The sequence below is a fragment of the Pseudomonas sp. MBLB4123 genome, assembly GCF_051904775.1.
Taxonomy (GTDB): domain Bacteria; phylum Pseudomonadota; class Gammaproteobacteria; order Pseudomonadales; family Pseudomonadaceae; genus Aquipseudomonas; species Aquipseudomonas benzenivorans_B.
The window spans coordinates 110,951-167,327 of record NZ_CP196711.1; the positions used below are offsets into that span (position 1 = coordinate 110,951).

The following is a 56,377-nucleotide window of genomic DNA, read 5'->3' on the forward strand; positions in this document are numbered from 1 at the left end:
CAGGGCTTCAGCCTGGAAGACAGCTACAGCAACGCCAGTCGCGCCTTTCGCGGCTCGTCCCCGACCGGGCTACCCTTCACCAAGGACCTGTCCTACCTGAAGGGCTTCATCATGATCTACAACTACATCCAGCTGGCGGTGCGCAAGGGTAAGCTGGAACAGATCCCCCTGCTGTTCTGCGGCAAGACCACCCTGGAGGACATGCGCACCCTGCGTCAGCTGGTCGACGAGGGCCTGGTGGTGGCGCCGAAATACCTGCCGCCGCAGTTCAGCGATCTCAACTCGCTGTCCGCGTGGATGTGTTTCTCCAACTTCCTCAACCACCTGAGTCTGGACCGGATCGAGGCGGACTACGCCAATATCCTCTAGGAGCTACTGCACTCGGTCATGCGGCGTTGCGCGCGACCTGAAAAATGCTCATTTACAGTCGTAAACTCCGCTTTTTCAGGCCGTGCGCGCCTTGCCTGCCCTTCGCTCGTGACGCTCCTAGCCCTTAAACAGGTGAACCGTAGCCCGGATGCAATCCGGGAAAGCGTCCAATCCGCACTGCCAGGAGCCCCGAATGCCCAGCCACCAGCTCGATTACGAAATCCTCGGAACCTCGGCGCAGAGCGTGGAGATCATCCTCGACCCGGGCGAGACGGTGATCGCCGAAGCCGGGGTGATGAACTACATGACCGAAGGCGTGCGCTTCGAGACGCGCATGGGCGACGGCTCGGCCAGCGGCGTGCTGGGCACGCTGTGGGGCGTCGGCAAGCGTCTGCTCACCGGCGAGTCGCTGTTCATGACGCACTTCTCCAACGCCGGAGCGCGTCCGGCGCGGGTGGCCTTCGCCGCGCCCTATCCGGGCACCGTGGTGCCGATCCAGTTGGCCGAGGTGGGTGGCCGGCTGATTTGCCAGAAGGACGCATTCCTCTGCGCGGCCCATGGCACGGCGCTCGGCATCAGCTTCAACAAGCGCCTGGGCGCCGGCTTCTTCGGCGGCGAGGGTTTCATCCTGCAGAAGCTCGAGGGCGATGGCCTGGCCTTCGTACATGCCGGCGGCACGGTGATCCGCAAGGAGCTGAACGACGAGACCCTGCGCCTGGACACCGGCTGCCTGGTGGCGTTCAGTTCGGGAATCGATTACGACATCGCCCTGGCCGGGGGGCTCAAGAGCATGCTGTTCGGTGGCGAGGGCATCCTGTTGGCGACGCTCAAGGGCACCGGCAGCGTGTGGATTCAGAGCCTGCCGTTCTCGCGCCTGGCCGAGCGGGTGTATGAGGCGACCTACAAGGCGCGCGAAGAAGTTCGCGCCGGCGGCAAGTGAAACGACGCGGCTGGCTGCTGGCCGTGCTGCTGTGCCTGCACGGCTGCAGCCAGCTGCTGTTCTATCCCGAGCGGGGTCTGCCGTTCACCCCGGCCGATGCGCGCCTGGACTACCGCGACCAATACCTGCGGGCCGCCGATGGCACCCGCCTGCATGCTTGGTGGCTACCGGCCAAGGAGGGGGTAGAGGTCAAGGGCACGGTGCTGCATCTGCACGGCAACGGCGGCAACCTGGCCAGCCACCTGGGCGGCACCTGGTGGTTGCCGGAGCAGGGCTATCAGGTGCTGATGCTGGACTACCGGGGGTTCGGTCTGTCCGAGGGGGCGCCGAGCCTGCCGGCGGTGTATCTGGACCTGGACGCGGCTTTCGCCTGGCTGGAGCAGGCGCCGCAGGTCCGGGACAAGCCGCTGTACGTCCTCGGTCAGAGCCTGGGCGGAGCCCTGGCCACGCACTATCTGGCCGAGCAGCCGCAGCGGCGTGCCCGCTTGAGCGGCCTGATCCTCGATGGCGTGCCGGCCAGCTACCGGGAGGTCGCCCGTCACGCCCTCGGCGCCAGCTGGCTGACCCGGCCGTTGCGCACGCCGCTGAGTTGGCTGGTGCCCGACGACGACAGCGCCATTCACGTCATGCCGAAGCTGGTGGGGCTGCCGCTGCTGATCTTCCACAGCATCGATGATCCGCTGGTGCCCCTTTCCAACGGCGAGCGCTTGTATCAAGCTGCGCCCCCGCCGCGGGTGTTCCAGCCGACCCGTGGCGGTCACGTGCAGACCTTTGCCGACCCGGACTGGCGTCAGATGATGCTGCAGTTCATGCGCGACCCGGGCGGGTTCGCCGGCCTGCGCCATCTGGCGGACATTCCCGACACCGAGAGCCCACAATGAGTGAACGCGAGCCCATTCCCCTGATTCTCACCGCCATCGGCAGCATCTGCGCAACGGTCGCAGTGCTCTGGTACTACGGTTACCTGCATATCGCCAAGCCGCAGGATGCGCTGCTGCTGGCCGACTTCACCATGCTCAAGACCGTGCCCGGCGAGGACTACAAGGTCTCGCTCAAGCCGGCCAACCAGGTGGCGCAGTGCGTCGATGGCGTGCTGGTGCTGTTCGACCTGCAGCAGAAGGGCCTCACCGGGGTGCTGGTGGACAACCGCAAGCAGGCCGTACGTTGCCTCGGCGAGCCAACGCCCGCGGCCGCCCAGTAGCGCGACCCAGGCGCCGGGCTCAGTGCTCGGCGCTGGCCTGCTGCTGCATCAGCTCGCGCAGGTACTTGCGCGACAGGGCGAGAAAACGCGGGGTCGGGCCGATGTCCTCGTACAGGGGGTCGCCCTGCTCGTCGGTGGCCACGACCTGGCTGCCCTTGACATAGGGCAGGCTGGCCTCCAGCTCCTCCAGCGCCGCGCCGATCAGCTCGCCGAGCAGCTCCTCGGTGTGGTGCTTGGGGTACATCTCGGTCAGCGCCGCCAGGCGCGCGGCGGCCTCCAGGTCGAGATGGATCTGGTAGGTGTTGCGGGTCAGGCGGCCCTTGGAGTTCTGTTCCCAGTGATGGACAAGTTCGCGAATCTTCATAACTACCTCGTCCTTCGCCCAGTACGGCTAGGCGGTTGCGCAATCCGATGGCGAGAGCAAGTCGGTGTCGGGCTCGCCCTATCTCTAGACTAGACCGCTCTCGGCCGCCCCGGGTTCGTCGGTGTCGCGCGCTTGTAAGAAGTTGCCGCTCTGGGCACTCTTGAGCCAAGCACCGCTGGAGGAAGGACCATGACGGAAATCGACGCGCGTTTGCGCGAGGACGTGCATCAGCTCGGCGAACTGCTGGGCAATACCATCAGCGCGCAACTCGGCGCTACTTTCCTGGGCAAGATCGAGCGCATCCGCAAGGGCGCCAAGGCGGCGCGTCGCGGTTCGGCCGCCGGCGCCGAGCAGCTCAGCGAGAGCCTCGACGGGCTTGGCGACGACGAACTGCTGCCGGTGGCCCGGGCTTTCAACCAGTTTCTCAACCTGGCCAATATCGCCGAGCAATATCACCGGGTGCGGCGGCGTGGCAGCGATGAGGCCGAGCCCTTCGAGGCGCGAGTGTTGCCTGAACTGCTGCAGCGCCTGCAGGCCAGCGGCCACGCCCCCGATGCCCTGGCGCGCCAGCTCGGCAGCCTGGAGATCGAGCTGGTGCTGACGGCCCACCCGACCGAGGTAGCGCGGCGCACCCTGATCCAGAAATACGATGCCATGGCCGCACAGCTGGCGCTCCAGGACCACAGCGACCTGTCCGCCGCCGAGCGCGAGCAGGTCGCCCGGCGCCTGCAGCGGCTGATCGCCGAGGCCTGGCACACCGAGGAGATCCGCCGCAGCAGGCCCAGCCCGGTGGACGAGGCCAAGTGGGGCTTCGCGGTCATCGAGCACTCGTTGTGGCAGGCGCTGCCGAACTTCCTGCGCCAGGCCGATCGCGCGCTGCACGCGGCGACCGGCCAGCGCCTGGCGCTGGAGGCCGCGCCCATTCGCTTCGCCTCCTGGATGGGCGGTGATCGCGACGGCAACCCCAATGTCACCGCGGCGGTGACCCGCGAGGTGCTGCTGCTGGCGCGCTGGATGGCCGCCGACCTGTACCTGCGCGATATCGACCAGCTGGCGGCCGAGCTGTCCATGCAACAGGCCAGCGCGGAGCTGCGCCAGCGGGTCGGCGACAGTGCAGAACCCTATCGCAGCCTGCTCAAGCAGCTGCGCGAGCGCCTGCGGGCGACCCGTACCTGGGCCCACGACGCCCTGCGGGGACCGCTGGCGGCGCCGGCGGCGGTGTTGCAGGACAACGACGAACTGCTCGAGCCCCTGACCCTGTGCTATCGCTCCCTGCATGACTGCGGCATGGGCGTGATCGCCGACGGCCCACTGCTCGACTGCCTGCGCCGGGCGCGCACCTTCGGCCTGTTCCTGGTACGTCTGGACGTGCGCCAGGACGCCAGTCGGCATGCCGCGGCCCTCGACGAGATCACCGACTACCTGGGCCTGGGCCGCTATGGCGAATGGGACGAGCAGGCGCGCCAGGCGTTCCTGCTGGCCGAGCTGGGCAACCGCCGGCCGCTGCTGCCGGCGCACTTCGAGCCCAGTGCCGAGACCGCCGAGGTGCTGGCCACCTGTCGCGAGGTGGCGGCGGCGCCGGCCGCTTCCCTGGGCTCCTATGTGATCTCCATGGCCGGCGCGCCTTCGGATGTGCTGGCGGTGCAGCTGTTATTGAAGGAGGCCGGGTTGTTGCGGCCGATGCGCGTGGTGCCCTTGTTCGAGACCCTGGCCGACCTCGACAACGCCGGGCCGGTGATCGACCGCCTGCTCGGCCTGGAGGATTACCGCGCGCGTCTGCAAGGCCCCCAGGAGGTGATGATCGGCTACTCCGACTCGGCCAAGGATGCCGGCACCACCGCGGCGGCCTGGGCGCAGTACCGCGCCCAGGAAGCCCTGGTGCAGGTCTGCGCCGGCCACGGTGTCGAGCTGCTGCTGTTCCACGGCCGCGGCGGCACCGTGGGGCGTGGCGGCGGTCCGGCCCACGCGGCGATCCTGTCGCAGCCGCCGGGCTCGGTGGCGGGGCGCTTCCGCACCACCGAGCAGGGCGAGATGATTCGCTTCAAGTTCGGCCTGCCGGACATCGCCGAGCAGAACCTCAACCTCTATCTGGCCGCGGTGCTGGAGGCCACCCTGTTGCCGCCGCCGACACCGGAGCCGGCCTGGCGCGAACTGATGGACCGGCTGGCCGCCGATGGCGTCCGGGCCTACCGCGGCGTTGTGCGCGAGCACCCGCAGTTCGTCGACTACTTCCGTCAGGCCACGCCGGAACAGGAGCTCGGCCGCCTGCCGCTGGGCAGTCGACCGGCCAAGCGCCGCGAGGGCGGGGTGGAGAGCCTGCGGGCCATTCCCTGGATCTTCGCCTGGACCCAGACCCGCCTGATGCTGCCGGCCTGGCTCGGCTGGGAGTACGCCCTGGGCAACGCCCTGAAGCGCGGGGAGGGCGAGCTGCTGGGGCAGATGCGCGAGCACTGGCCGTTCTTCCGTACCCGCATCGACATGCTGGAGATGGTCCTGGCGAAGGCCGACGCGGCGATTGCCAGGCTCTACGACGAGCGTCTCGTGCAATCGGATTTGCGACCTCTGGGCGAGCATTTACGCGACCTATTGTCGCAGGCGGTGGTCGCGGTGCTGGGTCTGACCGGGCAGTCGCACCTGCTGGCGCACAGCCCCGAGACCCTGGAATTCATCAGCGTGCGCAACACCTATCTGGACCCCTTGCACCTGCTGCAGGCCGAGCTGCTGGCTCGCGCCAGGCAGCGTCAGAATGAGGCCGACAGCCCTCTGGAGCAGGCCTTGCTGGTCAGTGTCGCGGGGATCGCCGCGGGCTTGCGCAACACCGGCTGAGAGGCCTGTTGCCGGGCCTCGCGGCAGAGTCGGGCGGGGTCTGTCGGCGGCGTTCCGGGTGTCTTTCGGCCCTCCGGATGTCGCCTTCTTCTGCGACTTTCGGCGGCTTGTGCGCCAGGGGTGCGCTGTGTATCTTGATCGGCCTTCTGGCAGTCTGGCACCCGTGCGAGCGTTGCCGAAACCATTTTGAGATTGGCCCCATGAGGCGAGTCCGACGATTACTAGGTAAATCTTGAGGAGCACATCGATGCGCGTGATTCTGCTGGGGGCGCCCGGTGCCGGTAAAGGTACCCAGGCTGGCTTCATCACCAAGAAGTTCGGCATTCCGCAAATCTCCACCGGCGACATGTTGCGCGCCGCGGTCAAGGCCGGCACCGAGCTGGGCCTGCAGGCCAAGAGCGTCATGGATGCCGGTGGCCTGGTCTCCGACGACCTGATCATCAACCTGGTCAAGGAGCGCATCGCCCAGCCGGACTGCGCTAAGGGCTTCCTCTTCGACGGCTTCCCGCGCACCATTCCCCAGGCCGAAGCCCTGAAGGAAGCGGGCGTGAGCATCGACTACGTGGTCGAGATCGCCGTCGACGACGAGGAGATCGTCAGCCGCATCGCCGGTCGGCGCGTGCACCCGGCCTCCGGCCGTGTCTACCACACCGAGCACAACCCGCCGAAGGTCGCCGGCCAGGACGACGAGACCGGCGAGGAGCTGATCCAGCGCGACGACGACAAGGAAGAGACCGTGCGTCACCGCCTGTCGGTCTACCACTCCCAGACCAAGCCGCTGGTGGACTTCTACCAGAAGCTCGCGGCTGCCGAAGGCACGCCGAAGTACAGCGCGGTGGCCGGCGTCGGCTCGGTGGACGAGATCACCACCAAGGTGTTGGCCGCACTCAGCTGAGTCCGCCTCGCCCTCGATCAGCGGCCCGCTTGCGGGCCGTTGTCGTTTCTGCAAGTGGCGCGCCGGAGTCACTGAGCGTCGTTCACAGAACAGCAATCTTTCTCGCCTAAGCTAGCCTCCGTGTTGGTCTAGACCACGGAGGGATGGTCATAGACCTTAAGTCTTTACCCATGCTAAGGAAGAGAGCGCATTTAATGACCGAGAAAACAGCAAAAAGTGCTATCTGGTTGGGCCTTGCGCTAGCGCTGGCGGGGAGCCCTGCGGCGTTCGCCGATGCCAAGGCGCAACCCAAGGCAGACTGTGCAGTCGCCGAGTTCGCCATGGGGCTGCGCTTTCAGCAGCAGTCTGCGGAAGTTCAGGCCCTGCAGCTGCAGGCCTACAACATCGCTACGCTGAAGCTGGATGCGGCAGTGGCCGCCGCGAAAGATCCGTCGAAGTTGGCCATCGTTACCGACCTGGATGAAACCGTCATTGATAACAGCGCACTGTTGGCGCGGGACCTTGCCAACTGCCACACCTATGACGCCTGGGACACCTGGCTGCCCTGGGAACGAGACGGAACCCCGCAGCTGATCCCCGGCGCCAAGCAGTTCCTGCAGCACGCCGACAGCCTGGGCGTGACCATTCGCTATATCTCGGACCGTTCCGACGAGCAGAAGCAGAACACCCTGGCCACCCTGAGCAAGCTCGGTCTGCCCCAGGTGTCGGCGCAAAGCGTGCTACTGCTGGGGCCGCCCAAGGTCGAGCGGCGCGCCATCGTCAGTGCCGATCATCAGGTCGTGCTGTTGCTGGGCGATACGCTGCATGACTTCGATGGGCGTTTCCGCAAGACGCCGCTGGCCGACCAGCGCGCCACCGTGGCCGCCGAGGCCGACAAGTGGGGCGCCGAGTGGATCGTCTTCCCCAATGCGAGCTACGGCACCTGGTCCAAGGCGCCTTTGCAAGCCTGGGAAGCAGAGACCGTCATCGAGCCCTGGTAAATCGCTGTTTGCAGTGCTTGCGCCGGGCTGTTGTGGCCCGGCGCGGGCCTGTTGCCCGGCTGGTCCGTTCGCGTGACAGACGCGAACTCACGTGATTGCGCTGGAAAAAAAAGCCTCAAGCCGTTTTAATGCCGCTCCTTCTCGTCACCTGTCCGAACGCAATGACTACTCTCCTGGCTCTGGACACCGCCACCGAAGCCTGCTCCGTCGCCCTGCTGCACGACGGCGAGGTGCTCAGCCACTACGAAGTGATTCCGCGCCTGCATGCCCAGCGGCTGTTGCCGATGGTCAAGACCCTGCTGGAAGACGCGGGTGTCGCCCTGTCGGCGGTCGATGGGATCGCCTTCGGCCGTGGACCCGGGGCCTTTACCGGGGTGCGCATCGCCATCGGCGTGGTCCAGGGCCTGGCCTTCGCCCTGGAGCGGCCGGTGCTGCCGGTGTCCAACCTGGCCGTGCTGGCCCAGCGGGCGCTGCGCGAGCATGGCGCGCAGCAGGTCGCCGCCGCCATCGACGCGCGCATGGACGAGGTCTACTGGGGCTGCTACCGGGCCGAGCAGGGCGAGATGCGCCTGCTCGGCGCCGAGGCCGTGCTGCCGCCGGAGCTGGCCGCTCTGCCGCGCGATGCCGCCGGCGACTGGTTCGGCGCCGGCACCGGCTGGGGCACCCACGCCCTGCGGCTGCCGGCGATGCTGGCCGGCCAGGACGGCGCCATGCTGCCCCATGCCGAAGACCTGCTGGCTCTGGCCCGCTTCGCCTGGGCCCGCGGCGAGGCCGTGGCGGCCGATGAGGCGCAGCCGGTGTACCTGCGCGACCAGGTCGCCACGCCCAAGGCACCGCAGTAAAAGGCCGTGCCCCGCTCCGGCGCTCGATTGCCAAGCCTGGCCGGCGGCGGTAGATTGGACGAACCCCCCCACAGTTGGCTAACCCGGCCGAGCAGTAACTGATGCGCATCGACGGCTCCATCGCCCCCTACTCGCCAGATCGCGGCCCCCGCTCGGGGACGGCGGTCACGCCCTATCGCGAGGCCCAGCGGGAAGCCGAGGCGCGTCGTGAGCAGCCGGCCGCCCCGGCCAGCAGCCAGGGTTTCGAGCAGGTCCCGCAGTTGCGCCGGGTGCAGGCCAGCAGCGGCGGCAGCGACAACCTGCAGTCGCGCGCCGAGGCGTCCGACTACCGGCCGGCCCTGAGCAGCCGCGCCGCCCAGGCCATCGCCAGCTACAGCAGCACCGCTTCCTTCGCCGCCGAGTCCGACGCGCAGCAGGTGCTGGGTCTCGACCTCTACGCCTAGTGCTGCCCTATTTCCTCGGTTGCCCGTCCTGGAGCGAGCCGGCCTGGCGCGGCACGCTGTACCCGGACGATGCCCGCAACAACGACTTCCTGCCGCTCTACTGCCGGCTGTTCAATGCCGTGGAGGGCAACACCACCTTCTACGCCAGTCCCTCGGCCGACACCGTGGCGCGCTGGGCTGCGGCGATGCCGGCACAGTTCCGCTTCTGCGCCAAGCTGCCGCGGGAGATCAGTCATGGCGGCGACCTGCGCGAGCAGCTGGGCGCCGCCGATGCCTTCCGCCGGCTGCTGGCGCCCCTGGGCGCGCGGGTCGCGCCGTTCTGGCTGCAGCTGCCGGCGAGCTTCGGTCCGGCGCGCCTGGGCGAGCTGGCCGCCTTCATCGAGCACTGGGCCGGCGCCGAGCTGGCGGTGGAGCTGCGTCATCCGGCGTTCTTCGCCAAGGGCGAGGAGGAGCGGGCGCTCAACCGCCTGCTGCTGGGGCGCGGCATCGAGCGCATCTGCCTGGATTCCCGGGCGCTGTTCAGTTGCAGTTCCGACGATCCGGCCGTGCTGCACGCCCAGGCGAAGAAGCCGCGCCTGCCGCTGCGCCCGACCGCCTTCAGCCAGGCGCCGCAGCTGCGTTTCATCGGCCACCCGGAGCTGGCGGCCAACGATGCCTTCCTGGCCCCCTGGCTGGACAAGTTCGCCGCCTGGATCGAGGCCGGGCGCACGCCCTATGCCTTCCTGCACACCCCGGACAACCGCCTGGCGACGCAGCTGGCGCGGCGTTTCCATGCCCAGCTGATGCTGCGTCTGCCCGGCCTTCCCGACCTGCCCGCGCCGGTGGTCGCGGTGCCCAGCCTGCAGCTGGGCCTGCTGTGAGGCGCGCGGCGCCTAGTACTCGAGCTCCACGGCGCCGCTGACCCGGGTGCAGCAGCTCAGCACATAGCCCTCGGCGATTTCCTCTTCGCTGATGCCGCCGTTGTGCTCCATGGCCGCCTCGCCGCTCAGCACGCGCACCTTGCAGGTGCCGCAGATACCCATGCCGCAGGCCTTGGGAATGGTCAGGCCGGCGCTGGCGGCGGCCTCGTACAGGGTGCTGCCCAGTGCCGCCTGCACCGACTTGCCGGACTCGCTGAAGGTCACCCAGTGGCTGGCCTGGGGCTCTTCGGCCTGAGCTATCGCAGCCTGTTCCTCGGCGGTGGCGATATCCTCGTCCGGCGTCGCGCCGAAGGACTCCTCGTGGTAGCGCGCCATGTCGTAGCCGGCCTCGCCGAGCAGGCGCCGCACCGCGCGCATGTAGGGCGCCGGGCCACAGCAGAACACCTCGCGCTCGAGGAAGTCCGGGGCGATCAGCTGCAGCATCTCGCGGCTGAGGAAGCCGCGGTAGCCGCCCCAGATCTGCCCGGTCTCGTTGCGTTCGCAGATCAGATGCAGCTTGAAGTTGTCGATGCGCGTGGACATGTAGTCCAGCTCGGCGCGGTAGATGATGTCGGCCGGGGTGCGCGCGCTGTGGGCGAACACCATGTCGACTTCGCCGTTGGTGTTGAAGAACCAGCGGGCCATGGACATCACCGGGGTGATGCCGACGCCGCCGGAGAGCAGCAGCACCTTACTCGGCCGGAAAGTCGATGCAGTTGAACTGGCCGACCGGGCCGTGTACGGCGATCACCCCGCCTTCGGTGAGGTGCTCGTGCAGCCAGTTGGACACCCGGCCGCCGGGCACGCGCTTGACCGTGATGGAGAAGCTGTAGGGAATCGAGGGCGCGCTGGAGAGGGTGTAGGAGCGCATCACCTGCTCGCCGTCGATCTCCAGCTCCAGGGTGACGAACTGCCCGGGCTTGAAGAAGAACAGCACCGGCTCCTGCATGCTGAAACAGAAGGTGAGGACGTCTGCGGTCTCGCGGATGACCTTGAGGCAGCGCACCAGATGGCGGCCGTTGGCCCAGGTCTGGGTGCTGACCGGGTTGAGGTACTCACTGCTGGTGAGATGGTTCATGGGCGACTCTCGGCAATAGGCAAAGGCCCCTCACCGTCGTTTGCCGGGAGGGGACTGTCGATTCAGGGGGGGCGGCCGCGGGCGCGGCCGGGTGAGCCTGGCGCTAGGACAGCTGGATCCAGGTGGTCTTCAGCTCGCAGTACTGGTCGTGGGCGTAGATCGACTTGTCGCGGCCGCCGAAGCCGGACTGCTTGTAGCCGCCGAACGGCGTGCAGATGTCGCCCTCGGAGAAACAGTTGACCGACACGGTGCCGGCGCGGATCGCCGCCGACATGCGGTGCGCGGTGTTGATGTTGGCGGTCCACAGCGAGGCGGCCAGGCCGTAGCAGGTGTCGTTGGCGATGGCGATGGCTTCCTCCTCGGTGTCGAAGGCGATCACCGCCAGCACCGGCCCGAAGATCTCCTCCTGGGCCACCGAGGCGGCGTTGGAGGGGGCTTCGAAGATGGTCGGGGCGACGAAGTAGCCGCCGCTCTCGGCGTGCAGGCGCACGCCGCCGGTGACCAGCTTGCAGCCCTCGGCCTTGGCCTGCTCGATATGCCCCAGGACCTTCTCCATGTGCGCCTCTTCGATCAGCGCACCGAGACGCACGGCCGGGTCCAGCGGGTCGCCGGTGGCCCAGTCCTGCAGCTGGCCGAGCATCTCCTCGAGCAGGGCATCCTTGAGCGAGCGGTGGACGATCAGCCGCGAGCCGGCCGAGCAGTTCTCGCCCATGTTCCAGAAGGCCGCGGCGAGCACGTTGCCGGCCACCGCCGCGAGATCGCCGGCATCGGCCATCACCACCTGGGGGTTCTTGCCGCCGCACTCGAGCACCACGCGCTTGAGGTTGCTCTTGGCCGAGTACTCGAGGAACAGCCGGCCAACCTCGGTGGAGCCGGTGAAGGCCGCCAGGTCGATGTCCGGGTGCAGGCCGATGGCCTTGCCGGCGCTGTGGCCCAGGCCCGGCACCACGTTGAGCACGCCGGCCGGGATGCCGGCCTGATGGGCCAGCTCGGCCAGGCGCAGGGTGGCCAGGGAGGTCAGCTCGGCGGGCTTGAGGACCACGCTGTTGCCGGTGATCAGCGCCGGGCCGAGCTTCCAGCCGGCCATCATGCAGGGGAAGTTCCACGGCAGCACGGCACCGACCACGCCGATCGGCTCGCGGCGGATCATGCCGAGGTTGCCCGGGCTGGACGGCGAGATGGCGTCGTACAGCTTGTCGCCGGCCTCGGCGTGCCAGCGGATGGTGTTGGCGGTGTCGGGGATGTCGATGCCGTAGCACTCGCCCACCGGCTTGCCGGCCTCCAGGGATTCCAGCACCGCCAGCTCCAGGCGGTGGGCGTCGATCAGATCGGCGAACGCCAGCATGATCGCCTTGCGCCCGGCCGGCGCCAGTTTCGACCAGACCCCGGCGTCGAAGGCGGCGCGGGCGGCCTGCACGGCGGCGTCGACATCCTCGGCGTCGCAGGCGGCCACCTCGGTGATGACCTGGCCGGTGGCCGGGTTGAGGGTGGCGAAGGTGGCGCCGGAGCGGGCGGGCACGAAGCGGCCGTCGATAAAGGCCAGGTTGCGGTATTCCAGGCGCTCGAGCTGCTGGTCGATGGCGCTGCGGGTGAGGGCGTCGGTCATTGTCTGTCTCCTGAAGGATGAGAGGTCTCAGAGTTCCACGCCGGCGGACCACTCTTTCCAGGCGAGGGCGGAACGCACCCCCAGGCCGAGAAAGGGTTCCGGCGGATTGCTGCAGGGCTTCGGTTGTTCGAGCATGATGCTCAGCAGATCGCTGTCCATCCCCAGGGCGTACTCGGCGATCAACTTGCCGGCGATGGTGCTGCGGGTCAGGCCCAGGCCGTTGCAACACACCGCGCTGAACACCCCGGGGGCGATCTCGCCGAACAGCGAGCCGGAGTTGCGCGAGATGCACAGGGCGCCGCCCCAGGTGTATTCGAACGCCACGTCCGCGAGCATCGGGAAGCGCCGCTCGAAGGAGGTGCGATGGGCCCGGCGCACCCGCTGCAGGGTGGCGGCCGAGGCGTGCACGTCCGGGTTGTAGGTGAAGGAGTTGCGCACGCAGATGCGCCCGTTGCCCAGGCGCCGCACCGTGGAGCCCAGCGGGTCGGCCGGGATCAGCCCCCAGCTGTCCTCGCCGCCCAGGCGCGCCAGTTCCTCGGCAGTCAATTGGCGGGTCATGCTGGCGTAGGTGTAGATCGGCAGCAGGCGGCCCTTGAGGCCGAGCTGGCCGAAGTTGGCGGCGTAGGCGTTGTTCGCCAGTACCAGGCGCGGCGCCTTGATGCAGCCCTGGGCGGTGGTCAGGCTATGCACCTGGCCGGTTTCGATCTTCAGCACCGGGCTGTCCTCGAACAGCCGCACGTTCTCCGGCAGGCTCTGCCCCAGCCCGCGGGTCAGCGCCGCCGGCTGCACCAGCACGCAGCCGGGGGCATGCAGGCCGGCCTGGTAGAAGTCGCTGCCGGTGACGGCCTTCATGTCCTCGGCGCTGAGCAGGCGATAGGGCTCGCCCAGGGCCGACAGGCCCTTGGCGAAGGACTCCAGGGCATGTACGCCGCGGGCATTGGCCGCGCCGTGCAGCTTGCCCTGCTCGCGCCAGTCGCAGTCGATGCCGTGGCGCTGGACGATCTCGCGGGTGTAGTCGATGGCGCCGCGGCTGAGGCGAATGATCTTGTGATCGGCCTCGTGGCTGCTGGTGTAGCTGTGCGAGGTCAGGTCATGGGGCAAATCGACCATGAACCCGGAGTTGCGTCCGGCGGCGCCGAAGCCGACGCGCTTGGCGTCGATCAGCACCACCGAGGCGTCCGGCTGCAGTTCGCCCAGGCGGCGGGCGGCGGCCAGGCCGGCGAGGCCGGCGCCGAGTACCACCCAGTCGGCCTGCACGGTGCCGCGCAGCGGCGTGCTGGGGGGCGGCGGCGGCAGGGTCTCGTACCAGCCGCAGTGACCATCGTCCTGGGGCAGGAAATTGCATTGCAGCTGCATGGGCACTGCCTCCGGGCCTGGTGGCTTAAGAACGATGGGCGATCAGTTGCTCATAGGTCTGCTTGAACGCCGCCAACTCGGCCTCGTTCAGCGGCAGCAGCGGACGACGGGTCGGGCCCACCGGCAAGCCGGCCAGCTCGCAGCCGGCCTTGATGTACTGGCAGAACTTGCCGCCGCCTTCGAGCAGGTTGAGCATCGGCAGCAGGCGCTGGGCCAGCTGGCGGCCCTTGAGCATGTCCTGCTCGACCACGCAGGCCTGGTACAGGGCCACGTGCTCGCGGGCGAGGAAGTTGGAGGCGCCGCAGACCCAGCTGCGCGCGCCCCAGGTGAAGAATTCGAGGATCTGGTCGTCCATGCCGCAGCTGGTCTGCAGCTGGTCGGCGTATTCCTGGGTCAGGGTATGCATGCGCTCGATCGAGCCGGTGCTCTCCTTGATCGCCTGGAAGTTCGGCCGGCCCTTGAGGGCGTCGATGAACTCGAAGCTCATCGGCGTGCCGGTGCGGGCCGGGAAGTTGTAGAGCATGATCGGCAGGTCCAGGGCGTCGTCCACGCACAGGGCATGGGCGAGCAGCTCCTCCTGGGTCGGCTGGCAGTAGTAGGGCGCGGCCAGGAGGATGCAGTCGAAGCCGGCGGCCTTGGCATGGCGGCCCAGGTCCAGGCTCTCCTCGGTGCTGGTGGCGTTGATGCCGGCCATCAGGGTGATGCGGCCCTTGGCCTGCTCGGCGACCGCGTCGAACAGCCGCTTGCGCTCGGCGTTGCTCAGGGCGTAGTACTCGCCGGTGGTGCCGCCGATGATCAGGCCGTGCACGCCGTCGCCGATCAGGCTGTCGATGACCTTGCCGAGCGCCTCGAAGTCAATGGCGCCGGCGGCGTTGAAGGGCGTTACTACGGGAGTCCAGATACCATCGAAGTTCATGCGCTCACCTGAGTCGTAAGGGGTTGAATGGGGGGGCGATTTCGAGAAAAGGTTACGGCCGTTCGGCGCCGGGCAAAAAGCAACATTTAGGGCCGTTAATTAATAATCCATGGTTATGGATTGCTGCCTGCAACTCGGCACAGGCATAAAAATCGCCGGGAACAATTATCGACGGCGCATAGCGACGGGCCGCAGGGAGGGCAGACCATAAAAAAACCTGCCGGCGGCAGGTTTTTTTATGGTTGGGAAGATTGGGTTAATCCCAGGTGAGTCTGGCGAGCGCTATCGATAACTTAAAGTTCGGGCTAACAATAACTTGAAGTTATCAAACTTGCTGTATCAGCCAGTCGCGCAGCCGGCAACAGGCCTCGTCGTCTTCCTTGTCCTCGTTGAAGGTCAGGTAGTGCTGGCTTTCCTTATGCACCACTTCCTCGGCTACCGGGCGTACCAGCAGGCCCTGTTCGACCAGGTGGCCGACCAGGTGGTGCCAGCCCAGCGCCACGCCCTGATGGTTGAGCACCATCTGGATCAGCATGTTGTAGTCGTTGGCGTTGAAGAAGTGCGGGCTGTCGCTGCTGCGCGCCTCGATGTCGACGTTGTGAAAGGCCAGCCAGACGCCCCAGTCGACGTGCTCGGCCACCTGGGAACGGCCGTAGGGGCTGAGGTTGAGCAGCACGCTGTCGCGCAGGCCCTCGATGCTGCCGAGCTCCGGGTGGTCCTGCAGATAGCCTGGCGTGCAGATCGGGTAGATGACGTCATGGAACAGCGGCGTGCTGCGGTAGCCCTCGCGCACCTTGGCCATCTTGGTGATGAAGATGTCCGGGCGCACCCCCGGCTCCATCGACAGGAAGTTCTGCGTGGTGATCAGGTTGAGGTCGATGTCCGGGTTGGCGCTGAAGAAGCTCGGCAGGCGGTGGGCCAGCCACAGCGCGGAAAACGCCGGCGAGCAGCACAGGGTCAGCACCCGCTTGCCGGCGTTGTGGGTGCGGATGCGCTCGGCGGCCTGGGCGATGTTGACGAAGGACAGCTGCACCGCGTCGTAGAAGATCGAGCCGGCGGCGGTCAGCTCCACCGCGCGGCCGGCGCGCTTGAACAGCTCGGCGCCGAGATAGGTCTCCAGTTCGCGAATCTGCCGGCTGATGGCCGCCTGGGTCACGCACAGGGCCTCGGCCGCGCGGGTGAAGTTCTGGTACTTGGCCGCCGCGACGAAAGACTTTACCGCGCGCAGGGAGGGCATCTTGATCAGCGTCTGATCGGGTTCGGTATGTATAACCATAACAACAGGTATTCAATATCCTGAATAAAAAGTCGGTTCTGCTGACTATAGCCGGCCTCTAGACTTTCCAAGGTGGCGACAGCGATAACGCGCCCCGGCGCTGGGCCCGGAGAGTATCCGAAAGCGTCTTCTAACAGTAGCCCTGGTCGCCCGGGGCAAACCCCAGTGGATTCCCGATGGTTTGCGCAGTGTGAAGATAAACACTGCGCGATCGACTCATGAATAAGTGTTGGAGGGCATATAAGTGAACAACAAAGCAGCGGTGGCAGACCTCATCCAGCAACGTAAACCGCGTCATGCGCTGCCGCGCGCGCTTTATAGCGACGAGCAGGTCTATCGCCAGGACCTCGAGCAGATCTGGCACAAGGAATGGATCTTCGCCGGCCATACCTTCGAGCTGGAGAAGCCGGGCCAGTACCTGACCCTGCAGATCGGCGACTACCCGGTGGCGGTGGTGCGCGGCGGCGACGGGCAGATCCGCGCGCTGCACAACGCCTGCCGCCACCGCGGCTCCAAGGTGTGCACCGAGGCCAGCGGCAAGGTCGCCAAGCTGGTCTGCCCCTACCACAAGTGGACCTTCGACCTGGACGGCAAGCTGCTGTTCGCCGGCAACATGGGCGTGGACTTCAACAACGCCGACTACGGCCTCAAGCCGGCCCACTGCCAGGTGGTCAACAGCTACATCTATGTCTGTGTGGCCGAGCAGGCGCCGGACTTCGAAACGTTCCGCGCCGCCGTCTCGCCCTTCATCGCCCCGCACAACCTGGACGACTGCAAGGTGGCCTTCGAGTCCAACCTGGTGGAGAAGGGCAACTGGAAGCTGGTGTTCGAGAACAACCGCGAGTGCTTCCACTGCGACGGCACCCACCCCGAGCTGATGAACTCCTTCGTCGAAAACCTCTCGGTGGCCGGGGTCGGCGGTGAGGAAGACCCCGAGCTGGTCGAGCACTGGAACCGCTGCGAGGCGGCCGGCCTGCCCAGCCGCCTGGTGATGGACGAGCACGGCCAGTTCCGCATGACCCGCATCCCGCTGTCGGCCGGCGCCGTCAGCTACACCATGAACGGCAAGCCGGCGGTGGCCCGGCGCCTGGATAACAGCGGGGTGGAGAACATCGGCGCGCTGCTGTACTTCAACTACCCCTCGACCTGGAACCACTTCCTCGGCGACCACGCCCTGAGCTTCCGCGTGCTGCCCCAGGGGCCCAACGAGACCCTGGTGACCACCAAATGGCTGGTGCCCAAGGACGCCCAGGAAGGCCTCGACTACGACCTGGAGACCCTGACCCGGGTATGGCTGGCCACCAACGACCAGGACCGCCGCCTGGTCGAGGGCACCCAGGCCGGGGTCAGCTCGCCGGCCTACGAGCCGGGGCCCTACTCCTCCATCGCCGAGAACGGCGTGTGCCAGTTCGACGACTGGTACTGCGCCACCATGGCGCGCAAGCTGGCCGACTGACGGCCCCTGGCATGCAACCGGCGGCCCCGCATAACTCCCAGGGTTGTGCGGGGCCTAGTCTTGGCCGACCCTCGCTCAGCAGGTATCCCCAATCATGCACAGTGCGCCTCCCCTGGTCCTGAACGACGGCTACGCCCGGGGCTTCATCCTCGTGCTGCTGTCGGCCTTCTGCTACGGCCTGCAACCCTTGTTTGCCCAGTACGCCTATGCCGGCGGCGCCGACCCGGTGGGCCTGCTGCTGGTGCGCTTCGCCATCGCCGCCGCGCTGCTGCTGCTGTTCCTGCGCCTGCGCGGCATACGCCTGCCGCGCGGGCGCCTGGCCGGGCAGAACCTGCTGGTGGGCATCGGCTACGGTCTGGCGGCCCTGGGCTACTACACCGCCAGCCGCAGCACCTCGGTGAGCCTGGCGGTGATCCTGATGTTCTCCTTCCCGGCCTTCGTCACCGCCATCTCCATCGCCTACCTGGGCGAGCGTACCAGTGCGCTGAAACTGCTCAGCCTGGTGCTGGCCCTGGGCGGCGTGCTGCTGGCCACCGGCCTGAGCCTGCGCGGCAACCTCACCGGGGTACTCTGGGCGCTGTTCTCCGCTCTGAGCTACGGCGCGGCCATCGTCTACGGCACCCACAGCATTCGCCACGAACAGCCCCTGGCCTCGGCGGCCATGGTGCTGCTGGGCTGCGCCCTGACCTTCGCCGTGGCCGCGCTGTTCTGGGGGGCGAGTACGCCGTCCGGGGCGCCGGCCTGGTGGTCGATGCTGGGCCTGGCCCTGTTCGCCACCATCCTGCCGGTGGCCCTGTTCCTCGCCGGCTCGCCGCTGATCGGCTCGTCCGCCGCCTCCACCCTGTCGACCCTGGAGCCGGTGGTGGCGGTGACCATCGCCGTGTTGCTGATTGGCGAACAGATCAGCGCCGGCATGCTCGGCGGCGGCCTGATGGTGGTGGTCGCGGCGATCATCCTGTCGCGCCAGGGTGGCACCTTGCCGGAGCCTGCCCTGGTGCCGGTCCCTGTGCCGGAGGAGCCGGGCGAGGGGCTGTAGTGCCCTCGGCCCAGAGCCCTACCGCCGTACGAAAAAAGCCCCCGAAGTTTTAGGGGGCTTTTCTATTTCGTTAAAGGGGTAGGAGTATTTTTTATCACTCCGACCCTTTAGCTCGTGACTTCCGCATTTTGTTTGTCCATTACTGTTGTATAAAAACGCAGACCCAGGAGAAGGGGGCTGAACATAAAGAACATAAAGGGGGCGGAGTGAATAAAAATAAATCACTCCGACCCCTTTAGCTGCGGTAGCCATTCAAATAGCTAATGTAATTAGAAAGGCCGTCGAGATCTGGGAATATCGTTCCCGGATGAACACCATACTTAACAAGCTTCTCCATAAAGTATTTCTTTCTATCTGCAGGGATTACAATTTTCTTAATTGATTTTGACTCAAGCTTCATGTTGCTGCTCGGATGGATGGTGAACATCCCAGACTGCGCCGTTACTCTCTTTGTTGCGTGAGAAGGGAAGAATGCAACGATATCTTTAAGCTTGGAGCAATCTATATCCTCCTCTTTTTTAAATTTCCCTATGTCGTAAACATAAATCGCAGCATCTGTCTTACTGAGGCTCTGGACAGCAAAGAAACAGGCGACTAACGGGCTCAAGCTCCAGTCTAGCAATCTTGTGGGAAGGCCGTGATGTTGTGCAATAGTTAGCCATTCGACATCATTTTCAGGGTTGCTTTGCAGGTGTGGCTTAGCATGAGTTTTAAAAACCCACATAAGATTATGCTCACGCACATCAGCAGACTCGACATCGGTATGCCGAAAAAGTGACGGTAACAGAGGGTATTCGTGATTAGACACCCCTCTACACAAAGCAGATTTACTTATGCCGTCAATTGCTTGGTCTAAGTCGGAAAAGGTTTTTATAACAACAAGATTCTCACCTTCTTCGTACCTGCTGAGGTCAGATGTGATTTTCCTGGTGCTTTCGTTTATTAGTGCGAGCAGTAGGTCGGCTATTATTTCAGCTCTAAATAGTGCTCCGGTTAGTTCGGTTTGTGATGTGTCCACATAATATCTTTCGCAAAGATTCAAAAGGCTATTATTCTGGTTTGGGTGTCTTTCATTGCCTATTAGTAGGACATCTACAACATCGTTCGTTAAGCCGTCTCTTTTTTTATCTACTCCGGATAAGGATATTTCGTGTGCAAGAAAAGATAAAACGAATCCAGCATTGTACGTAACTACCTCATCAAACCTCAAAAAATCTAAGAACTCTTCCGCTATATCTGCGAACTGTGGTTTGTCAGTAAGAAACTCGCTTGTTATACCATGTCTTTCTATGGCGGACTCATCAATAGGGCGAGAAGGGTTTATGTATACATGGAAATGACGGCCAGTTAATCTCTCATTGATCAGCTCCACGCAACCAATCTCAACGATCCTGTGGCCAGCAGAAAGCTCTGAGCCAGTTGTTTCTATTGCTACTACGACCTGTCTCAAGGTTTATAACTCCTGGTCATAACAGTGATTAGATGGAGCTCTGCACTAATCCAATAGTCGCGAATTCCGCATTATTTCGCATCACACCACCTAGCTTTTTATGAAAGCCAGATGCCAAGCAGTAGCTTAGGCCAGCACGCCTGTCGGGGCGCGGGTTCGCGTGACTTCCGTCTTTCGTTCGTCCACGACTACCGTAAAGAGCGCAGTTCCAGGTGTCGGCATAGACAGTCCACCTGCAAACCTGACCTGTGTAGTCGGTTCGGGGCGGCGATGCGTCTGGATCACGACGGTATCCCTACCGGGAAGGCTCGGTCGATGGAGCTCGCTGTGCAAGCAGGGGAAGATTACTGGCGTCCTGCCTGCGGGGTGCGTCATTGCTTGGGTCGAAGCTACCCGAATACGGAATGGCGCCACAAGCCCGTAGGCTGGGTTACACCGCTACGCGGCTGACCCACCATGGCAACGGTCAAACGACCTGATGGAAGAAGGGCAGATGACGGTTCGACAGTCATCTGCTCCCGGTGCCTCCTGGACAGCTCGGCCCGGCGTTTAGAGGTCTTTCACCAGCCGCAGCGCGTCGTAGATGGCCGCGTGGGTGTTGCGCGCGGCCACCGCGTCGCCGATGCGGAACAGCTGGAACTCGCCGGCCGGGTTGTCGTCGCGCTGCTGCGGCTGGCCGTGGATCAGGTCGGCGTACTCCACCGCGCCGAGGTTGCGCGAGTAGGGCTTGAGTTCGAAGTACAGCTCGTCCATGGGCCGGGTGCCGTGGTTGACCACCACCTGGTCGACCTGGCGCTGCTTGCGCACGCCGCCGTAATCGCTGTCGATCTGCGCCAGCAGCCCGCCAGCGTCGCGGGCCACGGAGGCCAGGCGGTAGGTGACGGTGAAGGTGGTGTCGAGCTGCTGCAGGGCGCGCATGTAGGGCACCAGGTTCATGGCCATGACCTCCGGGGCGAAGCTGCGGTCCGGGGTCATGATCTCCACCTTGGCGCCGCTCTGGGCGATCAGCTCGGCGGCCTGCAGGGCGCTGTGGTCGCCGGCGTCGTCGAACAGCAGCACGTTGCGCCCCGGCTTGACGTCGCCGGAGAGGATGTCCCAGGCCGACACCACCAGCTCGTTGCCGGCCTCCAGCACCTCGGTGTGGGGGTAGCCGCCGGTGGCGATGATCACCACATCGGCCTGCTCGGCGCGGATGGTCTCGGCCTCGGCCCAGCTGTTGAAGTGGAAGGTCACGCCCAGGGCCTCGCACTGGCTCATGCGCCAGTCGATGATGCCGAGCATCTCGCGGCGGCGCGGGCTCTGCGCGGTCAGGCGCACCTGCCCGCCGGGGCGGTCGGCGGCCTCGTACACCACCACCTCATGGCCGCGCTCGCCGGCCACCCGCGCCGCCTCCAGGCCCGCCGGGCCGGCGCCGACTATCACCACCTTGCGCCGCGCGGGGGCCTTGGCGATCTCGTGGGGCATGGTCGTTTCGCGGCCGGTGGCGGCGTTGTGGATGCAGTAGGCGGCGCCGCCCTGGTAGATGCGGTCCAGGCAGTAGTTGGCGCCGACGCAGGGGCGGATGGCCTCTTCGCGGCCCTCGATCAGCTTGCGCACGATGTGCGGGTCGGTCATGTGCGCGCGGGTCATGCCGATCATGTCGACCTTGCCGGTGGCGATGGCGTGGCGCGCGGTGGCCACGTCCTGGATCTTCGCCGCGTGGAAGGTGGGGAAGTCGGTGGCGGCGCGGATCTGCCCGGCGAAATCCAGGTGCGGCGCGCTGGCCATGCCCTGGATGGGGATGACGTCGGTGAGGCCGGCGTCGGTGTCGATATGGCCGCGGATGATGTTGAGGAAGTCCACCATGCCGCTGTCCTTCAGGCGGCGCGAGATGTCCAGGCCGTCCTCGGCGCTGAGGCCGCCGTTCAGGGCCTCGTCGGCGGTGTAGCGCACGCCGACGATGAACTCGTTGCCCACGCGCTGGCGCACGGCCTTGAGCACGTCGAAGGTGAAGCGCAGGCGGTTGTCCAGGGAGCCGCCGTAGGGGCCGTCCAGCTCGTTGGTCAGGGGCGACCAGAACTGGTCCATCAGGTGGCCGTAGGCCTGCAGCTCGATGCCGTCCAGGCCGGCGGCCTGCATCCGCTCGGCGGCATCGGCGTAGTCCTTGATGATGCGCTCGATGTCCCAGTCTTCGATCCGCTTGGGGAAGGCGCGGTGGGCCGCCTCGCGGTTGTGCGAGGGCGACACCACCGGCAGCCAGTCGCCCTTGTCCCAGCGGGTGCGGCGGCCCAGGTGGGTGAGCTGGATCATTACCGCGGCGCCGTGCTCGTGGCATTCGTCGGTGAGGTCCTTCATCCAGCCGACCACCTCGTCCTTGTAGGCGAGGATGTTGTTGAACACCGGCGGGCTGTCGCGCGACACCGCCGCCGAGCCGGCGGTCATGGTCAGCGCCACCCCGGCCTTGGCCCGCTCCACGTGGTAGGCGCGGTACAGCGCCTTGGGCATGCCGTCCTCGGGGTAGGCCGGCTCGTGGGAGGTGGTGATGATCCGGTTGCGCAGGCGTAGGTGCTTGAGCTGGTAGGGCTGGAGAAGCGGGTCGTTGGACATGGTCTGGGCTCCACGCGGGGAAGGGCTCGGGTCACGGGTCGGAAGCAATGTACATGAGTGTCTATTTAATCAACCTGAATGTACATTTGCCTCGGGCAACGATGTCGCTCTCGACTATTTCCTGTCGCAGGCAATGGTTTCTACAGAGCAAATTCAAGGGTTGCAGGGCCTCTGACTGCCGATCGTGGAATATCCACGGGCGATGCGGCTTGGCGGTTACTGTACAGCTGTGTCGTTTCTGCCGACGGAGTTGGACATTCCGCTTGTGCAGAGGGGGAGCGGCCGCTAGGATCGGGCCATGACTACCCAAAGCAAATCCAGCGATAGCGGCTGGCGCGGCTCGGCCGAGGGCTGGCTGGAAGCGGCGTACGAGGGCCTGATCGAGTCGGGCGTCGAGGCCGTGCGGATCCTGCCGCTGGCGAAGAAACTGAACCTGTCGCGCACCAGCTTCTACTGGTTCTTCAAGGACCGCGAGGAGCTGCTGGCGGCCTTGCTCGAGCGCTGGCGGGCGAAGAACACCGGCAATCTGGTCAGGCAGGCCGAGGGCTATGCCGAGAGCATCGCCGAGGCCATTCTCAACGTGTTCGACTGCTGGCTGAGCCCGGCGTTGTTCGACTCCCAGTTCGAGTTCGCGGTGCGCAGCTGGGCGCTGCAGGAATCCAGGGTCGCGGACGAGGTCGAGGTGGCCGACCGGGCGCGGCTGGCGGCCCTGACCGAGATGTTCGAGCGCTTCGGCTACGACGGCCTGAGCGCCGACGTGCGGGCCCGCTCCACCTACCTGACGCAGATCGGCTACATCAGCATGAACACCCGCGAGGACGCGCTGACACGCATGCAGCGCATTCCCGAGTACGTGAGGATCTTCACCGGCCAGCTGCCGCAGCCCCGCGAACTGGAGCGCTTCTACGCCCGCCACGGCTATGCGGTGCAGGCGCCGACCCTGGTGGCGCTGGGGGCGAAGAGTCCGCTGCAGGGCTAGGACCGCTCACCTCAGCGTCGAGCAAGGACAACGTAGAACCTAGGGTGGATGGCCGCAGCCATCCACCAGGGGGCAAGTCTCTGGCGTTGCCCTTGAATGAACGGCCTTGCGCCGCAGGGGAGGGGATATGGCACAGGCAATGACGGTCGGCATCATCGGTGGTGGCGGCTGGTTGGGGCGCGCCATCGGCGCTGCCATGCTCGAGAAGGGCGTGCTGGCGCCGGCCGGGCTGATCCTCTCCAGCCGCAGCGGCACGCTCGCGGGCTTCGAGGCCTGGCCGGAGGTGCGGCTGACGGCGGACAACCGCCGGCTGGCCGAGGAGGCCGAGGTCATCGTGCTGTCGGTGCGACCCGAGCAGTTCGCCGCGGTCGAGATCGACGCCGCCGACAAGCTGCTGATCTCCTTCATGGCCGGGGTCTCCCTCGACACCCTGATCGCGCGCACCGGCAGTGGCCGGGTGATCCGCGCCATGCCCAACGCCGCCGCCGAGATCGGCCAGTGCTACACGCCCTGGTTCGCCAGCGGGCAGGTCAGCACCGCCGACAAGGCCTTCACCCGGGCGATGTTCGAGAGCTGCGGCGACACCGACGAGGTGGCCAGCGAGGCGGACCTGGACTACCTCACCGGCCTGGTCGGTTCCGGGGCGGCCTATCCGGCGCTGCTGGCCGAGGCCATGCTGGCCCATGCCCTGGCCAGGGGCTTGCCGCGCCAGGTGGCCGAGAACGCGGTGCGCGGCGTGGTGGTGGGGGCGAGCCAGCTGCTGGGGCGTGGCGGCATGCCGCCGGCGCAGATGGTCCAGGCCATGCTCGACTACCGCGGCACCACCGCCGCCGGTTTGCAGGCGATGATCGATGCCGGTTTCAAGCAGGCCGTCGACGCCGGGCTGGACGCCGCCGAAGCCGCCGCCCGGCGGATGAAGAGCCGCTATTCATAGGGCGGGGGCGCAGGTGGGGCGCATGACCATGGGCCCTGTGCGGCTGCCTGGTCCGTTGCGCCAAACCCCACCAGGCGAGGTCGATCCCCGCTGCCGGGTTACGTGGCGCATCATGCCGTAGTGGGTCTTCACCTCGCGGCTCTGCGCCACCAACCCACCCTGCACAGGTCGTGTGCAACGGGGGCACAGGGTCAGGCAGCAGGCCGGGCCGGTCTCTCTGCTCACCTCGCGGGCCCTCGAAACCTCTCTATCACTGCCCCTGTGGCGTGCGCCGCGAAGCCGAGCCGGTGGCCTGAAGCTCTTCACCGAGTCCTGAGTGCCCGGCTCAACCAATAACATCAAGTTATGGTTTGCGCCGAACAAATGTCGTTGGACGCTCAGCCCCCCAAACCCTAACTTGGACCCACCCGGCGGCACGCGTGCAGGCAGTCGCCAAGGGGCATATTTCGCGGTGATCCAGGCTACTAACGGCCGGCGACAACTTCTCCGAAGTTCGGCGCTGGCGGGACGACTTCGCCCTGGATAAAGCGCCGGCAGGCGTCGCCAAGTTGATGATCCATAGACTTATAAGAAGAGGGTGCGATGACCCAGGCTGACGAGATACTTTCGGTCAAGAACATATTCAAGGTCTTCGGGCCGCAGCCGGAAGTGGCCATGGATATGTTGCGCAACGGCGCCGACAAGAACGAGATATTTCAGAAGACCGGCCAGGTCGTCGGCGTGTTCGACGCCAACTTCTCGGTCAAGCGCGGCGAGATCTTCGTGATCATGGGCCTGTCCGGCTCGGGCAAGTCGACCATGGTGCGGCTGTTCAACCGGCTGATCGAGCCCACCTCCGGCAGCATCCACCTCAACGGCCGGGAGATCACCGGGCTGTCCGACAAGGACCTGCTCGAGGTGCGGCGCAAGGAGATGGGCATGGTGTTTCAGTCCTTCGCCCTGATGCCGCACATGAGCGTGCTGGACAACGCCGCCTTCGGCCTGGAGATCTCCGGGGTCAGCGAGCAGGAACGCCAGGCGCGGGCGGTCGAGGCGCTGCGCCAGGTCGGCCTGGCCGGGCACGAGAACAGCTACCCGCACCAGTTGTCCGGCGGCATGCAGCAGCGCGTCGGCCTGGCCCGGGCGCTGACCAACGACCCGACCATCCTGCTGATGGACGAGGCCTTCTCCGCCCTCGACCCGCTGATCCGCAGCGAGATGCAGGGCGAGCTGATCCGTCTGCAGGCCGAACAGCAGCGCACCATCATCTTCATCTCCCACGACATCGAAGAGGCCATCCGCATCGGCCACCGCATCGCCATCATGGAGGGCGGCCGGGTGGTGCAGATCGGCACGCCCCAGGAGCTGCTGTGCAACCCGGCCAACGAGTACGTGGAGAACTTCTTCCACGGCTTCGACAGCTCCCGGGTGCTCAACGCCGGCGATGTGGCCGAGGTGGACCCCGCCGCGGTGTGCCGGGTCAATGGCCAGGCGCCGGGCTTCCAGGCCGGCGTGCCCTTCGGCTACCTGGTCGACGAAGGCGACCGGCTGCTCGGCGTGATCGAGCCCGCTGCGCTGAACGGCAGTGGCGCCGGCTTGCAGCGGCTGGAGCAGTTGCGCCTGGACCACCATCAACCGATCTACGTCGATACGCCGCTGCATGACGTACTCGACCTGGTGGCCTCGGTGCCCTACCCGGTGCCGGTGCTGGACCATGGCGGTGCCTTCAAGGGCACCATTTCCAAGAATCTGCTGCTGCAGACCCTGAGTCGCCACTGAGTCCTAGCGGCATTCCACCGAGCAGAAGCGAAGAGCAGGTATCCCCATGTCCGAGTTCAGTTTCCTAGACCCCTTCCAGACCTTGAGCATTCCCCTGGGGGACTGGGTGGAAAGCACCTTGAATTACCTGGTGCACAATTTTCGCGAGTTCTTCCGCCTGATCCGCTGGCCGATCGATCAGGTGCTCAACGGCTTCGAATACGTGCTGCAGAGCATCCCGCCGTCGATCGGCATCCTCCTCTCTGCGCTGCTCGGCTGGCAGGTGGCCGGGGCGCGCATGGGCTGGTTCTGTGCCGTGACCCTGACCCTGCTGGGCCTGATCGGCGTCTGGTCCGAGGCCATGACCACCCTGTCGCTGGTGCTCACCTCGGTGTTCTTCTGCGCCCTGATCGGCGTGCCCCTGGGCATCCTCTCGTCGCGTAGCGATCGCCTGGAGAAGGCCGTGCGCCCGGTGCTCGATGCCATGCAGACGCTGCCGGCCTTCGTCTACCTGGTGCCGGTGGTGATGCTGTTCGGCATCGGCAACGTGCCGGGCGTGCTGGTGACCATCGTCTTCGCCGTGCCGCCGCTGGTGCGCCTGACCAACCTGGGCATCCGCCAGGTGCCGGACGACAAGATCGAGGCGGCCCGCGCCTTCGGCTGCACGCCGTGGCAGATGCTCCGCCGCGTACAGCTGCCCCTGGCCGCGCCGACCATCATGGCCGGCGTCAACCAGACCCTGATGCTCTCGCTGTCGATGGTGGTGATCGCCTCGATGATCTCGGTCGGTGGCCTGGGGCAGATGGTCTTGCGCGGCATCGGCCGCCTGGACATGGGCCTGGCCACGGTCGGCGGCGTCGGCCTGGTGCTGCTGGCGATCTTCCTCGACCGCCTGACCCAGGCCATGGGCGAGCGCAGCAATGCCGACCCGAGCCAGCGCTGGTATCACAGCGGCCCCGTCGGCCTGCTGCTGCGCCTGCTGGGCAGCCGCCCGGTAACGGCCAAGGCCAGCGCCTGAACCCCGACCGGCGCAATCGACACCCTTAAACCAGAACAAGACCACAGAGGTAGATGACGATGACTTTGCACAAGCGTGGATTGACCCAGAAGCTGCTGCACGGCGCCGCCGTGGCGTCCCTGAGCCTGCTGCCGCTCTACGGCCAGGCCGCCTCGGCCGAGAAGCCGGGGGAGGGCGTGGAGGTGACGCCGATCTTCCCGAGCATCGCCGAGGAGCGTTTCCGCGGCGAACTGGCCATGGCCGGCCTGCGCGAGCTGGGCTACGAGGTGCAGGAGCCCAAGGAAACCGAATACGCGGCCATGATGCTGGCGCTGTCCTACGGCGATGCGGATTTCAGCGTGCACCTGTGGGACCAGCTGCACGACACCTTCTACCAGAAGGTCGGCGGCGACGAGACCCTGGTCAAGGCCGGCGACGTGATCCCCGGCGTGTTGCAGGGCTACCTGATCGACAAGAAGACCGCCGAGGCGCACAACATCAAGTACATCACCGACCTGAAGAAGCCGGAAATCGCCAAACTGTTCGACACCAACGGCGACGGCAAGGCCGATCTCACCGGGTGCAACCCGGGCTGGGGCTGCGAGCTGGTGATCGACCATCACCTCAAGGCCTACGACCTGGAGAGCAGTGTCAGCCATAACCGCGGCTCCTACTTCGCCCTGATGGCCGACACCATCGCCCGCTACAAGGAGGGCCAGCCGGTCCTCTACTTCACCTGGGTGCCGCAGTGGATCGCCGGCGTGCTGGTCGAGGGCAAGGACGTGGTCTGGCTGGAGGTGCCGCACACCGACTTGCCGGGCGGCGACAATAGCGTCAACACCAGCTTCAACGGCAAGAACCTGGGCTTCGCCGTGGACACCGTGAAGGCCGTGCTGAACAAGGACTTCGCCGAGGAGAACCCGGCGGCCCTGAAGTTCCTCTCCCTGGTGCAGATCAACACCGTCGACGAGAGCGTGCAGAACCTGAAGATGCAGAACGGCGAGAACGGCGCCGCCGACATCAAGCGCCATGCCGACGAGTGGATCGCCAAGCACCGCACCCGCTTCGACCGCTGGCTGAAGCAGGCTCGCGCCGCGGCCAACTGAGCCACGGCTCGGGTGATTGACCCTTCAGGTGTCCAGCTCTGGGCACCTTTTTTTCGATAACCCTGAGTGTCGTCTGTGGAGTAACCGCATGTCGCTCTATTCGTTCGTCCGTGATTTCCGCTTCGACCAGGCGCCGGCCCATACCCGCGAGCTGTTGCAGACCTGCCTGCTGGACATCCTCGGGGTCGCCGCCGGCGCCCGCGACAACCAGACCAGCCAGGCCCTCAAGGCCTACGCGGTCGCGCATTACCCGGCCGGTGCCCTGGCCAGCCGCCTGCTGTTCGACGGCCGTGCCGTGCACCCGCTGGGCGCGGCCTGGGCCGGCGGCTTCAGCGTCGACAGCCTGGATGCCCACGAGGGCCACTTCACCTCCAAGGGCCATGCCGGCGCCAGCGTGGTGCCGGCGTTGCTGGCGCTGGTCGACGCCTGCCGCGAGCAGGGCCGCAAGATCAGCGGCGAGGAGCTGCTCGGCGCCCTGTGCATCGGCTACGAGACGGCGCTGCGCGCCGGTGCCGCGCTGATGGCCACCGCGCCCGAGTACCACGCCTCCGGGTCGTTCTCCGGGCTCGGCGTGGTCTGCGCCGGGGCGCGCCTGCTGGGCCTGGACGAGCCGACCTTCCGTCATGCCCTGGGCATCGCCGAGTACTTCGGCCCGCGCTGTCCGATGATGCGCCTGGTCGATCACCCCTCGATGTTGCGCGACGCCCACGGCGCCGGCGCCCATGCCGGGCTCAATGCCCTGCTGCTGGCCCAGGCCGGGGTCACCGGCGCGCCGGCCGAGACGGTGGAGACCACCGCCGTGGCCGCCCAGTGGCACGACCTCGGCCAGCGTTGGGAGATCGACGCCCAGTACTTCAAGCCCTGGCCGGTGTGCCGCTGGGCGCAGCCGGCGCTGACGGCGATGACCGCATTGCTGGCCGAGCAGCCGCAGATTTGCGGCGAGGCCGTCGAGTGCATCCGCGTCGAGACCTTCCACGAATCCATGCGCCTGCAGGGCCATACCCCGGCCAATGCCGACGAGGCCCAGTACGCCCTGGCCTTCCCCCTGGCGGCCCTGGTCGCCCGCGGTCAGGTCGGCCCGCTGGAGGTGACCGGAGCGGCGATCCAGGCCGCCGACATCCTCGCCGTCAGCCGGCGCATCGAGATCGTCGAGGCCGACGACCTGTCGGCGCGCTTCCCCGAGGAGATCCTCTCGCGGGTGACGGTGCAGCTTAGGGACGGCCAGCGCTTCGCCAGCCCGATCACCGCGGCCAAGGGCGACCCGGCCACGGCCATGACCCAGGCGGAATTCCGCGCCAAGTTCCACCTGCTGGCCGGGGTCAGCCTGGACCAGGCTCGCCGGGAGGCCATCGAGCGGGCGGTCGCCGCACTGCCCGCCAGTGCCGACTGTTCGGCGCTATTCGACCTGCTGTTCGACAGCCCATCCCCTCAGGCCCAGCCTGGTTCGAGCCGCTCCATGGAGGTTGCCCTATGAAGTTCGCCGGGAAAGTCGCCCTGATCACCGGCGCCGCCGGTGGAGTCGGCCAGGCCCTGGCCCTGTTGTTCGCCCGCGAGGGCGCGCGCCTGATGCTGTCGGACCGCGAGGAGGCCGGCTGCGCGGCCATCGCCGAACAGGCTCACGCGCTTGGCGCCGAGGTCGCCTACCTGGCGGGCGACCTGAAGCAGAAGAGCTATTGCGAGGCCCTGGTCGGCGGCGCGGTGGGAGCCTTCGGTGGCCTCGACATCGTGCTCAACAACGCCGGCATCATCCCCCGCGGCACCATCGAGGAAACCAGCGACGAGATGTGGTTCGACGCCATGGGGGTCAACCTCAATGCGGTGTTCTACATCTGCCGCGCGGCGATCCCGCACATGAAGGGGCGACAGGGCGCCGCTATCGTCAATACTTCTTCGGTATGGGGCGTGTATCCGGGGCCGGGGCACGTCGCCTACTGCACCAGCAAGGGGGCGGTGGCGGCCCTGAGCAAGAACCTCGGTCGCGACTGCGCACCCCTGGGTATCCGGGTCAACGCGGTGTGCCCGCATGAGATCAATACGCCGATGATCCGCAGCGGTTTCGAGCGCCGCGGCCTGGACCCGGACAAGGCCGTCGAGGAGCTGAACAGGAGCGTGCCATTGGGGCGCATCGCCGAGCCGGAGGACATCGCCGACGTGATCGCCTTCCTGGCCTCGGACGAGGCCCGTTACATCGCCGGGGAGACCCTCGAGGTCACAGGCGCCAAGCCGGTATCCGGCTAAGGAGACGAACATGATCCTCACAGGCAAGAACGTGGTGGTAACCGGCGGTGGTCGCGGCATCGGCCGCGGCATCACCGAGAAACTCCTGGCCGCCGGCGCGCGGGTGCTGGTGGCCCAGCGCCAGGCCCTGGATGCCGAACTGGCGGGCAATCCCGAGGTGTTCTTCGTCGCCGCCGACCTGGCCGAGCGCGGCGCTCCGCGGCATATCGCCGAGGCCGCGCAGGACTTATTGGGCGGCGCCGATGTGCTGGTCAATAACGCCGGCTTCATGGTCGAGCAACCGATCGACGTGATGAGCGAGGAGGACTGGGACCACATGCTGGCGGTCAACCTGCGCGCGCCGGTGTTCCTCGCCCGCGAACTGCTGTGGCAGATGCGCCAGCGGGGCCACGCCAGCATCATCAACATCGGCTCGATCGAGGGCCTGGGGGCCAATCCCATGCACGCCGCCTACTGCGCCTCCAAGGCCGGCCTGCACGGCCTGACCCGGGCCCTGGCGGTGGACCTGGGCAGCGATGGCATTCGCTGCAACGCCATCGCCCCGGGCTGGATCGACTCGGACCTGAGCGATGCCTACCTCAACGCCCAGGACGACCCGCAGGGGGCGCGCAAGGGCCTGCTGGCCCTGCACCCGGTCGGCCGCACCGGCACGCCCCGGGACGTCGGCGCCGCAGTGGTGTTCCTGGCCAGCGACGAGGCGGCCTTTATCACCGGGCAGGTGCTGGTGGTCGACGGCGGCCGCACCGCCAAGCTGCCCCTGCCGTTCTGAGGCGTTGCGCGCGGGCCGGCCCGGTGCCCCCCAGGTGTCGGAAATAGACACCTGGGGGGCGCCTGCTTGTAATAGAGTGCAGCGAACCGGCCGGATGCCCGGGGGCGTCGAACCGCACGGCCTCCGGGGCCGGCCCCACAGCGTTCAGTCCGGGAAGGCCAGGCATGTCCGACGACCTGACGGTGCTGGTGGTGGATGACGAGCTCATCACCCGCGAGTGCCTGTGCAACTATTTCAGCGAAGAGCGTTACCGGGTGCTGGCCGCCGCCACCGCGGAGGAGGCCGAGCAGATCCTGGCGCGCGAGGCGGTGGACCTGATCCTGCTGGACATCCGCATGCCCGGCAAGGACGGCCTGACCCTGACCCGCGAGCTGCGGGTGCATTCGGAGGTCGGCATCATCCTGATCAGCGCGCGCCAGGATGCGGTCGACCAGCTGATCGGCCTGGAGTGCGGCGCCGACGACTATGTGACCAAGCCCTTCAACCCCCGCGAGATACTCGCCCGGGCCAAGAACCTGTGCCGCCGCGTGCGCCTGATCCGCGCCCAGGCCCCCGGTGGCGCCGAGTCGGATCTGCTGCGTTTCGACGAGTGCACCGTGGACCTGAGCCTGCGCCAGGTCAGCGACCGCGAGGGCCAGGTCAGCCCGCTCACCGGTGCCGAGTTTCAGTTGCTCGGCGTGCTGCTGGGGCATATCGGCAAGACCATGAGCCGCGACCAGTTGCTCGACCAGATGCGCAACCGCGAGTGGGCGCCGAACGACCGCACCATCGACGTGCTGATCGGTCGCCTGCGCCGCAAGCTGCGTGACGACCCGGCCAACCCGCGGATCATTCTCACCGTTCACGGGGTCGGCTACCTGCTCGCGGCCAAGGCGCTGCAGAGCCGGTGAAACGCGCGGCCCTGGCTCTGCTGCTGGTCCTGCTGGCGCCGCTGGCCCAGGCGCGCGAGCTGCTGGCCTGCGGCCACCCGTCCTATCCGCCGGTGTCCTGGCATTCCCAGGGCGAGTTGGTGGGGCTGGCGCCGCAGGTGGTGCGCCAGCTGTTCGGCGAGCTGGGCCACGAGGTGCGCCTGCTGGTGCTGGGCAATTGGAAGCGCTGCCTGCTGGAGGCCAAGCAGGGCCGGGTGGATATCGTGGTGGCCGCCTACCGCACCCGCGAGCGCGAGGCCTGGCTGGGCTATACCCAGGCGCCGCTGGTGGCCGACCCCATCCTGCTGTTCACCCGTCGCGACAAGCCGATCCGCTTCCGCGACTGGGACGACCTGCGCGGGCTGACCGTCGGCCTGCTGCTCGGCGACAGCTTCGGCGAGCGCTTCGACCGCTTCGCCGAGCGGCACCTGAATATCGAATGGGTGTCCAGCGGCGAACAGAACTTCGCCAAGCTGGCCCAGGGGCGCATCGACTTCATGCCGGTCGGCCTGTACAGCTGGACGTTGCAGAACCGCCGCTTCGGCTACGATCAGGTGATCGTCCAGCAACCGGGCGAGCTGGTCACCGAGCACTACCATATCGGCGTGCGCCGCGACCCGGCCTTGCTGGCCCTGCTGCCGCGTCTCGACCAGCGCCTGCGCGAGCTGGCGGCGGACGGCACCCTGGACCGCCTGGACGCGCACTACAGTGCCCGCTACCGCGCCGAACCCCATCGCATGCCCAGCCTCTATGACCCGACGCCCTGAACCCTACTGGCGCAAGCTGCTCACCTACCGTCAGGAGCATCCGCTCGGCTACCGCATGACCCTCTACCTGCTGGTGTGCAGCCTGGCCTTCGTGCTGCTGTCCACCGCCATCCAGGGGGTGATCGAGTACCGCCGCGAGATGCGCCTGATCGAGCAGCGCATCGAGCTGATCCGCAACGTCTACCTGGGCAGCCTGGCCAAGAGCATCTGGGACGTCGACCAGGCGCAGTTGCGCCTGCAGATGCGCGGCATCCTCGACTTCCCCGACATCAGTGCGCTGACCCTGGAGGACGCCGACAGCGGCGGGCACCTGGTGTTGCGCGCGCCAGGCGAGGCGGCGCGGCGCACCGCCGAACATCGCTTTCCCTTGCGCCACGAGACGGCCCTGGGGCCACGCGAGCTGGGCCAGCTGGTGGTGCAGACCGATCTGGGCGCGGTTTACGCCCGTCTCGGCTGGAGCGCCCTGACGCTGTTCCTCGGCCAGACCCTGACCATCTTCCTCGTCGTGCTGGTGGTCATGCTGATCTTCCAGCGCCTGGTCACCCGACATCTGGAAAGCATGGCGCGCTACGCCCGCAGCCTGGGCAGCGGCGAGCGCGACGCGCCGCTGCAGTTGCAGCGTCAGCCGGGGGCGCGCAGCGACGAGCTGGACGAGGTGGCCGAGGCGCTCAACGAGCTGCGTCTGGCGATCAACCAGGATATCGACCGCCGCGAACGGGCCCACGAGCAGTTGCTGTTCAGTCGCGAGCAGTTGCGCCGTCGGGTCGACCAGCGCACCCGCAGCCTGCGCCAGGCCAAGGAGGCGGCGGAGGCCGCCAGCCGCGCCCGCTCGCAGTTCCTCGCCGGTATCAGCCACGAGATTCGCACGCCCATCAGCGGCATCCTCGGCATGACCCAGCTGCTGGCCCATTGCCCGCAATCCGAGCAGGCTCGCGCCTATCTCGAGGCGCTGCGCCAGTCCGGCGAGAGCCTGTTGGCGATCCTCGATGGCGTGCTGGACTACGCCAAGCTGGAGGAGGGCGGCTATGTGCCGGAGCAGCAGAGCTTCTGTCTGCGCCAACTGGTCGAGGAACAGTGCCTGCTGGCCGAGGCCCAAGCCCAGGACAAGGCGCTGCGGGTCGGCTGCCGGATCGAGCCGCAGTTGCCCGCGTACTTCCGCGGGGCGGCCGGTTGCCTGCGCCAGGTGCTGTCCAACCTGCTGAGCAATGCGGTGAAGTTCACCGAACGCGGCAGCGTCGAGGTCCGGGTCAGCGGGGGCGAGCCTGGCCGGCGGCTGCGCTTCGAGGTGCGCGACAGCGGCATGGGCATCGGCGCCGCGCAGCAGCGGCGCATCTTCGAGCGCTTCACCCAGGCCGACGAAAGCATCACCCGGCGCTTCGGCGGCACCGGCCTGGGGCTGGCCATCTGTCGGAAGCTGGTCGCCGCCATGGGCGGGGAGATCGGCGTGCACAGCGTCGAAGGGCAGGGCAGCACCTTCTGGTTCGAGGTGGCGTTGCGGGCCGCCGAGGCACCGGCGCCGCAAGCGCCTTCTGTCGAGGGTGAGCCCTTGCCCAGCCTAAGCCTGCTGCTGGTGGAGGACACGCCGATCAACCAGCAGGTCATCCGCGGCCTGCTCGAGCATGCCGGGCACCTGGTGCAGCTGGCGCAGGACGGCGAGCAGGCCCTGGCGGTGTGCCGCCAGCAGGCCTTCGACGCGATCCTGATGGACATGCACCTGCCGGGCATGAGCGGCATCGAGGTGACCCGGGCCATCCGCGGCGCGGGCGACGGCCTCAACGCCGCCACGCCGGTGATCGCCCTGACCGCCAGCGTCGGCGTGGCGGACATCCAGGCCTACCAGGCGGCCGGCATCGCTGCGGTGCAGGCCAAGCCGCTGCGGCTCGAGGCCTTGCAGCAGGTGCTGGCGGACCTGAGTCAGGGACGGCCGTCAAACGCCGACGGCGAGGTCGACAGCGTGCCGGCGCAAGGCGTGGCGGGGGTCGATCTGCAGCTGCTGGCCATGCACCGTCAGGTGTTCGGCCCGGCGCGTCTGGACAAGCTGTTCGAGCAGTTCCAGGAGCAGGCCGGCGGCCTGCTGGCGCAGTTGCACGAGGCCCTGCAGCTGGACGACCTGTACGAGGTCGGCGAGCTGGCGCACAAGCTGGCCGGCAGTTGCCAGACCCTCGGCCTGGTCGAGGCCGCCGAGCGGGCCCAGGCGCTGGAGGACGGCAGCCGGGAGGACGAGGGCGCGGCCTGCCCGGCGCTGCTCGCCGCGTTCGAGGCCGCGCTGCGGCGCACCCTGGCCGGTGCCCGTGAGGCCTTCGAGCGCTGAGGGGCATCGGCCATCGGTCGCAGACAACGCCAAGGGCCGGTCGTCGCATGACGGCCGGCCCTGGTTTTCGGCGAGTGCTCGCAGGCTTATCGCGGCTGCATGGCGATCAGTCGGCGGCCGCCACGGCACGGTAGTCCGGCGCGGTCGGCTCGAGCACCTGCACCGCTTCGCCCTGCGACTTCCAGTTGGCGCGTTCCTGTTCGCTGGCCTTGGGCGAGAACCAGCCCAGGTAGGCGTAGGCGATGCCGATCACCGGCGACAGCCAGCAGGCGAAGGCCAGCGGGATATACAGCAGGTTCTCCAGGTTGCCGCCGGACACGCCCAGGCCGAGGGAGGCGATGACCACGGCGCCGCCGGAATTCCAGGGAATCAGCGGGGAGATCAGGGTGCCGCCTTCCTCGACCGCACGGGACAGGTTGAGGGTCGAGTAGCCCTTGCCGCGATAGGCCGGGGCGAACATGCGGCCCGGCAGGGCGATGGACAGATAGGGGTCGCCGGCCACCAGGTTGGTGGTGATCGAGGTGCCGATCGCCGCGGCCTGCATGCTGCCGAAACTGCGGGTGCGCTTGAGCACGGCCTCGACTATCACTTCCAGGCAGCGCGTGCGCTCCAGGGCGCCGCCCAGGGCCAGGGCGATCATCACCAGGGTGATGACCCAGGTCATGGACTGGATACCGCCGCGGTTGAGCAGGCTGTCGATCGCCTTGACCCCGGTGTCGATGCTGTAGCCGCCCTGCATGTAGGTGAATACCTCGTGCAGGCTGGCACCCTGGTAGATCATGGCCAGGACGCCGCCGGCGAGCGCGCCGGCGAACAGCGAGGGCAGGGCCGGCATCTTCTTCAGCGACAGGCCGATGACCAGCACGGCGGGCAGCAGCAGTACCAGGCTCAGCTCGAAGTTCTGCGCGATACCGCCGGTGATCTGGTCGATCTTGCTGGAGTCGACCGCGTTCACCGCGATCAGGTTGAAGCCCACCAGCAGGTAGATGACCAGGGCGATGAGCATGGCCGGGACGGTGGTCGGCATCATGTTGCGGATGTGGTCGAACAGGTTGACGCCGGTGACGGCCGGCGCCAGGTTGGTGGTGTCGGACAGCGGCGACACCTTGTCGCCGAAGAAGGCGCCCGAGACCACGGCACCGGCCGTCCAGTACATCGGGATGTCGAAGCCCGCGCCTATGCCCATCAGCGCCAGGCCGACGGTGCCGACGGTGCCCCAGGAGGTGCCGAGGGATACCGAGACCACCGCGCACATCAGCATGGCGACGGCGAGGAAGACCTCGGGCGAGAGCAGCTTGAGGCCGCCGTAGATCATCAGCGGCACGGTGCCGCTGGCGATCCAGGTGCCGATGATCATGCCAACCACCATCAGGATGCCCAGCGATTGCAGGCCGATGGACACCACGTGCAGCGAGCCTTCCTCGATGTCCTTCCAGCGATAGCCCTGGAACCAGCCGATCGTCGCGGTGATGGCCAGGCCGATGGCCAGCGGCACGTGGGGCGTGAAGTCGTCGTAGTAGAACAGCTGGATGCCCAGCACGCCGAGCGTGAGGACGATCGGCAACAGGGCCAGGGCGAGTGAGGGGCGAGCCTTGTCTTTTCGGTTCACGTGCTACCTCCAGGGAGCGATCGCCTCGCAGAGCCGGCGATCTTTTTTGTAGTTGTTGGAGGCTTCAACCTAGCAAGGCGATGTGAACCGCTTTAGCGCTTGCTGTATCAGCTTGTAATAGGGCTGTTACAGGTCGTTTACATGGAGATTTTTCGCGGAATGGCCGAAGGAGCAGGGTATGCTGGCGGTCTTCGCGCCAGGGGCCATGGCGCCGGAGGCGACGACGGCGCAGGCGCGGCCGTCGCCGCTGCGCAACACCGGGCGAGCTGGGGGGCGGGGCCCGAATAACTAAAATAACCACATGGCTTTGAGTCTGACCGGGTTGTGAGATGAGATCGTCCTTCGAGAGCGTTTTGAAGAACAAGAATATGGCGCACCTCGACAAGATGGTGAGCGCGGGACCGTCGCTGCCGCCCCGTCGGGTCGCCTTTGTGTTGCAGGAGCATTTCTCGATGATGGCCTTCACCGGCGCGGTGGATGCCCTGGTCACGGCCAACCTGATGAGCTCGACGCCCTTGTTCGAGGTGCTGGTGGTCGGCGCCAGCGAGCTGGTGGTCAGCGACCTGGGCATCGCCATCTCCGCCGGCTGCCCGCTCGCCGAACTGGAGGAGAAACGCCTGGATATCCTGGTGGTCTGCGGCGGCTTTCGCGTGCGCCTGCAGGGCGAAGCGCTGCTGCGGGCCAAGCTGCGCTCGGCCGAAGCCAGCGGGGCCATGCTCGGCGGGCTGTGGAACGGCGCCTATTTCATCGCCGAGGCCGGTCTGCTCAACGGTTACGAATGCGCCTTCCACCCGGACGGGCGGGCGATGATGAGCGAGCTGTTTCCCCAGGTGAAACTCTCCAGCCATGCCTATGTGCTCGACCGCGAGCGGATCAGTTGCGCCGGCGCCAACAGCTCCCTGGGCATGATGCTCGAGGTGGTGCGGCGCAGCGGCGGCGAGCAGCTGGTCAGCGCGGTGGAGGAGGTACTCAGCTGCGACAAGATGCGCGAGGTGATGGATGTGTCGGTGGTGGCGGTGGACTACGACCCGACCCTGCCCCAGGCCCTCAAGCTGGCCCTGGAGCTGATGCACAACAACATCGACGAGCCCCTGGTGGTGGACGAACTGGCCGAGTGCGTGGGCATCTCCCGGCGCCACTTGGAGCGCCTGTTCTGCCGCCACGTTAACGCCACCCCCTCGCGTTATTACCTGGAGCTGCGCCTGACCCGGGCCCGTCAGCTGCTGCAGCAGACCAACAAGTCCATGGCCGAGATCGCCGTGGCCAGCGGCTTCGTCAGCATCTCCCACTTCCGCCGCTGTTTCCGCGAGTTCTTCGATATCGCCCCGGGGAAATTCCGCGCGGCCAGGCAGGTGAATCGCTGAGGCCTCGACCTGTCCCGGGGATCAGGGGCTGTACGCCGGCAGTGGCGGCAACTGCGCCGCTGGCATGACCCGGCTGAAGGCCTCGCAGGCGTCTGCGAGCATGGCCAGCCCCAGAGGCTCGACGCGCTCGGGGTGGGCCTGCAGGTGCTCGCCCAGCTCCAGCTGCAGGCGGGCGATGAACTGCCCCTGCTCCGGGGCCGGCTCGATGCCGTCGGGGGGACGGCGGCGGCTCGCTGTCGGCGCTGTCCCGGGCCTGTGCTGCCAGTGGTCCGGGCAGCAGGCGGCTGAGCAGCAGTTGGAAGTCCAGATAACCGCGTATTTCCGCCTCGCTGCTCGGCGCCGGCAGCGTTCCGCCGGCGCCGGACGAGGGGGGGAGTGGGGCAAGGCCGTTGATCATGGACAACTCGGTGCGGCTGGACGGAGGCGGGTCTGGCAGAATGCCGGGCCCAATTGGTTATCGGCCGCCGCGCGGTCGAGTTGAACGCTATCGAGCGAGATTGCCCATGAGTGACGAACAGCCCATCGCCCGCATTCGCATGGAGGCCCTGGCCGCCCATCTGGACGGGGCCGCCGCGACCTGGGCCGCGCGCCTCGGCCTGCCCCGGGACGGCGAGGCCGAGTTCGCCCTGCAGCTGGGCGAGGCGGGGTTGCAGTTGGCCGAGCTGGGGCCGCAGGCGCCCGGGCCGGTGCGGGTGGACTTCGTCGCAGGCGCCCTGGCCCATCGTCGCCAGTTCGGCGGCGGCAGCGGGCAGATGATCGCCAAGGCCGTGGGCCTGCAGCCGGGCGTGCGCCCGCGGGTGCTGGATGCCACCGCCGGGCTGGGCCGCGACGCCTTCGTCCTGGCCAGCCTGGGCTGCGCGGTGACCCTGATCGAGCGCCAGCCGCTGATCGCCGCCCTGCTCGAGGACGGCCTGGCGCGCGCCGCCGCCGATGCCGAGGTGGCGCCGATCGTCGCGCGCATGCAGCTGTTGCACGGCAACGCCATCGAACTGATGGGGGCCTGGACGGGAGAGCCGCCCCAGGTGATCTACCTCGACCCGATGTTCCCCCACCGCGACAAGAGCGCCCTGGTGAAGAAGGAGATGCGCCTGTTCCGCCCCTTCGTCGGCGACGACCTGGATGCCCCGGCGCTGCTCGCCGCGGCACTGGCGCTGGCCAGCCACCGGGTGGTGGTCAAGCGCCCGCGCAAGGCGCCGGTCATCGAGGGCGCCAAGCCCGGCTATGCCCTGGAGGGCAAGTCCAGCCGCTACGACATCTACCCGAAGAAGGCCCTGGTTAAGGCCTGACTAGTCGGGCCGGTAGGCGCGCATGAACAGCGCCACCACCCGGCGCACGTGCTCCTCGGCGGCGGCCCCCTGCTGCGGCTCGCCGCAGCCGATCAGCAGGCGGAAGTTGGCGCCGCCCTTGACCAGGCAGAAGAACTGGTCGGCCGCCTCCTGCGGGTCGTCGATACGCAGCTTGCCGGCGCGGTCGGCCTGGCGCAGCAGCTGCTCCATCTCCTGCAGCACCCGCTGCGGCCCGGCCTCGTAGAAGATCCGCGACAGCTTGGGGTCCTGGGCGGCCAGGCTGACCATCACCCGGTGCAGCTCGACCGATTCGCGGCTGTTGATCAGGCGATGGAAACCGCGGGCGATGTTCAGCAGCACGCTGTCGAGCGGCGCGTCGTCCACCAGTTCGAACAGCAGCTCGGGCAGCTGCTCCTGGCACTTGGCCTTGATCGCCGCGGAAAACAGCGTCTCCTTGTCGGTGAAGTGGCTGTACACCGTCAGCTTCGACACCCCGGCCTCGGCGGCGATGGCGTCCATGCTGCTGCCGTCGTAGCCCTTGCTGAGGAACAGGGTTTTCGCCGCATCGAGGATGGCCTGACGCTTGACGGGGTCTTTCGGGCGGCCGGGGCCGCTGGGCGGCAACATTTGCTTAGGCATCGGTGGCTTTTAATACTGGACTGGCGAGTTTGCTATTTTTACTATACCCGGCAGTACAAATATTCCAAACCTTGGCGAAAGGTCTTCGATCATGTTGCGTCATGTCCTGTCCGTTACAGTGCCCGCCAGTCTAATCGCTCTGCTCGCCGCCTGTGGCAATGGCGAGCCGGTGACGCCGGCCATCCGCCCGGCCCTGGTGATCCAGCCACAACTGGCCGCCGAACTGACGGACAGCTACCCCGGCGAGGTGCGCGCGCGCCTCGAACCGGAGCTGGCCTTCCGCATTGGCGGCAAGGTGAGCAATCGCCTGGTCGAGGTCGGCGATCAGGTGCGCAAGGATCAACCGCTGGCCGAGCTGGACCCCCAGGACGTGCGCCTGCAGCTGGAGGCCATGCGCGCCCAGGTCGCCGCGGCCGAGGCCAACCTGCAGCTGGTGCGCGCCGAGCGCGACCGCTACCGCAAGCTGCTGGCCCGCCAGCTGGTCAGCCGCTCGCAGTACGACAACGCGGAGAACACCTTCCGCTCGGGCGAGGCCCGTCTCAAGCAGGTCAAGGCCGAGTTCGACGTGGCCAGGAACCAGGCCGGCTACGCGGTGCTGCGGGCCTCCCAGGCCGGCGTGATCGCCCGGCGCATGGTCGAAGTGGGCCAGGTGGTGGCGGCGGGCCAGAGCGTGTTCACCCTGGCCGTCGACGGCGAGCGCGAGGTGCTGATCAGCCTGCCGGAGCAGGCCTTCGAGCGCTTCCAGGTCGGCCAGCCGGTGCAGGTCGAACTGTGGTCGCAGCCGGACCAGCGTTTCCCCGGGCGCATCCGCGAGATGGCGCCGGCGGCCGACCCGCAGTCGCGCACCTTCGCCGCCCGGGTGGCCTTCACCCAGGGCAAGGTGCCGGCCGAACTGGGGCAGAGTGCCCGGGTGTTCATCGCCCATGACGGCGAGGTGCCGCTGGCGGTGCCGCTGTCGGCGCTGAGCGCCGAGCAGGGGCGGCCCTTCGTCTGGGTGGTCGACCCGGCAGATGCCACTCTCAAGCGCACCCTGGTGCGCATCGGCGCCTACGGCGAGACCAGCGTTCCGGTGCTCGAAGGCCTGAGTGCCGACGACTGGGTGGTGGCGGCTGGCGTGCAGGTGCTGCGCGAGGGCCAGCAGGTGCGCCCGGTGGACCGTGACAACCGCGCGGTCAAGCTGGCGGCCAAGGAGTAGTCCCCATGGGTTTCAACCTCTCCGCCTGGGCGTTGCACAACCGCCAGATCGTTCTCTACATCATGCTGCTGCTGGCGATAGTCGGCGGCATCTCCTACACCAAGCTGGGGCAGAGCGAAGACCCGCCCTTCACCTTCAAGGCCATGGTGATCCGCACCAACTGGCCGGGGGCGACCGCCGAGGAGGTCTCGCGCCAGGTCACCGAACGCATCGAGAAGAAGCTGATGGAGACCGGTCAGTACGACAAGATCGTCTCCTTCTCCCGCCCCGGCGAATCCTCGGTGACCTTCGTCACCCGCGATGACATCCGCTCCAAGGACATTCCCGACATCTGGTACCAGGTGCGCAAGAAGGTCGGCGACATTCGCCATACCCTGCCCCAGGGCATCCAGGGGCCCTTCTTCAACGACGAGTTCGGCACCACCTTCGGCAACATCTATGCGCTGACCGGCGAGGGTTTCGACTACGCCGTGCTCAAGGACTACGCCGACCGCATCCAGCTGCAGCTGCAGCGGGTCAAGGACGTGGGCAAGGTGGAGCTGCTCGGCCTGCAGGACGAGAAGATCTGGATCGAGCTGTCCAACACCAAGCTGGCCACCCTCGGCCTGCCCCTGGGCATGGTGCAGCAGGCGCTGGACGAGCAGAACGCGGTGAGCACCGCCGGTTTCTTCGAGACCGCCAGCGACCGGGTGCAGCTGCGCGTGAGCGGGCGCTTCGAGACCGTCGAGCAGATCCGCGATTTCCCCATCCGCGTGGCCGAGCGCACCTTCCGCATCGGCGACGTGGCCGAGGTCAAGCGCGGCTTCAACGACCCGCCGGCGCCGCGCATGCGCTTCATGGGCGAGGACGCCATCGGCCTGGCGGTGTCGATGAAGAGCGGCGGCGACATTCTGGTGCTGGGCCAGGCCCTGGAGCACGAGTTCGCCCGCCTGCAGGAGACCCTGCCGGCCGGCATGCAGCTGCGCAAGGTGTCCGACCAGCCGGCCGCGGTGAAGACCGGGGTGGGCGAGTTCGTCCAGGTGCTCACCGAGGCGCTGATCATCGTGCTGCTGGTGAGCTTCTTCTCCCTGGGCCTGCGCACCGGCCTGGTGGTGGCACTGTCGATTCCCCTGGTGCTGGCGATGACCTTCGCCGCCATGTACTACCTGGACATCGGCCTGCACAAGATTTCCCTCGGCGCCCTGGTACTGGCCCTGGGCCTCTTGGTGGACGACGCGATCATCGCGGTGGAGATGATGGCGATCAAGATGGAGCAGGGCTACGACCGCCTCAAGGCGGCCAGCTATGCCTGGAGCAGCACGGCCTTTCCCATGCTCACCGGCACCCTGATCACCGCCGCCGGCTTCCTGCCGATCGCCACCGCCCAGTCCGGCACCGGCGAGTACACCCGCTCGATCTTCCAGGTGGTGACCATCGCCCTGGTGGTGTCCTGGATCGCCGCGGTGGTCTTCGTGCCCTACCTGGGCGCCAAGCTGCTGCCGGACCTGGCCAAGCTGCATGCGGCCAAGCACGGCGGCAGCGACCAGGGCCACGATCCCTACGCCACGCCCTTCTACCAGCGCGTCAGGCGGGTGGTGAGCTGGTGCGTGCGCCGGCGCAAGACGGTGATCCTGCTGACCCTGGCCCTGTTCGTCGCGTCCATCGCGCTGTTCCGCTTCGTGCCCCAGCAGTTCTTCCCGGCCTCCGGGCGTCTGGAGCTGATGGTCGACCTCAAGCTGGGCGAGGGCGCCTCGCTGAGCGCCACCGAGGCCCAGGTCAAGCGCCTCGAGCAGCTGCTCGCCGAGCGCGAGGGCATCGACAACTACGTGGCCTATGTCGGCACCGGTTCGCCGCGCTTCTACCTGCCGCTGGACCAGCAGCTGCCGGCGGCCAGCTTCGCCCAGTTCGTGGTGCTGACCAAGAGCATCGAGGACCGCGAGCGCATCCGCAGCTGGCTGATCGACACCCTGAGCCAGGAATTCCCCAGCCTGCGCACGCGTATCTCGCGCCTGGAGAACGGTCCGCCGGTGGGCTATCCGGTGCAGTTCCGGGTGTCCGGCGAGCACATCGACGAGGTCCGTGCCCTGGCCCGTCAGGTGGCGGACAAGGTGCGCGACAACCCCCATGTGGTCAACGTGCACCTGGATTGGGAGGAACCGAGCAAGGTGGTGCGCCTGAACATCGATCAGGAGCGTGCCCGGGCCATGGGGGTGAGTACCGCCGATCTGTCGCGTTTCCTGCAGAGTTCGTTGACCGGCGCCCCGGTCAGCCACTACCGCGAAGGCAACGAGCTGATCGAGATCCTCCTGCGCGGCACCCCGGGCGAGCGCCGGCAACTGGGCCTGCTGCCGAGTCTGGCGGTGCCGACCGACAGCGGCCGGCGCGTGCCCCTGGCGCAGATCGCCGTGCTCGAGTACGGCTTCGAGGAGGGGGTGATCTGGCATCGCAATCGCCTGCCGACCGTCACCGTGCGCGCCGACATCTACGGCCAGGAGCAGCCGGTGACCCTGGTCAAGCAAATCCTGCCGACCCTGGAGCCGATCCGCGCCACGCTGCCGGACGGCTACCTGCTGGACGTCGGCGGCACCGTGGAGGACTCGGCCCGCGGGCAGAAATCGGTGAACGCCGGGGTGCCGCTGTTCATCGTGGTGGTGCTGACCCTGCTGATGCTGCAGCTCAAGAGCTTCTCGCGTTCGGCCATGGTGTTCCTCACCGCGCCCCTGGGGCTGATCGGCGTGACCCTGTTCCTGCTGATCTTCCGCCAGCCCTTCGGCTTCGTCGCCATGCTCGGCACCATCGCCCTGTCCGGGATGATCATGCGCAACTCGGTGATCCTGGTCGACCAGATCGAGCAGGACATCGCCGCCGGCCTGGACCGCTGGCAGGCGATCATCGAGGCCACGGTGCGGCGCTTCAGGCCCATCGTGCTGACCGCCCTGGCGGCGGTGCTGGCGATGATCCCGCTGTCGCGCAGCATCTTCTTCGGGCCGATGGCGGTGGCCATCATGGGCGGCCTGATCGTCGCCACGGCCCTGACCCTGCTGTTCCTGCCGGCGCTCTACGCGGCCTGGTTCAGGGTCAAGCCGGCGCGCTGAGTGCCATGACTAGAAGCCCGGTCATCCGACCGGGCTTTTTTCTGGCCGCGTCACGGCGGCGTCCGGCCTGGCTCGCCGCCCTCGGCCGCGCATTGCCGCAGCCAGTCGATGAACAGCTGCAGGCGCAGGGGCAGCGGCTCGCGCGCCGGGTGCACCAGGTAATAGGCACAACCTCCGACCGGGGCGAAGCCGCCGAGCGGCAGCAGCAGCTCGCCGCGGGCGATGCGCTCGCGCACCAACTGGTAGCGGCCCATGGCGATGCCGGCATGGTGGCTGGCAGCCAGGGCGCAGAGGTCGGAACGATCGAAGCTGAGGCTGCGTCGCGGCAGTTCGAGCACCGGCCTCTGCTGTGCGGCCCACAGTTGCCACTCGGCGTCGCAGGCGGCGTTGTCCCAGGCCAGGGCATCGTGCAGCAGGGTGCAGTGGCGCAGGTTGCTTGGGGCCTCCAGCAGGCCGTGCTGGCGGGCGTAGGCCGGGCTGCACACCGGGGCGAGCCACTCCTCCAGCAGCCGCGTGGAGACCAGGCCGGGGAACTCGTCGCGGCTGTAGTACAGGGCCAGGTCGAGGTGCTGGGTGCGGAAGTCGATGCGGGCGTTGCCCACCCGGATATCCAGGGTGATCGCCGGGTAGCGCTGGGTGAACTCGGCCAGGCGCGGCACCAGCCAGCACTCGGCGAGGGAGGGGCGCACATAGAGTGCCAGCGGCCCGGCGACTTCGGCGCCGGGGCCATGCTGCAGGGCCTCGCGCAGCTCGTCCAGGGCCGCCTGGAGAATGGCGAAGATGCGTTGGCCGTCCTCGGTCAGGCGGATCTGCCGCGGCAGGCGCTGGAACAGTTGCAGGCCCAGGCCGCGCTCCAGGCGGGCGATGCGGTGGCTGACGGCGCTCGGGGTCAGGCACAGCTCCTCGGCGGCACGGGCGAAGCTCAGGTGGCGGGCCGCGGCCTGAAAGGTGTAGAGGTTGGCGAACTGGCTGCTGTTGAGCCCGGCGCCGAGGCGCGGTGGCAGGTTCAGCATGGCGGCGTCCTCCTGGGGGGCGGCAGTCTGGGCGCTCAGGCGCGTTCGGCCTGCAGCAGCGCCCGGCCCTGGTCCAGGTAGGCGGCCATCTCCGCCGCGGGCACCATGCTGCCGCCGGTGGCCCACACCAGGTGGGTCGCCCGGGCCAGCCGCTCGGGCGTCAGGCCCAGGCGCGGGCGATAGCCCTGGCGCTCGTCCAGCACCCGGGCGATGCCCGGCACCCCGGCCAGTGCCGAGGGCTCCAGGCGCAGGCCCTCGCGCTCTTCCAGCAGCGCCAGCAGGCGGAACAGTTCCTCGTCGTCCACCGTGTAGTAGCCGTCGATCAGCCGCTGCATGGCGCGGCCGACGAAGCCGGACGGGCGGCCGACCGCGAGGCCGTCGGCGGCGGTGCGGTTGTCGATGCCGAAGTCCTGCACCGCTACCGCCTCGTGCAGGCCGGTATGCACCCCGAGCAGCATGCAGGGCGAGTGGGTCGGCTCGGCGAACAGGCAGCGCACCGCATCGCCGAACGCCAGCTTGAGGCCGAAGGCCACCCCGCCGGGACCGCCGCCGACGCCGCAGGGCAGGTAGACGAACAGCGGGTGCTCGGCGTCGACGCGGATGCCGGCGGCATGCAGCTGCTGCTTGAGGCGTTCGGCGGCCACCGCATAGCCGAGGAACAGGTCCGGGGAGTTCTCGTCGTCGACGAAGTGGCAGAGCGGATCGGCCTCGGCCTGGCGCCGCCCCTCGGCCACCGCCACGCCATAGTCGCTGGCGTACTCGACCACGCTGACGCCGTGGGCGCGCAGTTTGTCCTTCTTCCACTGGCGGGCGTCTGCCGACATGTGCACCGTGGCCTGGAAGCCCAGGCGCGCGGCCATGATGCCGATCGACAGGCCGAGATTGCCGGTGGAGCCGACGGCGATCCGGTGGCGGCCGAACAGGGCCCGGGCCGCCGCGCCGTCGAGCGCCCGGTAGTCGCCCTCCAGGCGCAGCAGGCCGGCGCCCAGGGCCAGGTCTTCGGCGTGCTTGAGCACCTCGTAGATGCCGCCGCGGGCCTTGATCGAGCCGGAGATCGGCAGGTGGCTGTCCTGCTTGAGCCACAGCGAGCCGTGCAGCGTCAGGCCGTAACGCGCGGCCAGGGCCGCCTGCAATTGCGGCACCGGGACCAGCGGCGACTCGATGATGCCGCCACTGGCCGCGGTCTCGGGGAAGGCCTGGGCGATATAGGGGGCGAAGCGGGCCAGGCGTGCGCTGGCATCATCTACGTCGGCCCGGCTCAGGCCGACGTCGCCCAGGGCCTCGGCGGCGCCGGCGATGGCCGGGTTGAACCAGCTGAGCGGCTGCAGCGCGATCAGCCGGGCGATCAGTGGGTAGTCCTGGCACCAGGTGGCGAGCGGTTTGCCGAGGGGCATGAGTGGACTCATCGAGAAGACTCCGGAGAGGGCAGGGGCCACCTGGACGATCCCGGTGGTGGCCCTATTAGACGCAGCAGCGGGGCGTCTGGCAAAGGATGCCTGTTCAGGCCATGGGTGATCTCAGGTCAGCCATGCGCGCAGTAAAAAGCCCGGCGAGCGCCGGGCTGGTTTTTTTTGCGCCGCCTTGGCTATCGCGGGAGAGGGGCGGGCATCAGGGGGAAACGGCGGCGATTACCGAGATTTCCACCAGCAGCTCGGGGCTGGCCATCGAGGCCTCGACACAGGCGCGCGCCGGGGCATGGCCCGCCGGCACCCAGTTGTCCCACACGCTGTTCATCTCGGCGAACAGGGCCATGTCCTTCAGGTAGAGGGTGGCGGAGAGGATCTGTTCGCGGCTGCTGCCGACCGACTCCAGCAGCGCGTCGACCTTGGCCAGCATGGTGCGGGTTTGCTCGGCGATCCCGGCGCTGCGGTCCTCGGCCACCTGACCGCACAGGTAGGCGGTGTGGTTGTGCACGACGACGCGGCTCATGCGGGCGCTGGTTTCGTAACGGGAAATGTTCATAGAGACTCCTGGATGAGTGGGGGGGAAAGATGTATCGCATGGGGCTGCGCCGTCGCAGGTCGGCCCGGGAGGCGGCCAGGGGCGCCAGGCCGGGCATCGGGCCCGGCTGCGCGACGTGCTGGTCTGGCCGGGTCGGGCGCCAACAGGCCCGGCACGCTCCGGGCCCGATGGTGGTCGCAGGACCTGGCTACAGCGCGCCGAAGACCTTCTTCGCCAGGCTGGTGGCGGCCCCGGCGGGGTTCTGGCGGATGCGGGCTTCCTGCTGGGCGATCATGGCGAACAGGCCGTCGAGCGCCTGTTCGGCGACATAGCCCTCGATGCTGGCGTTTTTCGCATCGAGCATGCCGAAGTTCGCCGCCTGGCCGGCGAAGGCGTTGTACTGCTGGGCCAGGCCGACCCGGTCGGTGGCCTGCTTGACGATCGGCAGGAAGCGGGCACGGATCTGCTCGCGGCTGCTGCGGTCCAGGTACTGGGTGGCCGAGTCCTGCGGGCCGCCGAGAATGCCCTTGGCATCCTCCACGGTCATCTTCTTCACCGCGTCCACCAGCAAGGCCTGGGCCTCGGGCACGGCGGCCTCGGCGGCGCGGTTCATGCTCAGCTCCAGCGCCTCGACCTGGCTGCCCATGCCCATCAGCTTCATGGTCTTGGCCGCCTTGCCGAGGTTGCCCGGCAGCTCGATGCGCACCGCCGGGTCGTCGCTGAAACCGCCGGGGGCGCCCAGTTGCTTGACCGCCACCTGGGCGCCCTGGATCAGTGCATCCTTGAGGCCGCCGCTGGCGTCCTGCTGGGTCAGGTCGGCGAGCGACAGGGCGAAGGCGCTGGCGGACAGGGCCAGGCCGGCGACCAGTGTGGAGAGGCGCAACATGGGGCGTTCCTTATGTAGAAGTCGTGGGGTCGAGCTTAGCGGAGCGTCGAGCCTGCGCAAACCCGCGTGTTGCGGGGCGTCAGGCTGTGGGCTGGCGGCTGCGCTGCCGGGCTGAGGTTTGCGCCGGGACGCCGCAGCGGTTATTACTGAAAAGCCTTGCCTCAGTAAAGGCCGCCAATGCCATGCATCGAGACCTCGAGTTCAAGCTGCCCCCCGTTACCCGCAAGGCCGACGGTACGCCGCGCCGGGTCGGCTTCGAGCTGGAATTCACCGGCCTGACCCTCGACCAGACCGCCGCTACGGTACAGGCCGCCCTGGGGGGCGAGCTGTCGAGGACCTCGGCGAGCGAACGGGTGCTGCGGGTCGAGGGGCTGGGCACGTTCAACATCGAACTGGACTGGGACTTCCTCAAGCGCCAGTCGGCCAAGGTCGAGGATGCGCAGGAGGGGAGTCCGGAGTGGATGGACCTGCTCAGCCAGGCGGCGAGCCTGGTGGTGCCGCTGGAAGTGGTCTGCCCGCCGATTGCCATCGGCGAGCTGGCGCGGCTGGACGCCATGGTGAGCGGCCTGCGCCAGGCCGGTGCGGTGGGTACGGAGAATTCGCCGCTGGCGGCTTTCGGCGTGCATATCAACCCGGACATCCCGCATCTGGAGACGGCCAGCATCGGCGCCTACCTGCGCGCCTTCGCCCTGTTGCAGTGGTGGCTGGTGGACGCCCATCGGGTGGATCTGTCGCGGCGGATCAGCCCTTATATCGACCTCTATCCCGAGGCCTACGTGCGGCTGCTCGCCGAGCGTCCGGTGGCCAGCCGCGAGCGCCTCTTCGACGACTACCTCAAGCACAATGCCACCCGCAATCGGGCCATGGATCTGCTGCCGCTGCTGGCGCAGCTCGATGCCGAGCGGGTGCGGCAGGCCGTGGCGGACCCTAAGGTCAAGGCCCGGCCCACCTTCCATTACCGCCTGCCCAACTGCCAGATCGAGAAGGCCGACTGGTCCCTGGCCAGGCCCTGGAATCTCTGGTGCGTGGTCGAACGTTTGGCCGCCGCAGAGGATGAGTTGCAGGCCCTTGCCGAGGCCTTCCTGCTGCACTGGCGACCGGTTCTCGGCCTCAACCGCTCGGCCTGGCTGGAGTACGTCGGACGATGGCTGAACGACCGCGGGTGGGGGTGACCGGCAACCCGCGGCGTTGGTCGCCCTCCTGGTGGTCGACGCGCTGGGCGCTGCGCCTGGTCGGTGCCGATGCCGAGCGCATCAGCGTGGCTCACGCCCCCAGCGGCATGCCGCTGAGCGCGCTGATCATCGGCGGCGGTGACGATGTCGGCCCGGAGCATTATGGCGGCGACATCGCGGCCAAGGTGCGCAGCGACCCCGCGCGCGACAAGCTGGAGATGCGCTGGATCGAACAGGCGCTGGAACAGGGGATTCCGCTGCTGGGCATCTGCCGCGGCGCCCAGCTGATCAACGTGGTGCTGGGGGGCAATCTGCACCAGGACATCCGGCCGATGCGCGTGCGCACCTACAACCGGCCGGGCCTGTTGCCGACCAAGCAGGTGCAGGTCGACGGCCACTCCCAGCTGTCGCGGGTCTGTGCGCGGCACCGCCTGCGCGTCAACAGCCTGCATCACCAGGCCGTCCGCGATCCGGGGGAGGGGCTGCGGGCCGTCGCCTGGGATCTGGACAACATCGTCCAGGCCGTGGAGGCCGAGGATGGCCGGCCCATCATCGGGGTGCAGTGGCACCCCGAGTATCTGTTCTACCTGCCGGCGCAGTTGGCCCTGTTCCGCTGGCTGACCCGCGCCGCGTCCTGAGTCGGGCTCAGACGGCCTCCAGGGCCTCCTCGCCCTGGTCCATCGCCACCTGGCGGATCGACAGGCGCAGCTCGGCCGGCAGCACGCGCCTGGCCGCACCCTCGACCAGGGCGCCGAGCTGGGGGTGATGGCCGAGCTTGCCGGCCTCGTCCTGGCGCAGCACGCCCTGCTCCTGCAGGGTCTGGATGAAGTGGCGGAACAGGCTCTTGTCGAAGAACTCCGGGGCATTGAGGCCGTGGAGGATCGACAGGCGCTGGGCCATCACCGTGCACAGGTCCTCCAGTTCCTCGGCACTGATGACGTTCTGCCCGGCGTTGAGCAGCAGGGCGATGGCCATGTAGAAACGTTGCAGGGTCTGGGCGATGGCCCGCGACAGCAGGGTCAGCAGGACGAACTGGCGCGAACTCGGCGCCGGACGCACATAGGCGTCGCCCTCGACCTTGAGCAGGCCCTGCTCGACGAAGGCCGCCAGCCATCGGTCCACCACGGCCTCGAGCGCATCGACATCCCAGCGGATAAACAGCTCGGCCTGCAGGTAGGGGTAGAGGGCACGGGTGAAGCGCAGGATCTGCTCGCGGCTGATCCGCGCGCTGCTCTGGAAGAAGCTCGCCAGCAAGGCCGGCAGGGCGAAGATGTGCAGCACGTTGTTGCGGTAGTAGGTCATCAGCACCGCGTTGTGCTCGTCCAGGTAGAGGATCTTGCCCAGGGCATCGCGCTGTTCGGCGACCAGGGCCATGCCCTGCACATAGTCGATCAGCGCCTGGCCATCGCCCTCCGACAGGGTGCAGTGCGGCGAGTAGGGCACGGCGCGCAACAGCGCCAGGTAGAGGTCCAGCACCCGCGCCAGGGCGGGCTCGTCCAGGGCCAGCTTGCTGGTGGACAGCAACGCCAGGGCCACCAGGTTGACCGGGTTGACCGCCGCCGCCTCGTTGAGCCGCTGTGCCACCCGCGCGCCGAGGCGGTTGGTGGCCTGGTTCAGCCAGGCCGGACGGAACTGCGCGCCATGGTCCTGCTCGCGCCAGTCCGGCTGCTGCTGGTCGAGGAACTCGGCCAGCTTGAGCGGTTCGCCGAAGTTGACCCAGACCTGGCCGAAGCGCTGTTTGAGCGCGCCCAGGACCTTGAAGATGTCGAAGACCGACTCCTTCTTCTTGCTCGCCCCGCGCAGCTCGCCCAGGTAGGTGCGGCCTTCGAGGACTCTTTCATAGCCGATATACACCGGCACGAACACCACCGGCAGGCGGTGGTTGCGCAGGAAGCTGCGCAGGGTGATGGCCAGCATGCCGGTCTTGGGCTGGAGCATGCGCCCGGTGCGCGAGCGCCCGCCCTCGACGAAGTACTCGACCGGGAAGCCCTTGCTGAACAGGCTGTGCAGGTATTCGTTGAACACCGCGGTATAGAGCGGGTTGCCCTTGAAGCTGCGGCGCATGAAGAAGGCGCCGCCGCGGCGCAGCAGGCTGCCGATGATCGGCATGTTGAGGTTGATGCCGGCGGCGATATGCGGCGGCGTCAGGCCGTTGCGAAACAGCAGGTAGGACAGCAGCAGGTAGTCGATATGGCTGCGGTGGCAGGGCACGTAGATCACCTCGTGACCCTGGGCGATGTCCTGCACCCCTTCGATATGGTTGACCTTGATGCCGTCGTAGATCTTGTTCCAGAACCAGCTCAAGACCAGTTCGAGGAAGCGGATCGCGGTGTAGGCGTAGTCCGAGGCGATCTCGTTGCCGTAGCGCAGCGCCTGGGCCTCGGCCTTTTCCAGCGCGATGTTCTCCCGCTCGGCCTGCTCGGCGATCGCCTGGCGCACCAGCGGGCCATGTACCAGGCCCTTGACCAGGTTGCGCCGGTGCGACAGGTCCGGGCCGATCACCGCGGCCTTCTGCTGGCGGAAATGCACCCGCAGCATGCGTTGGACCATGCGCAGGGTGCGTTCGTGGCCCTTGTCCTGCGCCACCAGTTCGCGCAGCTGGATGGGGGTGGAGAACTGCACCCGGGTCTTGCGTCCGAGCATGAGGATGCTGACCAGCCGGCGCAGGCGCCCGGTGACCGCCCAGCTGTCGGCGAACAGCAGCTTCCAGGGGCTGGTCTCGCGGTCCGGCGACTGGCCCCAGAACACGCTGACCGGCACGATCTGCACATCCTCCACGGCCTGCAGGCTCAGGGCCGCGACCAGCCGCGCGAGGGTCGGCGAGCTGCCGCGCTTGTCCTGGCGGCCGAGCCAGTCAGGCTCCGGGGTCAGGTAGAAGAAGGCCGCCGGCTCTTCCTGCCCGCCCAGCCTGACCGGCAGCACCGGGCGCGGCAGACCGGACTTGCGGCACTCGCTGTCGACCACCGCCAGGTCGCTCAGCGACGGCAGTTGCAGCACATAGAACACCGGCTTGCTGCGGTCGAGCCTGAGGCTGAAGGCGGACTGGTTGATGGTTTCCGAGCGTACCCAGAGGTACAGCAGGCGGTGCAGGGTGCCGAACACGAGGCGGCGGAACGGGGAGCGGGTCATACGGGGTCTGCTGCTGGCATAAAACGAGCGATTGCTCGGGGGCGCTAGTGTGCCGCAAGGGCGGGCGGCGGGCAAAACGTCTTGGCGCAGCGCAGGCGCCGGATCAACCTGCTGCGCGGCATCTTGCGCGAGGCCGGCATCGAGGCGCCGGCTGCGACCGCGGCGTTCCTGCGCCGGGCCAACGAGTTGATCGAGCGTCCCGAGCTGGCGCCTGTGCAGCATCAACTGCACATCGTCCTGGCCGAGATCAACCTCTACCAGCAGTGCATGGTCGAGTGCGAGCAGCAACTGCAGCGCTGGCATGCCGAGGATGAGATCGTGCACAAACTGGACGAGGTCAGCGGCATTGGCGTGCTGACCGCCAGCGCCCTGAAAGCCGCGGTCGGCCAACCCGAACGCTTTGCCAATGGGCGCAAGCTCAGCGCCTGGCTGGGCATGACCCCGCGCGAGTTCAGTAGCGGCGAGCGGCGCAAGCTGGGGCACATCAGCCGGCAGGGCAACGTCTATGTCCGCACGTTATTGATCCACGGCTCCCGAGCCGCCTTGCTGGCGGCGCAGCGCTGCCAGGCGCGCACGCCGGAGAAACTGACCCAACTCCAGCGCTGGGCCGTCGAGACCGCCGCGCGGATCGGCCACAACAAGGCGGCGGTGGCCCTGGCGAACAAACTGGTGCGGATTTGCTGGGCGGTGTGGTGCCATGCGCGGCGCTTCAGCGGCGATTGGCACAGCGCCAAGCCCGCCTGACGGCGGGGGGTAATCAGGATAGGGTGAAGGTTTTCATGGGGTTGTGGTGAGCAGCAGCACTGTCGGAACAGGCGAGTCCAGCAGCGGAACAAGGCCGATAACAATCATGATCTGAGGGATCGATTGAACGCTTGGCCCCCGCTGCGCGAACTACAGAATGGCCAGGGCGATAGCGCCCAACACAGGCCGGATATACGAATGCAACCGCGCTGACGACAGGGCTGGAAAAGCTATTCCTCACCGCTTGCGGGGAGAGTCCATATACCAATTGTTAGAGGTAAGTGACACGTAAACCTCCAGCTCTGATTTCGATTGTATCTCCGCTTTGCATTTCGATTTTGTATAGCTCTGAAATTTGTGTGGCAGAGTTTACAGATACAGAGCTGCCCCAAGGGTTCTTATGAGGAATTACAGCTTCTTTAAGGTCGATGAGTTCTATAACTCTTATGGCAGAGTCAGGCGCATTGGTTCGCGCAACACGAATGAATAGGCGACAAATTGATTCCGCCCAGCTCACTTCGACTTTTATTAGGCTTGAATCATGCGGAACTAAACCCTCAATTTCCTTGGGCTGCGCCATGCTTTCCATGCCTTACCTCTAACGTTAAGTTAAGGGGCGGGCTTTAGCCCGTCCAAGTGAGCGAAGCGAACGACTTGAACTTATAGTTAGACGCGGTGGCAAGTCGGACATTGAATGAACCGGCGACGCTGACTGTAGCTCAAGTCGAACCCAAATGGTGGGCAACGAACGTGCGGACGTTTGCCGGCGCTGCAATGCCGACTGAAACAAGCCATTTACGCCGGGAATGGGCCTGCCGCGCCAGCGCAAAACGTTCCGGTAAATCAGTTGGACTTCGCGCCGGCACTGGCTGCTTGCAACAATGCGGAGCTGTGGATGGAATACTGAGCAGGTGCTTCCGTGCATAAGAAAACCACCAAAAAAGTAACCGTGCCTAACGATTAAGCTAACGGGCGGCCAAAAGCGCAGCTTTTGGACGTCCAGCGAACGGAGTGAGCGATAGTTGAGCGCATTGTTAGGTTACACCTCGATAGCTGCGCCATTAAATACCTCAAACGGGAGCAAGGATGTATCGATGCCTTCCAGGCAGCCAAGGTTGATGCGGTAATGACCTGGCTTTCTCACTGTTTGATGAAATGGATAGATGCCGCATTTGCTGCAGAAGTGGTGCTTTGCAATACAGCTGTCGAACTCATAAGTTGATAGAGCGCCAGGAGCGGCTGTGATGGCTAGCTCAGACGGAGCTACTGTGAATGCGCTCATCAATGCCCCCTTTCTTTGACAAATGGAGCAGTTGCAGCGCAAGCCGCTTTCAATGGTGGGTGCTTCAAACTGAAATTTTATTGCGCCGCAATGGCAGCTTCCTTGGTGCGCCGGCACATAACCTCCTTGTGTTACCTAACGATTAAGCTAACGGGCGGCCAAAAGCGTAGCTTTTGGACGTCCAGCGAACGAAGTGAGCGATAGTTGAGCGCATTGTTAGGCGCTGGTGGACTTCCACTTCTTGACTCCCAGTCTTGCGAGTAAAATTCCTGTGCTAAAGCAGATTGCACAGAAAATGGTTAAATGTAGCCAGGTGAATGTAGTGCACTCTGCGTTTGACGTTGTGGGGCAGATGCGGAAGAAATATTCACTGCTTGAGCTTTGCGCTTCAATTAGAGCGCGCCATGCAACCGATATAGACACGAGAAAAAGTGAGAGTGGGAGCGTTGCCGTTATCAGCAAAGCTATGGCTGGGAATTTTCCTTGGCTCATTTGAAGTGCCTAACGATTGGTTAAGGGGCGGCCAAAAGCGTAGCTTTTGGACGTCCAAGTGAGCGGAGCGAGCGACTTGAACCAGTAGTTAGATGCCACCGCAGTGAACCTCCTCCCAGATATCTCTGAGGCACTCGCTATCTAGGGCTTTACCCTGCCAGTTTCCTGTTTTTAGCAGCCCAATAACTGCCATGTCTTGGATGGAGTTAGTGTAGGCGCCAGAGTCGTTTAGCCTTTTACCCCAGGGTCTCTGGCAATATCCCCAAAGAATTGGGTTGGTTACGTTGCAAACTGTGGCCGCGAGTGATTCGTCTTTATGAAATGCTTCCGCTCTGAGCGCCATTATAATAACGGAGCCAAATGTATGCTCGCTGTCGCTTGAGTTGGCTCGGTTATTTATTGCCATGAAGAAATCAGGAGGCGTGCTTTCTTTTTCGCACTGGCCCGGTGATGGTGCCCATACTTGCGTATCGACAAATATTTTGTCTTCAGTGTCGTGGTGGCACCACTTTTGGTGTGATTTTTCATTCCACCCAATGCGGCCAAATTTAACTTGGTTTTTCCTGTTTGATTCGAGTTGCTGCGATCTGACGGAAGGGTTTCCACGACAGCTTGCAATGATCTGGTTGAAGGGGGCTGTAATGGAATGCCACTTTTTGTAGTTCCAAATTGGCTGCTCTTCAGCCCTCGGTAGGAAAAACCAGAGGTGATACATGTGGTCGCAGTAGTTCATGAGTGGTATCTAACGATTAAGCTAAGGGGCCGGCTTCGCCGGTCCCAGCGAACGGAGTGAGCGCTTTGAGCGCATTGTTAGGTGTGAGCCTAAGCAAGGAACTGGGGTATTTTTTCTTTTAAAATTTTTACCAATTCTGGATCCATATATTCATATTCGTCAGGGATACTCAAGCAGATAATGCTTTTCCCATTGAAATGGGCTTTATAGCGCTTTTGAAGCTTCTCTCGATGGGTTCTTTCCATTACCAGTATTTTATCCGCCCACTCAATTAACTCTGGAGTGATTGGATTCTCGGCGTCGTGATTGGTGCCTGCTGAGAGCACTTCTAATCCTGGCTCCAGGGAGAACACCTGTTCAGCCGTTGGGCTGCGAAGCTTATTCTGGCTGCATACGAAGAGGATGCGTTTCACGTAAAGCACCTAACGTTTGGTTAAGGGGCGGGCTTTAGCCCGTCCCAGTGAGCGCAGCGAGCGATTTGAACCACTAGTTAGGTTCTACTGGTGCAGGTGACGGTGCCTTCTGCGCTAGGAAATTTGTGATTTGTAGTATA

49 protein-coding genes and 2 pseudogenes (2 of these 51 cut by a window edge) are annotated in these 56,377 nt (G+C 66.6%); 30 read left to right on the forward strand and 21 right to left on the reverse strand.

The annotated features are described in order from the left end of the window. The 4 genes from ACSX1C_RS00530 to ACSX1C_RS00545 all read left to right on the forward strand — a co-directional run. Positions 1-369, forward strand: partial view of a flavohemoglobin expression-modulating QEGLA motif protein gene (locus ACSX1C_RS00530; RefSeq protein ID WP_439887776.1) — the 3' portion only. It extends 927 nt beyond the left edge of the window; the window shows 369 of its 1,296 coding nt (coding positions 928-1,296); its start codon lies beyond the left edge, outside the window; it ends in the stop codon at positions 367-369. Positions 370-562: 193 nt separating this feature from the next. Further along, complete coding sequence (locus ACSX1C_RS00535; RefSeq protein WP_439887777.1) at positions 563-1,309, forward strand: TIGR00266 family protein; 747 nt, start codon at positions 563-565, stop codon at positions 1,307-1,309. Then, positions 1,306-2,190: an alpha/beta hydrolase gene (locus ACSX1C_RS00540; RefSeq protein WP_439887778.1), complete on the forward strand. Its 885-nt coding sequence runs from the start codon at positions 1,306-1,308 to the stop codon at positions 2,188-2,190. The genes ACSX1C_RS00535 and ACSX1C_RS00540 overlap by 4 nt, the downstream gene beginning before the upstream one ends. Continuing rightward, complete coding sequence (locus ACSX1C_RS00545) at positions 2,187-2,510, forward strand: hypothetical protein (protein ID WP_439887779.1); 324 nt, start codon at positions 2,187-2,189, stop codon at positions 2,508-2,510. The genes ACSX1C_RS00540 and ACSX1C_RS00545 overlap by 4 nt, the downstream gene beginning before the upstream one ends. Before the next feature lie 19 nt (positions 2,511-2,529). Here ACSX1C_RS00545 and ACSX1C_RS00550 read toward each other — a convergent pair whose 3' ends face one another. After that, a complete protein-coding gene (locus tag ACSX1C_RS00550; RefSeq protein ID WP_318642954.1) occupies positions 2,530-2,874 on the reverse strand; it encodes a pilin assembly protein in 345 nt (114 codons plus the stop codon). 189 nt (positions 2,875-3,063) lie between these two features. On the opposite strand from ACSX1C_RS00550, the gene ppc reads away from it, so the two are divergent. The 6 genes from ppc to ACSX1C_RS00580 all read left to right on the forward strand — a co-directional run bounded on the left by ppc (position 3,064) and on the right by ACSX1C_RS00580 (position 9,720). Then, complete coding sequence (gene ppc, locus ACSX1C_RS00555; RefSeq protein ID WP_439887780.1) at positions 3,064-5,700, forward strand: phosphoenolpyruvate carboxylase; 2,637 nt, start codon at positions 3,064-3,066, stop codon at positions 5,698-5,700. Between the two features lie 247 nt (positions 5,701-5,947). Beyond that, positions 5,948-6,595, forward strand: a complete 648-nt coding sequence (adk, locus tag ACSX1C_RS00560; protein ID WP_439887781.1) for an adenylate kinase — start codon at positions 5,948-5,950, stop codon at positions 6,593-6,595. 194 nt (positions 6,596-6,789) lie between these two features. Further along, positions 6,790-7,575, forward strand: coding sequence for a 5'-nucleotidase, lipoprotein e(P4) family (locus ACSX1C_RS00565; RefSeq protein WP_439887782.1), 786 nt, complete (start codon positions 6,790-6,792; stop codon positions 7,573-7,575). Between the two features lie 161 nt (positions 7,576-7,736). Then, complete coding sequence (tsaB, locus tag ACSX1C_RS00570; RefSeq protein WP_439887783.1) at positions 7,737-8,417, forward strand: tRNA (adenosine(37)-N6)-threonylcarbamoyltransferase complex dimerization subunit type 1 TsaB; 681 nt, start codon at positions 7,737-7,739, stop codon at positions 8,415-8,417. A 101-nt stretch (positions 8,418-8,518) separates the two neighbouring features. Further along, positions 8,519-8,860 carry a hypothetical protein gene (locus ACSX1C_RS00575; RefSeq protein ID WP_318642949.1) on the forward strand — a complete coding sequence of 114 codons (342 nt, stop codon included), beginning with the start codon at positions 8,519-8,521 and terminating at the stop codon, positions 8,858-8,860. Then, a complete protein-coding gene (locus tag ACSX1C_RS00580; RefSeq protein ID WP_439887784.1) occupies positions 8,860-9,720 on the forward strand; it encodes a DUF72 domain-containing protein in 861 nt (286 codons plus the stop codon). The genes ACSX1C_RS00575 and ACSX1C_RS00580 overlap by 1 nt, the downstream gene beginning before the upstream one ends. A 12-nt stretch (positions 9,721-9,732) precedes the next feature. Here ACSX1C_RS00580 and ACSX1C_RS00585 read toward each other — a convergent pair. From ACSX1C_RS00585 to ACSX1C_RS00605, 5 genes and pseudogenes are all read right to left on the reverse strand, one after another. Continuing rightward, positions 9,733-10,837, reverse strand: a pseudogene (locus tag ACSX1C_RS00585) (2Fe-2S iron-sulfur cluster-binding protein). A gap of 103 nt (positions 10,838-10,940) precedes the next feature. After that, positions 10,941-12,443, reverse strand: coding sequence for an aldehyde dehydrogenase (locus ACSX1C_RS00590; RefSeq protein ID WP_439887785.1), 1,503 nt, complete (start codon positions 12,441-12,443; stop codon positions 10,941-10,943). A gap of 27 nt (positions 12,444-12,470) precedes the next feature. After that, positions 12,471-13,799 carry an NAD(P)/FAD-dependent oxidoreductase gene (locus ACSX1C_RS00595; RefSeq protein WP_439887786.1) on the reverse strand — a complete coding sequence of 443 codons (1,329 nt, stop codon included), beginning with the start codon at positions 13,797-13,799 and terminating at the stop codon, positions 12,471-12,473. Positions 13,800-13,824: 25 nt separating this feature from the next. Next, positions 13,825-14,715, reverse strand: coding sequence for a dihydrodipicolinate synthase family protein (locus ACSX1C_RS00600; protein WP_439887787.1), 891 nt, complete (start codon positions 14,713-14,715; stop codon positions 13,825-13,827). Between the two features lie 325 nt (positions 14,716-15,040). Continuing rightward, positions 15,041-15,991, reverse strand: coding sequence for a LysR substrate-binding domain-containing protein (locus ACSX1C_RS00605; RefSeq protein WP_439887788.1), 951 nt, complete (start codon positions 15,989-15,991; stop codon positions 15,041-15,043). A gap of 244 nt (positions 15,992-16,235) precedes the next feature. Here ACSX1C_RS00605 and ACSX1C_RS00610 point away from each other — a divergent pair, with 244 nt between their 5' ends. Both ACSX1C_RS00610 and ACSX1C_RS00615 read left to right on the forward strand, forming a co-directional pair. Beyond that, a complete protein-coding gene (locus tag ACSX1C_RS00610; protein WP_439887789.1) occupies positions 16,236-17,447 on the forward strand; it encodes an aromatic ring-hydroxylating oxygenase subunit alpha in 1,212 nt (403 codons plus the stop codon). Positions 17,448-17,541: 94 nt separating this feature from the next. Beyond that, a complete protein-coding gene (locus tag ACSX1C_RS00615; protein WP_439887790.1) occupies positions 17,542-18,483 on the forward strand; it encodes a DMT family transporter in 942 nt (313 codons plus the stop codon). Between the two features lie 235 nt (positions 18,484-18,718). On the opposite strand, the gene ACSX1C_RS00620 is transcribed toward ACSX1C_RS00615, so the two are convergent. Continuing rightward, a complete protein-coding gene (locus ACSX1C_RS00620) occupies positions 18,719-19,933 on the reverse strand; it encodes an FRG domain-containing protein (protein ID WP_439887791.1) in 1,215 nt (404 codons plus the stop codon). Between the two features lie 549 nt (positions 19,934-20,482). After that, entirely contained in the window at positions 20,483-22,519 is a 2,037-nt protein-coding gene (locus ACSX1C_RS00625) for an FAD-dependent oxidoreductase (RefSeq protein ID WP_439887792.1), read from the reverse strand. Between the two features lie 298 nt (positions 22,520-22,817). Between ACSX1C_RS00625 and ACSX1C_RS00630 the strand changes: the two genes are divergently transcribed. The 11 genes from ACSX1C_RS00630 to ACSX1C_RS00680 all read left to right on the forward strand — a co-directional run bounded on the left by ACSX1C_RS00630 (position 22,818) and on the right by ACSX1C_RS00680 (position 35,265). Next, positions 22,818-23,498: a TetR/AcrR family transcriptional regulator gene (locus tag ACSX1C_RS00630; RefSeq protein WP_318642936.1), complete on the forward strand. Its 681-nt coding sequence runs from the start codon at positions 22,818-22,820 to the stop codon at positions 23,496-23,498. A gap of 127 nt (positions 23,499-23,625) precedes the next feature. Next, positions 23,626-24,432, forward strand: coding sequence for a pyrroline-5-carboxylate reductase family protein (locus ACSX1C_RS00635; RefSeq protein ID WP_439887793.1), 807 nt, complete (start codon positions 23,626-23,628; stop codon positions 24,430-24,432). 582 nt (positions 24,433-25,014) lie between these two features. Beyond that, complete coding sequence (gene proV / locus ACSX1C_RS00640) at positions 25,015-26,190, forward strand: glycine betaine/L-proline ABC transporter ATP-binding protein ProV (RefSeq protein ID WP_439887794.1); 1,176 nt, start codon at positions 25,015-25,017, stop codon at positions 26,188-26,190. A 46-nt stretch (positions 26,191-26,236) separates the two neighbouring features. Further along, the gene (proW, locus tag ACSX1C_RS00645) at positions 26,237-27,187 is read left to right on the forward strand and encodes a glycine betaine/L-proline ABC transporter permease ProW (RefSeq protein ID WP_439887795.1); all 951 of its coding nucleotides are present in this window, start codon (positions 26,237-26,239) and stop codon (positions 27,185-27,187) included. Positions 27,188-27,246: 59 nt separating this feature from the next. Next, positions 27,247-28,272 carry a glycine betaine/L-proline ABC transporter substrate-binding protein ProX gene (gene proX, locus ACSX1C_RS00650; RefSeq protein ID WP_439887796.1) on the forward strand — a complete coding sequence of 342 codons (1,026 nt, stop codon included), beginning with the start codon at positions 27,247-27,249 and terminating at the stop codon, positions 28,270-28,272. A gap of 88 nt (positions 28,273-28,360) precedes the next feature. Then, complete coding sequence (locus ACSX1C_RS00655) at positions 28,361-29,746, forward strand: MmgE/PrpD family protein (RefSeq protein ID WP_439887797.1); 1,386 nt, start codon at positions 28,361-28,363, stop codon at positions 29,744-29,746. Beyond that, complete coding sequence (locus tag ACSX1C_RS00660) at positions 29,743-30,510, forward strand: SDR family NAD(P)-dependent oxidoreductase (protein WP_439887798.1); 768 nt, start codon at positions 29,743-29,745, stop codon at positions 30,508-30,510. The genes ACSX1C_RS00655 and ACSX1C_RS00660 overlap by 4 nt, the downstream gene beginning before the upstream one ends. 10 nt (positions 30,511-30,520) lie before the next feature. Beyond that, on the forward strand, positions 30,521-31,279 hold the full coding sequence (locus tag ACSX1C_RS00665) for an SDR family NAD(P)-dependent oxidoreductase (protein WP_369958895.1): 759 nt from the start codon (positions 30,521-30,523) through the stop codon (positions 31,277-31,279). A 164-nt stretch (positions 31,280-31,443) separates the two neighbouring features. Beyond that, positions 31,444-32,169: a response regulator gene (locus ACSX1C_RS00670; protein ID WP_439887799.1), complete on the forward strand. Its 726-nt coding sequence runs from the start codon at positions 31,444-31,446 to the stop codon at positions 32,167-32,169. Further along, a complete protein-coding gene (locus ACSX1C_RS00675; RefSeq protein ID WP_439887800.1) occupies positions 32,166-32,954 on the forward strand; it encodes a substrate-binding periplasmic protein in 789 nt (262 codons plus the stop codon). The genes ACSX1C_RS00670 and ACSX1C_RS00675 overlap by 4 nt, the downstream gene beginning before the upstream one ends. Beyond that, complete coding sequence (locus ACSX1C_RS00680) at positions 32,938-35,265, forward strand: ATP-binding protein (RefSeq protein WP_439887801.1); 2,328 nt, start codon at positions 32,938-32,940, stop codon at positions 35,263-35,265. Before ACSX1C_RS00675 ends, ACSX1C_RS00680 begins: the two co-directional genes overlap by 17 nt. Before the next feature lie 106 nt (positions 35,266-35,371). On the opposite strand, the gene nhaC is transcribed toward ACSX1C_RS00680, so the two are convergent. Continuing rightward, a complete protein-coding gene (nhaC, locus tag ACSX1C_RS00685; RefSeq protein ID WP_439887802.1) occupies positions 35,372-36,874 on the reverse strand; it encodes a Na+/H+ antiporter NhaC in 1,503 nt (500 codons plus the stop codon). 329 nt (positions 36,875-37,203) lie between these two features. On the opposite strand from nhaC, the gene ACSX1C_RS00690 reads away from it, so the two are divergent. Then, positions 37,204-38,238: a GlxA family transcriptional regulator gene (locus ACSX1C_RS00690; RefSeq protein WP_439887803.1), complete on the forward strand. Its 1,035-nt coding sequence runs from the start codon at positions 37,204-37,206 to the stop codon at positions 38,236-38,238. Positions 38,239-38,259: 21 nt separating this feature from the next. Here the strand turns inward: ACSX1C_RS00690 and ACSX1C_RS00695 are convergent, their stop codons facing one another. Next, positions 38,260-38,622: a hypothetical protein gene (locus tag ACSX1C_RS00695; RefSeq protein WP_439887804.1), complete on the reverse strand. Its 363-nt coding sequence runs from the start codon at positions 38,620-38,622 to the stop codon at positions 38,260-38,262. Positions 38,623-38,774: 152 nt separating this feature from the next. On the opposite strand from ACSX1C_RS00695, the gene ACSX1C_RS00700 reads away from it, so the two are divergent. Further along, complete coding sequence (locus ACSX1C_RS00700) at positions 38,775-39,524, forward strand: class I SAM-dependent methyltransferase (RefSeq protein WP_439889458.1); 750 nt, start codon at positions 38,775-38,777, stop codon at positions 39,522-39,524. Here ACSX1C_RS00700 and ACSX1C_RS00705 read toward each other — a convergent pair whose 3' ends face one another. Continuing rightward, positions 39,525-40,163, reverse strand: coding sequence for a TetR/AcrR family transcriptional regulator (locus ACSX1C_RS00705; RefSeq protein WP_439887805.1), 639 nt, complete (start codon positions 40,161-40,163; stop codon positions 39,525-39,527). Positions 40,164-40,254: 91 nt separating this feature from the next. Here ACSX1C_RS00705 and ACSX1C_RS00710 point away from each other — a divergent pair, with 91 nt between their 5' ends. Both ACSX1C_RS00710 and ACSX1C_RS00715 read left to right on the forward strand, forming a co-directional pair. Then, positions 40,255-41,358, forward strand: coding sequence for an efflux RND transporter periplasmic adaptor subunit (locus ACSX1C_RS00710; RefSeq protein ID WP_439887806.1), 1,104 nt, complete (start codon positions 40,255-40,257; stop codon positions 41,356-41,358). Positions 41,359-41,363: 5 nt separating this feature from the next. Next, positions 41,364-44,432, forward strand: a complete 3,069-nt coding sequence (locus ACSX1C_RS00715; RefSeq protein ID WP_439887807.1) for an efflux RND transporter permease subunit — start codon at positions 41,364-41,366, stop codon at positions 44,430-44,432. Positions 44,433-44,482: 50 nt separating this feature from the next. Here ACSX1C_RS00715 and dsdC read toward each other — a convergent pair whose 3' ends face one another. The 4 genes from dsdC to ACSX1C_RS00735 form a co-directional block, all read right to left on the reverse strand. Next, a complete protein-coding gene (dsdC, locus tag ACSX1C_RS00720; protein WP_439887808.1) occupies positions 44,483-45,445 on the reverse strand; it encodes a DNA-binding transcriptional regulator DsdC in 963 nt (320 codons plus the stop codon). 35 nt (positions 45,446-45,480) lie between these two features. Continuing rightward, the gene (dsdA, locus tag ACSX1C_RS00725) at positions 45,481-46,839 is read right to left on the reverse strand and encodes a D-serine ammonia-lyase (protein ID WP_439889459.1); all 1,359 of its coding nucleotides are present in this window, start codon (positions 46,837-46,839) and stop codon (positions 45,481-45,483) included. A 214-nt stretch (positions 46,840-47,053) separates the two neighbouring features. Continuing rightward, positions 47,054-47,407 (reverse strand): RidA family protein, encoded by a 354-nt coding sequence (locus ACSX1C_RS00730; protein WP_439887809.1) that lies wholly within the window; start codon positions 47,405-47,407, stop codon positions 47,054-47,056. A 187-nt stretch (positions 47,408-47,594) separates the two neighbouring features. Beyond that, positions 47,595-48,272 carry a DUF4197 domain-containing protein gene (locus ACSX1C_RS00735; protein WP_439887810.1) on the reverse strand — a complete coding sequence of 226 codons (678 nt, stop codon included), beginning with the start codon at positions 48,270-48,272 and terminating at the stop codon, positions 47,595-47,597. A gap of 182 nt (positions 48,273-48,454) precedes the next feature. Between ACSX1C_RS00735 and ACSX1C_RS00740 the strand changes: the two genes are divergently transcribed. Both ACSX1C_RS00740 and ACSX1C_RS00745 read left to right on the forward strand, forming a co-directional pair. Beyond that, positions 48,455-49,444, forward strand: coding sequence for an amidoligase family protein (locus ACSX1C_RS00740; RefSeq protein ID WP_439887811.1), 990 nt, complete (start codon positions 48,455-48,457; stop codon positions 49,442-49,444). After that, entirely contained in the window at positions 49,417-50,082 is a 666-nt protein-coding gene (locus ACSX1C_RS00745; RefSeq protein WP_439887812.1) for a gamma-glutamyl-gamma-aminobutyrate hydrolase family protein, read from the forward strand. Before ACSX1C_RS00740 ends, ACSX1C_RS00745 begins: the two co-directional genes overlap by 28 nt. 7 nt (positions 50,083-50,089) lie before the next feature. Here ACSX1C_RS00745 and plsB read toward each other — a convergent pair whose 3' ends face one another. Next, a complete protein-coding gene (gene plsB / locus ACSX1C_RS00750) occupies positions 50,090-52,573 on the reverse strand; it encodes a glycerol-3-phosphate 1-O-acyltransferase PlsB (RefSeq protein WP_439887813.1) in 2,484 nt (827 codons plus the stop codon). Positions 52,574-52,663: 90 nt separating this feature from the next. Here plsB and ACSX1C_RS00755 point away from each other — a divergent pair. Continuing rightward, positions 52,664-53,317: pseudogene (locus tag ACSX1C_RS00755) on the forward strand (IS110 family transposase); the annotation flags it as partial. A gap of 271 nt (positions 53,318-53,588) precedes the next feature. On the opposite strand, the gene ACSX1C_RS00760 reads toward ACSX1C_RS00755, so the two are convergent. From ACSX1C_RS00760 to ACSX1C_RS00780, 5 genes are all read right to left on the reverse strand, one after another. After that, a complete protein-coding gene (locus ACSX1C_RS00760) occupies positions 53,589-53,906 on the reverse strand; it encodes a hypothetical protein (protein ID WP_439887814.1) in 318 nt (105 codons plus the stop codon). A gap of 450 nt (positions 53,907-54,356) precedes the next feature. After that, positions 54,357-54,716, reverse strand: coding sequence for a GFA family protein (locus tag ACSX1C_RS00765; RefSeq protein WP_439887815.1), 360 nt, complete (start codon positions 54,714-54,716; stop codon positions 54,357-54,359). A 463-nt stretch (positions 54,717-55,179) separates the two neighbouring features. After that, positions 55,180-55,824, reverse strand: a complete 645-nt coding sequence (locus ACSX1C_RS00770) for a hypothetical protein (RefSeq protein WP_439887816.1) — start codon at positions 55,822-55,824, stop codon at positions 55,180-55,182. A gap of 89 nt (positions 55,825-55,913) precedes the next feature. Further along, positions 55,914-56,237: a low molecular weight protein tyrosine phosphatase family protein gene (locus ACSX1C_RS00775; RefSeq protein ID WP_439887817.1), complete on the reverse strand. Its 324-nt coding sequence runs from the start codon at positions 56,235-56,237 to the stop codon at positions 55,914-55,916. A gap of 77 nt (positions 56,238-56,314) precedes the next feature. Continuing rightward, a protein-coding gene (locus ACSX1C_RS00780; protein WP_439887818.1) for a hypothetical protein crosses the window boundary here: on the reverse strand, positions 56,315-56,377 show its end. 297 nt of this gene lie beyond the right edge of the window; only the last 63 of its 360 coding nucleotides appear in the window; the start codon falls outside the window, past its right edge — the gene reads right to left on this strand; it ends in the stop codon at positions 56,315-56,317.

What these genes read in the sequence shown, in the direction of transcription:
- ACSX1C_RS00740 (WP_439887811.1), top strand. Translation starts at nt 48,455, where the DNA reads ATGCATCGAGACCTCGAGTTCAAGCTGCCCCCCGTTACCCGCAAGGCC.
- ACSX1C_RS00590 (WP_439887785.1), bottom strand. Translation starts at nt 12,443, where the DNA reads ATGACCGACGCCCTCACCCGCAGCGCCATCGACCAGCAGCTCGAGCGC.
- ppc (WP_439887780.1), top strand. Translation starts at nt 3,064, where the DNA reads ATGACGGAAATCGACGCGCGTTTGCGCGAGGACGTGCATCAGCTCGGC.
- ACSX1C_RS00665 (WP_369958895.1), top strand. Translation starts at nt 30,521, where the DNA reads ATGATCCTCACAGGCAAGAACGTGGTGGTAACCGGCGGTGGTCGCGGC.
- dsdA (WP_439889459.1), bottom strand. Translation starts at nt 46,839, where the DNA reads ATGCCCCTCGGCAAACCGCTCGCCACCTGGTGCCAGGACTACCCACTG.
- ACSX1C_RS00605 (WP_439887788.1), bottom strand. Translation starts at nt 15,991, where the DNA reads ATGGTTATACATACCGAACCCGATCAGACGCTGATCAAGATGCCCTCC.
- ACSX1C_RS00535 (WP_439887777.1), top strand. Translation starts at nt 563, where the DNA reads ATGCCCAGCCACCAGCTCGATTACGAAATCCTCGGAACCTCGGCGCAG.
- ACSX1C_RS00745 (WP_439887812.1), top strand. Translation starts at nt 49,417, where the DNA reads ATGGCTGAACGACCGCGGGTGGGGGTGACCGGCAACCCGCGGCGTTGG.
- ACSX1C_RS00705 (WP_439887805.1), bottom strand. Translation starts at nt 40,163, where the DNA reads ATGCCTAAGCAAATGTTGCCGCCCAGCGGCCCCGGCCGCCCGAAAGAC.
- adk (WP_439887781.1), top strand. Translation starts at nt 5,948, where the DNA reads ATGCGCGTGATTCTGCTGGGGGCGCCCGGTGCCGGTAAAGGTACCCAG.
- ACSX1C_RS00700 (WP_439889458.1), top strand. Translation starts at nt 38,775, where the DNA reads ATGGAGGCCCTGGCCGCCCATCTGGACGGGGCCGCCGCGACCTGGGCC.
- ACSX1C_RS00670 (WP_439887799.1), top strand. Translation starts at nt 31,444, where the DNA reads ATGTCCGACGACCTGACGGTGCTGGTGGTGGATGACGAGCTCATCACC.
- ACSX1C_RS00760 (WP_439887814.1), bottom strand. Translation starts at nt 53,906, where the DNA reads ATGGAAAGCATGGCGCAGCCCAAGGAAATTGAGGGTTTAGTTCCGCAT.
- ACSX1C_RS00550 (WP_318642954.1), bottom strand. Translation starts at nt 2,874, where the DNA reads ATGAAGATTCGCGAACTTGTCCATCACTGGGAACAGAACTCCAAGGGC.
- proX (WP_439887796.1), top strand. Translation starts at nt 27,247, where the DNA reads ATGACTTTGCACAAGCGTGGATTGACCCAGAAGCTGCTGCACGGCGCC.
- proV (WP_439887794.1), top strand. Translation starts at nt 25,015, where the DNA reads ATGACCCAGGCTGACGAGATACTTTCGGTCAAGAACATATTCAAGGTC.
- ACSX1C_RS00630 (WP_318642936.1), top strand. Translation starts at nt 22,818, where the DNA reads ATGACTACCCAAAGCAAATCCAGCGATAGCGGCTGGCGCGGCTCGGCC.
- ACSX1C_RS00710 (WP_439887806.1), top strand. Translation starts at nt 40,255, where the DNA reads ATGTTGCGTCATGTCCTGTCCGTTACAGTGCCCGCCAGTCTAATCGCT.
- tsaB (WP_439887783.1), top strand. Translation starts at nt 7,737, where the DNA reads ATGACTACTCTCCTGGCTCTGGACACCGCCACCGAAGCCTGCTCCGTC.
- ACSX1C_RS00660 (WP_439887798.1), top strand. Translation starts at nt 29,743, where the DNA reads ATGAAGTTCGCCGGGAAAGTCGCCCTGATCACCGGCGCCGCCGGTGGA.
- ACSX1C_RS00625 (WP_439887792.1), bottom strand. Translation starts at nt 22,519, where the DNA reads ATGTCCAACGACCCGCTTCTCCAGCCCTACCAGCTCAAGCACCTACGC.
- ACSX1C_RS00615 (WP_439887790.1), top strand. Translation starts at nt 17,542, where the DNA reads ATGCACAGTGCGCCTCCCCTGGTCCTGAACGACGGCTACGCCCGGGGC.
- ACSX1C_RS00690 (WP_439887803.1), top strand. Translation starts at nt 37,204, where the DNA reads ATGAGATCGTCCTTCGAGAGCGTTTTGAAGAACAAGAATATGGCGCAC.
- ACSX1C_RS00655 (WP_439887797.1), top strand. Translation starts at nt 28,361, where the DNA reads ATGTCGCTCTATTCGTTCGTCCGTGATTTCCGCTTCGACCAGGCGCCG.
- proW (WP_439887795.1), top strand. Translation starts at nt 26,237, where the DNA reads ATGTCCGAGTTCAGTTTCCTAGACCCCTTCCAGACCTTGAGCATTCCC.
- plsB (WP_439887813.1), bottom strand. Translation starts at nt 52,573, where the DNA reads ATGACCCGCTCCCCGTTCCGCCGCCTCGTGTTCGGCACCCTGCACCGC.
- ACSX1C_RS00635 (WP_439887793.1), top strand. Translation starts at nt 23,626, where the DNA reads ATGGCACAGGCAATGACGGTCGGCATCATCGGTGGTGGCGGCTGGTTG.
- ACSX1C_RS00600 (WP_439887787.1), bottom strand. Translation starts at nt 14,715, where the DNA reads ATGAACTTCGATGGTATCTGGACTCCCGTAGTAACGCCCTTCAACGCC.
- ACSX1C_RS00595 (WP_439887786.1), bottom strand. Translation starts at nt 13,799, where the DNA reads ATGCAGCTGCAATGCAATTTCCTGCCCCAGGACGATGGTCACTGCGGC.
- ACSX1C_RS00735 (WP_439887810.1), bottom strand. Translation starts at nt 48,272, where the DNA reads ATGTTGCGCCTCTCCACACTGGTCGCCGGCCTGGCCCTGTCCGCCAGC.
- ACSX1C_RS00680 (WP_439887801.1), top strand. Translation starts at nt 32,938, where the DNA reads ATGACCCGACGCCCTGAACCCTACTGGCGCAAGCTGCTCACCTACCGT.
- ACSX1C_RS00565 (WP_439887782.1), top strand. Translation starts at nt 6,790, where the DNA reads ATGACCGAGAAAACAGCAAAAAGTGCTATCTGGTTGGGCCTTGCGCTA.
- ACSX1C_RS00545 (WP_439887779.1), top strand. Translation starts at nt 2,187, where the DNA reads ATGAGTGAACGCGAGCCCATTCCCCTGATTCTCACCGCCATCGGCAGC.
- ACSX1C_RS00715 (WP_439887807.1), top strand. Translation starts at nt 41,364, where the DNA reads ATGGGTTTCAACCTCTCCGCCTGGGCGTTGCACAACCGCCAGATCGTT.
- ACSX1C_RS00770 (WP_439887816.1), bottom strand. Translation starts at nt 55,824, where the DNA reads ATGAACTACTGCGACCACATGTATCACCTCTGGTTTTTCCTACCGAGG.
- ACSX1C_RS00575 (WP_318642949.1), top strand. Translation starts at nt 8,519, where the DNA reads ATGCGCATCGACGGCTCCATCGCCCCCTACTCGCCAGATCGCGGCCCC.
- ACSX1C_RS00730 (WP_439887809.1), bottom strand. Translation starts at nt 47,407, where the DNA reads ATGAACATTTCCCGTTACGAAACCAGCGCCCGCATGAGCCGCGTCGTC.
- dsdC (WP_439887808.1), bottom strand. Translation starts at nt 45,445, where the DNA reads ATGCTGAACCTGCCACCGCGCCTCGGCGCCGGGCTCAACAGCAGCCAG.